The sequence below is a fragment of the Hansschlegelia plantiphila genome (assembly GCF_027922265.1).
GTDB lineage: Bacteria > Pseudomonadota > Alphaproteobacteria > Rhizobiales > Methylopilaceae > Methylopila > Methylopila plantiphila.
Genome location: NZ_BSFI01000006.1, coordinates 170749 through 218477 on the forward strand (window position 1 = coordinate 170749; position 47729 = coordinate 218477).

The 47729-nt window shown below is 68.3% G+C and carries 42 protein-coding genes and 1 pseudogene (1 of these 43 running past the window's edge); 24 read left to right on the forward strand and 19 right to left on the reverse strand.

What is annotated here, in order from left to right; translation table 11 throughout:
• Nucleotides 1–541, reverse strand: partial view of a deoxyguanosinetriphosphate triphosphohydrolase gene (locus tag PKE75_RS06045; protein WP_428979111.1) — the start only. Its footprint begins 647 nt before the window's first position; 541 of the gene's 1188 nt are visible here — the first part of the coding sequence; the start codon lies at nt 539–541; its stop codon lies beyond the left edge, outside the window.
• Nucleotides 542–810: 269 nt separating this feature from the next.
• On the opposite strand from PKE75_RS06045, the gene erpA reads away from it, so the two are divergent.
• From erpA to PKE75_RS06060, 3 genes are all read left to right on the forward strand, one after another.
• Entirely contained in the window at nt 811–1167 is a 357-nt protein-coding gene (gene erpA, locus PKE75_RS06050) for an iron-sulfur cluster insertion protein ErpA (protein WP_271167804.1), read from the forward strand.
• 423 nt (nt 1168–1590) lie between these two features.
• Complete coding sequence (gene xth, locus PKE75_RS06055) at nt 1591–2373, forward strand: exodeoxyribonuclease III (RefSeq protein ID WP_271167805.1); 783 nt, start codon at nt 1591–1593, stop codon at nt 2371–2373.
• Nucleotides 2374–2490: 117 nt separating this feature from the next.
• Nucleotides 2491–3348: an intradiol ring-cleavage dioxygenase gene (locus PKE75_RS06060; RefSeq protein ID WP_271167806.1), complete on the forward strand. Its 858-nt coding sequence runs from the start codon at nt 2491–2493 to the stop codon at nt 3346–3348.
• Nucleotides 3349–3397: 49 nt separating this feature from the next.
• On the opposite strand, the gene PKE75_RS06065 is transcribed toward PKE75_RS06060, so the two are convergent.
• The 4 genes from PKE75_RS06065 to PKE75_RS06080 form a co-directional block, all read right to left on the reverse strand.
• Nucleotides 3398–4195: a tetratricopeptide repeat protein gene (locus PKE75_RS06065; protein WP_271167807.1), complete on the reverse strand. Its 798-nt coding sequence runs from the start codon at nt 4193–4195 to the stop codon at nt 3398–3400.
• On the reverse strand, nt 4182–5906 hold the full coding sequence (gene ilvD / locus PKE75_RS06070) for a dihydroxy-acid dehydratase (protein WP_271167808.1): 1725 nt from the start codon (nt 5904–5906) through the stop codon (nt 4182–4184). The genes PKE75_RS06065 and ilvD overlap by 14 nt, the downstream gene beginning before the upstream one ends.
• Before the next feature lie 280 nt (nt 5907–6186).
• Entirely contained in the window at nt 6187–7461 is a 1275-nt protein-coding gene (locus tag PKE75_RS06075; RefSeq protein ID WP_271167809.1) for a glycosyltransferase, read from the reverse strand.
• A gap of 88 nt (nt 7462–7549) precedes the next feature.
• On the reverse strand, nt 7550–7840 hold the full coding sequence (locus PKE75_RS06080) for an acylphosphatase (protein WP_271167810.1): 291 nt from the start codon (nt 7838–7840) through the stop codon (nt 7550–7552).
• A gap of 47 nt (nt 7841–7887) precedes the next feature.
• On the opposite strand from PKE75_RS06080, the gene PKE75_RS06085 reads away from it, so the two are divergent.
• Complete coding sequence (locus PKE75_RS06085; protein WP_271167811.1) at nt 7888–8655, forward strand: S1 family peptidase; 768 nt, start codon at nt 7888–7890, stop codon at nt 8653–8655.
• Between the two features lie 21 nt (nt 8656–8676).
• Here the strand turns inward: PKE75_RS06085 and PKE75_RS06090 are convergent, their stop codons facing one another.
• Nucleotides 8677–10698, reverse strand: a complete 2022-nt coding sequence (locus PKE75_RS06090) for an acetyl-CoA carboxylase biotin carboxylase subunit (protein ID WP_271167812.1) — start codon at nt 10696–10698, stop codon at nt 8677–8679.
• A 310-nt stretch (nt 10699–11008) separates the two neighbouring features.
• On the opposite strand from PKE75_RS06090, the gene PKE75_RS06095 reads away from it, so the two are divergent.
• From PKE75_RS06095 to PKE75_RS06110, 4 genes are all read left to right on the forward strand, one after another.
• Entirely contained in the window at nt 11009–12952 is a 1944-nt protein-coding gene (locus PKE75_RS06095) for a calcium-binding protein (protein ID WP_271167813.1), read from the forward strand.
• A 171-nt stretch (nt 12953–13123) separates the two neighbouring features.
• On the forward strand, nt 13124–15061 hold the full coding sequence (locus PKE75_RS06100) for a calcium-binding protein (protein WP_271167814.1): 1938 nt from the start codon (nt 13124–13126) through the stop codon (nt 15059–15061).
• A 52-nt stretch (nt 15062–15113) separates the two neighbouring features.
• The gene (locus PKE75_RS06105; RefSeq protein ID WP_271167815.1) at nt 15114–16970 is read left to right on the forward strand and encodes an ABC-F family ATP-binding cassette domain-containing protein; all 1857 of its coding nucleotides are present in this window, start codon (nt 15114–15116) and stop codon (nt 16968–16970) included.
• Entirely contained in the window at nt 16967–18169 is a 1203-nt protein-coding gene (locus tag PKE75_RS06110) for a YeeE/YedE thiosulfate transporter family protein (protein WP_271167816.1), read from the forward strand. The genes PKE75_RS06105 and PKE75_RS06110 overlap by 4 nt, the downstream gene beginning before the upstream one ends.
• Nucleotides 18170–18173: 4 nt before the next feature.
• Here PKE75_RS06110 and PKE75_RS06115 read toward each other — a convergent pair whose 3' ends face one another.
• The 4 genes from PKE75_RS06115 to PKE75_RS06130 all read right to left on the reverse strand — a co-directional run bounded on the left by PKE75_RS06115 (nt 18174) and on the right by PKE75_RS06130 (nt 22149).
• Entirely contained in the window at nt 18174–19652 is a 1479-nt protein-coding gene (locus tag PKE75_RS06115; RefSeq protein WP_271167817.1) for a S10 family peptidase, read from the reverse strand.
• 67 nt (nt 19653–19719) lie between these two features.
• Entirely contained in the window at nt 19720–20163 is a 444-nt protein-coding gene (locus tag PKE75_RS06120) for a DNA polymerase III subunit chi (RefSeq protein ID WP_271167818.1), read from the reverse strand.
• Nucleotides 20164–20173: 10 nt separating this feature from the next.
• Nucleotides 20174–20629 carry a GNAT family acetyltransferase gene (locus tag PKE75_RS06125; protein ID WP_271167819.1) on the reverse strand — a complete coding sequence of 152 codons (456 nt, stop codon included), beginning with the start codon at nt 20627–20629 and terminating at the stop codon, nt 20174–20176.
• Entirely contained in the window at nt 20626–22149 is a 1524-nt protein-coding gene (locus PKE75_RS06130; RefSeq protein WP_271167820.1) for a leucyl aminopeptidase, read from the reverse strand. The genes PKE75_RS06125 and PKE75_RS06130 overlap by 4 nt, the downstream gene beginning before the upstream one ends.
• 511 nt (nt 22150–22660) lie before the next feature.
• On the opposite strand from PKE75_RS06130, the gene PKE75_RS06135 reads away from it, so the two are divergent.
• The 4 genes from PKE75_RS06135 to rsmA all read left to right on the forward strand — a co-directional run bounded on the left by PKE75_RS06135 (nt 22661) and on the right by rsmA (nt 28037).
• Nucleotides 22661–25150 carry an LPS-assembly protein LptD gene (locus PKE75_RS06135; RefSeq protein WP_271167821.1) on the forward strand — a complete coding sequence of 830 codons (2490 nt, stop codon included), beginning with the start codon at nt 22661–22663 and terminating at the stop codon, nt 25148–25150.
• 99 nt (nt 25151–25249) lie between these two features.
• On the forward strand, nt 25250–26164 hold the full coding sequence (locus PKE75_RS06140) for a peptidylprolyl isomerase (protein ID WP_271167822.1): 915 nt from the start codon (nt 25250–25252) through the stop codon (nt 26162–26164).
• A 2-nt stretch (nt 26165–26166) separates the two neighbouring features.
• Nucleotides 26167–27195, forward strand: coding sequence for a 4-hydroxythreonine-4-phosphate dehydrogenase PdxA (pdxA, locus tag PKE75_RS06145; RefSeq protein WP_428979112.1), 1029 nt, complete (start codon nt 26167–26169; stop codon nt 27193–27195).
• Complete coding sequence (gene rsmA / locus PKE75_RS06150) at nt 27192–28037, forward strand: 16S rRNA (adenine(1518)-N(6)/adenine(1519)-N(6))-dimethyltransferase RsmA (protein ID WP_271167824.1); 846 nt, start codon at nt 27192–27194, stop codon at nt 28035–28037. Before pdxA ends, rsmA begins: the two co-directional genes overlap by 4 nt.
• A 170-nt stretch (nt 28038–28207) precedes the next feature.
• Here the strand turns inward: rsmA and gmk are convergent, their stop codons facing one another.
• The 7 genes from gmk to fabD form a co-directional block, all read right to left on the reverse strand.
• The gene (gmk, locus tag PKE75_RS06155; RefSeq protein ID WP_271167855.1) at nt 28208–28870 is read right to left on the reverse strand and encodes a guanylate kinase; all 663 of its coding nucleotides are present in this window, start codon (nt 28868–28870) and stop codon (nt 28208–28210) included.
• A 5-nt stretch (nt 28871–28875) separates the two neighbouring features.
• Nucleotides 28876–29766: a YicC/YloC family endoribonuclease gene (locus PKE75_RS06160; RefSeq protein WP_271167825.1), complete on the reverse strand. Its 891-nt coding sequence runs from the start codon at nt 29764–29766 to the stop codon at nt 28876–28878.
• 976 nt (nt 29767–30742) lie between these two features.
• Entirely contained in the window at nt 30743–32038 is a 1296-nt protein-coding gene (mltG, locus tag PKE75_RS06165) for an endolytic transglycosylase MltG (RefSeq protein WP_271167826.1), read from the reverse strand.
• Between the two features lie 186 nt (nt 32039–32224).
• Nucleotides 32225–33490 (reverse strand): beta-ketoacyl-ACP synthase II, encoded by a 1266-nt coding sequence (gene fabF, locus PKE75_RS06170; protein WP_271167827.1) that lies wholly within the window; start codon nt 33488–33490, stop codon nt 32225–32227.
• A 63-nt stretch (nt 33491–33553) separates the two neighbouring features.
• Nucleotides 33554–33796 (reverse strand): acyl carrier protein, encoded by a 243-nt coding sequence (locus PKE75_RS06175; RefSeq protein WP_271167828.1) that lies wholly within the window; start codon nt 33794–33796, stop codon nt 33554–33556.
• A 258-nt stretch (nt 33797–34054) separates the two neighbouring features.
• Nucleotides 34055–34792 (reverse strand): 3-oxoacyl-[acyl-carrier-protein] reductase, encoded by a 738-nt coding sequence (fabG, locus tag PKE75_RS06180; RefSeq protein ID WP_271167829.1) that lies wholly within the window; start codon nt 34790–34792, stop codon nt 34055–34057.
• Nucleotides 34793–34809: 17 nt separating this feature from the next.
• Nucleotides 34810–35769 carry an ACP S-malonyltransferase gene (gene fabD, locus PKE75_RS06185; protein ID WP_271167830.1) on the reverse strand — a complete coding sequence of 320 codons (960 nt, stop codon included), beginning with the start codon at nt 35767–35769 and terminating at the stop codon, nt 34810–34812.
• Nucleotides 35770–35889: 120 nt separating this feature from the next.
• Between fabD and PKE75_RS06190 the strand changes: the two genes are divergently transcribed.
• Together PKE75_RS06190 and PKE75_RS06195 are read left to right on the forward strand one after the other, a co-directional pair.
• Nucleotides 35890–36312, forward strand: coding sequence for a carboxymuconolactone decarboxylase family protein (locus PKE75_RS06190; protein ID WP_271167831.1), 423 nt, complete (start codon nt 35890–35892; stop codon nt 36310–36312).
• 207 nt (nt 36313–36519) lie between these two features.
• Complete coding sequence (locus PKE75_RS06195) at nt 36520–36807, forward strand: GIY-YIG nuclease family protein (protein WP_271167832.1); 288 nt, start codon at nt 36520–36522, stop codon at nt 36805–36807.
• Here PKE75_RS06195 and PKE75_RS06200 read toward each other — a convergent pair.
• A complete protein-coding gene (locus PKE75_RS06200) occupies nt 36789–37118 on the reverse strand; it encodes a hypothetical protein (protein ID WP_271167833.1) in 330 nt (109 codons plus the stop codon). The two genes, PKE75_RS06195 and PKE75_RS06200, sit on opposite strands and share 19 nt — an antisense overlap.
• Nucleotides 37119–37418: 300 nt before the next feature.
• Here PKE75_RS06200 and rpsF point away from each other — a divergent pair, with 300 nt between their 5' ends.
• The 10 genes from rpsF to PKE75_RS06250 all read left to right on the forward strand — a co-directional run bounded on the left by rpsF (nt 37419) and on the right by PKE75_RS06250 (nt 47425).
• Nucleotides 37419–37889 carry a 30S ribosomal protein S6 gene (gene rpsF, locus PKE75_RS06205; protein WP_271167834.1) on the forward strand — a complete coding sequence of 157 codons (471 nt, stop codon included), beginning with the start codon at nt 37419–37421 and terminating at the stop codon, nt 37887–37889.
• Complete coding sequence (rpsR, locus tag PKE75_RS06210; RefSeq protein WP_271167835.1) at nt 37889–38152, forward strand: 30S ribosomal protein S18; 264 nt, start codon at nt 37889–37891, stop codon at nt 38150–38152. Before rpsF ends, rpsR begins: the two co-directional genes overlap by 1 nt.
• A 273-nt stretch (nt 38153–38425) precedes the next feature.
• Nucleotides 38426–39403, forward strand: coding sequence for a DUF2232 domain-containing protein (locus tag PKE75_RS06215; RefSeq protein WP_271167836.1), 978 nt, complete (start codon nt 38426–38428; stop codon nt 39401–39403).
• Between the two features lie 42 nt (nt 39404–39445).
• On the forward strand, nt 39446–40048 hold the full coding sequence (rplI, locus tag PKE75_RS06220; protein WP_271167837.1) for a 50S ribosomal protein L9: 603 nt from the start codon (nt 39446–39448) through the stop codon (nt 40046–40048).
• 281 nt (nt 40049–40329) lie between these two features.
• Nucleotides 40330–41823 carry a replicative DNA helicase gene (locus tag PKE75_RS06225; protein ID WP_271167838.1) on the forward strand — a complete coding sequence of 498 codons (1494 nt, stop codon included), beginning with the start codon at nt 40330–40332 and terminating at the stop codon, nt 41821–41823.
• On the forward strand, nt 41820–42962 hold the full coding sequence (gene alr / locus PKE75_RS06230) for an alanine racemase (RefSeq protein ID WP_271167839.1): 1143 nt from the start codon (nt 41820–41822) through the stop codon (nt 42960–42962). Before PKE75_RS06225 ends, alr begins: the two co-directional genes overlap by 4 nt.
• Nucleotides 42962–44362 (forward strand): DNA repair protein RadA, encoded by a 1401-nt coding sequence (radA, locus tag PKE75_RS06235; RefSeq protein WP_271167840.1) that lies wholly within the window; start codon nt 42962–42964, stop codon nt 44360–44362. Before alr ends, radA begins: the two co-directional genes overlap by 1 nt.
• A gap of 85 nt (nt 44363–44447) precedes the next feature.
• Entirely contained in the window at nt 44448–45116 is a 669-nt protein-coding gene (locus tag PKE75_RS06240) for a CvpA family protein (protein WP_271167841.1), read from the forward strand.
• Between the two features lie 62 nt (nt 45117–45178).
• Entirely contained in the window at nt 45179–46666 is a 1488-nt protein-coding gene (gene purF / locus PKE75_RS06245) for an amidophosphoribosyltransferase (RefSeq protein WP_271167842.1), read from the forward strand.
• Between the two features lie 9 nt (nt 46667–46675).
• Nucleotides 46676–47425: an SDR family NAD(P)-dependent oxidoreductase gene (locus PKE75_RS06250; protein ID WP_271167843.1), complete on the forward strand. Its 750-nt coding sequence runs from the start codon at nt 46676–46678 to the stop codon at nt 47423–47425.
• Between the two features lie 20 nt (nt 47426–47445).
• On the opposite strand, the pseudogene PKE75_RS06255 reads toward PKE75_RS06250, so the two are convergent.
• A pseudogene (locus PKE75_RS06255) lies at nt 47446–47729 on the reverse strand (3-deoxy-8-phosphooctulonate synthase); the annotation flags it as partial.

Below are 47729 nucleotides of genomic sequence, written 5' to 3' on the forward strand. Positions count from 1 at the left end.
CCGCCATCGCAGCGCTGGCGGGACGCGGGCCGCCGACCAGCGGGCCATTGTGCTTGGCGACGCCTTCCAGCGACTCGAAGGTGAGGTTCAGCCCGTCGAACTCGGCGTAGCGCCGCTCGAGCCGCGTCAGGACGCGCAGCGACTGCGCGTTGTGGTCGAAGCCGCCATAGGCCGCCATCCGCGCGTCGAGCGCCCGCTCTCCGGAATGGCCGAACGGCGCGTGGCCGAGGTCGTGGGCGAGCGCCACGGTCTCGGCGAGATCCTCGTCGAGGCCGAGCGCCCGAGCGATCGAGCGCGCGATCTGGGCGACCTCGAGCGTATGGGTCAGCCGTGTCCGGAAGTGATCGCCCTCGTGATAGACGAAGACCTGGGTCTTGTGCTTCAGCCGCCGGAACGCGGTCGAATGCAGCACGCGGTCGCGATCCCGCTGGAACTCGGTCCGGGTCGGGCTCGACGCCTGCGCCAGCGCCCGTCCGCGGGTCGCCAGAGGATCGGCGGCGTAGCGGGCCCGCGGCCTCATGATCCAGCGCGTGACGTCCAAGCCCTCGAACTCCCTGGCCTAGGCGTTTCGGCCAACCGCCGCGTCATGCCCGGCGGAAGCCGGCATCCATGACTTGGATCGTCAAGCGCTCCGGCCTGAACAGAAATCGTGGATACCCGCGAAGGCGGGCATGACGAAGTGATTCCTCTTGAAGCGCTGTAAGCGCCCCACGTTGACCCCGGCTGCGGCCGTGCTTACCTCTCAAGGCGAAGAACAGGCAACGGCTCTCCCTGCCGGCCTTTCAAACTTGAAGAGGGTCGCGACCCGCCATGAGCGTCGACGCCATCTCCCCCGTCGAGACCGCCCCCGTGCTCGTCACCGACCGCGCGGCCGAGCGCATCCGCGAAATTCTCGCCCATGAGAGCTCAGGCTCCATGCTGAGGGTGAGCGTGCTTGGCGGCGGCTGCTCGGGATTTTCCTACGATTTCGGCTTCGACACCCAGAGCCAGCCGGACGATCTCGTGATCGCCCGCGACGGCGCGACCGTGCTGATAGACGCGGTGTCGCTGCCGTTCCTCGCGGGCTCGCAGATCGACTTCGTCGACGAGCTGATCGGGGCGTCGTTCAAGATCACCAATCCGAACGCGACGGCCTCCTGCGGCTGCGGGACGAGCTTCTCCGTCTAACGGACGGCCTCGACCCCTGATTCTCTCGGCATACTCGTCATCTCCGCCTGACGGACGGCCGCGCGGCGAGCGTGTCGATCGCCGGATTGGCGGCTCCGGGCGCGGCGCATATCGGCAAGGTTGAACCCGACCCGATCTCCCCGGTCGAGGCGGGCTCGCGGCCCGTCGCTGTCCGGCCTCAGGCTACAATAGAACTTTTCAATCAAACGACTGGCCACAACCTGCGTCGTTTCGCGCGTGCCGCAAATCGATGTTCGCACTAGAAAAAGCCGCCCGGACAGTCCAAGTGTCTGTGGCGGCGGATGGTTTGCGCTTTCCGCCGTTGCCCTCCTAGGGCGTTTCCTCCCTATACTTGGCCGCCCGCCTCGCGGGCGGCCTTTTTTTCGTCTATGGGCGTAAAAACGCATGGGAGACGCCGCGCAGATGCAGATTGCGACCTGGAACGTCAATTCGGTGAAGTCGCGTCTCGATCTGCTGCTGCGGTGGCTCGACGAGGCCCGACCCGACCTGGTCTGTCTCCAGGAGATCAAATGCCTGGACGAGGCGTTCCCGACCGCCGCCATCGAGGACGCCGGCTACTCGGTCGCCGTGCATGGGCAGAAGACCTACAACGGCGTCGCCCTGCTCTCGCGCTTCCCGCTCGAGGACGTCACGCGCGGCCTTCCCGGCGACGAGAGCGACGAGCAGGCCCGGTACATCGAGGCCGTGGTCTCGACGCCCGGCGGCGCGGTCCGCGTCGGCGGCGTCTACCTCCCGAACGGCAACCCGGTCGACAGCCCGAAATACGGCTACAAGCTCGGTTTCATGGAGCGGCTGCGCGCCCATGCGGCGGAGCGGTTGCTGCTGGAGGAGCCGTTCGTGCTGGCGGGCGACTTCAACGTGATCCCGGAAGCGCGCGACGCCAGACGCCCCGAGGCATGGGTCGGCGACGCGCTCTATCTTCCGGACACCCACGCCGCATGGCGGCGGCTGCTCGCGCTCGGCCTGACCGACGCGCTGCGCGCCTCGGACGACGAGGGCGGCGTCTATACGTTCTGGGACTACCAGGCGGGCGCCTGGCAGAAGGACAACGGCATCCGCATCGACCACCTTCTGCTGTCGCCGCAGGCAGCCGACCGCCTGCTCGGCGTCCGCATCGACAGGCATGTCCGCAGCTGGGAGCGCCCGTCCGACCACGTGCCGGTGGTGGCCGAGCTCGCCGTGTGAGAAGCGCCGCCGGGAGGTCCGCGGCGTTTTGTGTCGCCCGGTCGACCAGACGCCGCGCAGGGACGCCCGACCCGGCCCGTTGAAGCGTTACCGTCATCGACCGGGCGTGGCCTTCCGTTGAACTCGCTTCCCCCAAAGCCCCTTCTCACCCGCCGCGGCGCCATCGGCGCGCTCGCCGCGGCGCCCGCGGCAGTCGCGGTCTCGGCCCCGACGCCCGCGGAGGCGGGTCCGGGGGTCTGCATTCTCGCGCCGCAGGCGGTTGAGGGGCCGTTCTACTTCGACCCCGCTTTGATGCGCTCCGACATCGCGGAGGGACTGCCCGGCGTGCCTCTGGAGCTGCGGCTGCAACTGATCGAGGCCGCCGATTGCGCGCCGACGCCCGGCGTTCGCATCGACGTCTGGCACGCCGACGCCGGCGGCCGCTATTCCGGCTACGCCGGGATGGGCGCTCCGGGCGCCGGCCCGTCGACCGGCGAGACCTTCATGCGCGGCGCGCAGATTTCGGGGCCGGACGGCGGCGTCACGTTCCGCACGGTCTATCCCGGCTGGTATCGGGGCCGCACGCCGCACATCCACGTCAAGGCCTTCATAGACGGCCGCAACGTGCTGACGACGCAGCTCTATTTTCCAGACGCGCTCAGCGAATACATCTACGAGAAGGTCGCGGCCTATTCGGGCCGGGGCTCCACGCGCGACACCACCAACAAGACCGACGGGGTGCTCGCCGACACTCATGACGGCCGGGCGACCTTCGTCTATCTTCGCGAGGAGAGCGACCGCTATGTCGCGGCGCTGACGATCGCTGTCGATCGCCGCGCGACGCCGCCCGTAGAGCACAGGCCGCCTCCCCCGCCGCCGGGCGATCGCCGGGGCCCTCCGCGGCCCGGAGACCGTCGCGGGCCGCCGCCCGGCGAAGGCATGGGCGCAGTCAAGGCGCGGCCGTCGGGGCCGCTGGTGCCGGGCGAGCAGTCGTGAAGCCGCACGTAACCACGACGTCATGCCCGGCGAAGCGGGTATGACGGCTTCAGCGGTCTTTGTTCCACGCGGCGACGTAAGCCTGCGCCGTTTCCTGGTCCTCGGCCGAGGCCTCAGCCTCCGCCTCCCGGTAGAGGTCGCCGATCCACTTGTCGTTCGGGCCGGCGGCGGCGTTGGCGAGAGTCAGCCACATCAGGCCGCGGGCGCGCTGGCGCGGCACCTGCAGGCCGTTGAACAGCATGTGGCCGAGCACGGCCTGGGCCTCGCGCTGGCCCTTGTTGGCGGCGAGGCCGAGCCAGCGGGCCGCCTGCCGCGGATCCTTTTCGCCGTCCGGCCCGTCGATATACATCCGCGCCAGATTGTACTGGGCGTCCGGGTCGCCGAAATACGACGCGGCGTAGGAGAACATCTCGCGGGCGCGGGCGGCGTCGGGCTTGATCTGGCTGTTCGGGATGCCGTCGAGATAGTAGTTGCCGAGCGCGACGAACGAGTTGGCGACGAAGCGCGACTGGTCGGTATAGGGCTCGTCGTCGGCGTGGGCGTTGGCGACCTGGGTGAAGTAGTCGAACGCCTTGACGTCGTCGCGGTCGACGCCGTCGCCCTCGGCGTACATCCGGGCGAGCTTCCACTGGGCCATGGCGTGGCCGAGCCTGGCCGCGTCGAGCAGCGAGGTCACGGCCGCCGCCTTGTCGCCGGCCATGTAGGCGCGCGCGCCGGTCTGGAAGGCCTGATAGGCGGAGGACTGCTCCTTCTTCGAAGGCGCGCCCTCGAAGGCGCGCGCCCCGCCGGCGGCGAACAGCGTAATCCCTACGGCCGCGACCGCGGCGATGCGCTCATACGTCAGCATAGGCGCGCCGTTCGAACTGACCGCCGGGATGGGTCACGGCGCCATAGCGCGCGGGGCCGACGCCCTGCCCGTATTTCCAGAGCGCGCCCGAGCCGAAGCCGTTATCGCGCGGTTTCCAGTCCCGCCGCCTGATGTCGAGCTCCTCGTCGGTGAGCGCGACCTCGATGGTGCCGGCGACGGCGTCGATCGAGATGACGTCGCCGTCGCGGACGAGGCCGATCGGCCCGCCGACCGCGGCCTCCGGACCGACATGGCCGATGCAGAAGCCGCGGGTGGCGCCGGAGAAGCGCCCGTCGGTGATCAGCGCGACCTTGTCGCCCATGCCCTGCCCGTAGAGCGCGGCGGTGGTCGAGAGCATCTCCCGCATGCCGGGGCCGCCCTTCGGCCCCTCGTAACGGATGACGAGGACCTCACCTTCCCTGAAGGTCTTCGAGGAGACGGCCTCGAAGCATTCCTCCTCGCTGTCGAAGCAGCGGGCGGGGCCGGAAAACTGCTGGGTCTTCATGCCGGCGACCTTCACGATCGCGCCGTCCGGGGCGAGGTTGCCGCGCAGGCCGACCACGCCGCCGGTCTTCGTCAGCGGCTTATTCGCAGGCAGCACGACGTCCTGGTCCGCGTTCCAGCGGACCTTTTCCATGTTTTCGGCGATGGTCCGTCCGGTGACTGTCAGACAGTCTCCGTGAAGAAAACCATGGTCGAGAAGAGTCTTCATGAGCAGCGGCACGCCGCCAACTTCGAACAGGTCTTTGGCGACATAACGGCCGCCCGGCTTCAAGTCCGCCACATATGGGGTGCGCCGGAAGATCTCCGCGACGTCGAACAGGTCGAATTCGATGCCGGCCTCATGCGCCAGCGCCGGCAGATGCAGAGACGCGTTGGTCGAGCCGCCGGAGGCCGCGACCACCGTCGCAGCGTTCTCCAGCGCCTTTCGGGTGACGATGTCGCGGGGGCGGATGTTGCGGGCGATCAGCTCCATGATCATCTCGCCGGCCGTCATGCAGAACCGGTCGCGGATCTCGTAAGGCGCGGGCGCGCCCGCCGAATACGGCAGCGCAAGGCCGATGGCCTCGGACACCGTCGCCATGGTGTTCGCCGTGAACTGGGCGCCGCAGGCGCCGGCCGACGGGCACGCCGCCTGCTCGATCTCGTCGAGGTCCTCGTCGGACATCGCGTTGACCGAGTGCTTGCCGACCGCCTCGAACACGTCCTGGATGGTGATCGGCTGGCCGCGGAACGAGCCCGGCAGGATCGAGCCGCCATAGATGAAGATCGACGGCACGTTGAGGCGGACCATCGCCATCATCATGCCCGGCAGCGACTTGTCGCAGCCCGCGAGCCCGACCAGCGCGTCGTAGCAATGGCCGCGCATGGTGAGCTCGACCGAGTCCGCGATCACCTCGCGGGAGGCGAGCGAGGACTTCATGCCTTCATGGCCCATCGCGATGCCGTCGGTGACGGTGATGGTGCAGAACTCGCGCGGCGTGCCGTGCGCGGCCGCGACGCCCTTCTTCACCGCCTGCGCCTGGCGCATCAGCGAGATGTTGCAGGGCGCGGCCTCGTTCCAGCATGAGGCGACGCCGACCAGCGGCTGATGGATCTGGGCCTTGGTCAGACCCATCGCATAGAGGTAGGAGCGGTGCGGCGCGCGGGACGGGCCCTCGGTGACGTGCCGGCTCGGAAGCTTCGTCTTATCGAAAACCTGTCCGTCCATTACCCGCCCAAATCCCCCGGGGCGAAACGCACCCCTTACGTCGCTCCGGCGAGACTTTCGCGACAACCGAGGCCGGCTTTTTCTTGTGCCGGCCAGAACTGCCCGAACGCGCGCGGCCTGCTGATTTTGGAACGTCCCGGCCCCCCGGCCCGGCTATTAACCAAGATCGCGATGTCTTTCAGCAGGTTACATTCGTAAGTGTCGGGGCTTTGTGGCGTAATGGCGGCGATTAGCCTCACCGCGCCGCCCCCGACGACGGGCGACGGCTCATATGTTGCGCTTATGCAACGGGGCTCGCGGCGACCCTCGGAGGGTCGCCGGACGGCGTCAGGTCGAGTATCCCGTCGAGCAGCGCCATCTGTCGCGGCAGGCAGACGCTGGCGAGGTCGTAGTTCGCGACGGCGAAGGCGCGCGCCGCCCGGCGCATGGCGCCGAGGCTTTCGCGCTCGGCCAGCGTCTGCACGACCAGATCGCTCAAGCCGGCCACGTCGAAGAAGTCGAACAGCCGCCCGGTCACGCCGTCCTCGACCACTTCGCGCACCGGCGGCGTCGAGGACGCCACGATCAGGCACTCCGCCGCCATCGCCTCGAGCAGCGACCAGGACAGCACGAAGGGATAGGTCAGATAGACGTGGGTCGACGACACCTGCAGCATCGCGATGAAATCGGGCTTCGGGATGTTTCCCACGAAATGGACGCGGGACATGTCCAGCCGGTCGCGCACCTCGTCGAGGAAGACGCCCTTCCAGGTCTTCCCGTCGGGCGCGCGCCGGCCGTAGGAGACGCCGTCGCCGCCGACGATCACGACCTCCGCGTTTGGCCGCCGCCGCATGATCTCCGGCAGCGCCCGCATGAAGATGTGGTAGCCGCGATAGGGTTCGAGCTGGCGGTTGACGAAGGTGATGACCTCGTCGCGGGGCCGCAGCGTCCTGCCCGTTCCGGGAATCTCGAAGCGCGCGTTCGGCTTCGGGCTGGCCGCGACCGTGTCGACCCCGTCATGGATCACCCTGATGCGGTCCCACAGCATCTCGGGGTGCTGGCGTTTCTGCCATTCGGTCGGGGAGAGGCCGAGATCGGCGCTCGCAAGCGAGGTCAGCATGCCGGCGTTCTTGGTGCGGACCCGGAACGCCGCGCGGAGCCCCGCGTCCGGAAACTCCGGGTCGAAGCCGACGTCGGAGCCCGAGTGGTTGTAGAAGAACTCGCTGTAGACGAGATGCTTCGCGTTCGGGAACATGTCGCGCGCGAACAGCGTCTCGCCCCAGCCGGAATGGCCGACGACCAGCGCCGGGTCGACCTTCGCCTCCTGCTTCAGCTTCTGCATGGCGCTCGCCGCGAGCTCGCCGCGCACGATGTCGGTCACGAAGCGTTCGGCGAGCGGATGGCCGGCGCGCGGCGGGTTCGGGGGAAGGCGGTAGGCGGCGAGCGATATCCCCGGCCGCATCTTGGCCGTCGGCCCGCCGACCGCGAACACCCGCACCCCCGGCCGCCGCGCGAGCGCGGCTGCGGTGTGGACGAACTGTCCGGGGAAGTTGTTGTGGATGAAGACGACGTCCACGCAGCGCGCCCCCGGCCGGTTTCTCCCAGAGGATCGGTTGGCGCCGGGCGGTTGTCAAAGCGCGGTTGTGGGGACCATCGGCCTCGCGTCAGGCGTCCTCGGCGATGGTCACGCCCTGCCCTTCGGGCATATCGCCCGCCTTCGCCGGCAAGCGCCTGATCTGCTCGACGCGGGCGTCCGGAGGCCCCGCCCGGCAGGCTTCAGCGAACCCGTCGAGGCGCTCCTCCGGACCCGCCAGCACCGCCTCGACCGAGCCGTCCGCGCGGTTCCGCACGAAGCCGCGCAGGCCCAGCCCCTCGGCGGTCGCCCGCGCCCATTTGCGGTAGAACACGCCCTGGACGAGGCCTGTGATCTCGAAGCGTTCGACAGACTGACCCATCTATCCTACGACCGTTGTCTCAACGCTGATCGCGAGTATGAGCCCGTATGATCGCCTTAAACGCCATCTCTTTGGCAACTCGACCGATCAGGATGTTTTTCAACCAAGAGCCCGGCGGTCAAGGCACTTGTTTTTTGTGGCGTCGACAGCAACGCACTTTTCTCGTTACCGCTCTTCATAATCTTACAGGACAAGACATTGATTCTGGAGCGACACTTGACAAAGAACGCGGACTACGTCCGAACCATCTTATAATTGGACATACTAATTTTAGCGGAATTATCGACGAAACTGACATTGAGCTTTATTATGATGGCATGCCAGTATGGTTTACTCATCAATCAAATAACAAAATCGATATTGCTGCAATCGAGGTCAAAAACTACATTTTTAGCCACCTCCAGTCTATCAACGAAATTGCACAAAGGGACATAATATTAGATATTGGCGCAGATGTTTTTACTATCGGGTATCCTTTTTTTACCAGAACCATTGCCCCAATTTGGAAACGAGGAACGATTGCTGCCGAGATCGCTACACAAAAACATACCGAGGGCTTTGACATCATCGATACCGCTACATTACCTGGAATGTCTGGTTCTCCAGTCGTTTTTCGCGGGATTAACTACAGAACGAGAGACTCTCAAATTATGACGACGCAGCCCGTGACTAAACTTATGGGCGTTTATTCCGGCCGCTTATTTTCCGAAGATAAGAGTAAAACTGATACACAGCTAGCCCGTGTTTGGCCGGAGCGGTTTATTAATCAAATCATTCATGCCGAAAGGAAGGACCAGACAACGGTAATGCCATGATTCAATACGCCAGTAGGACGCTCACGCGAACTCGAGGATCACGGCGTCGACCGCGAGGCTGTCGCCGGCCTTGACGTTGATCTTCTCGATCACGCCGTCGCGCTCGGCGCGGAGCACGTTCTCCATCTTCATGGCCTCGACGACGGCGAGCGTCTCGCCGGCCTTGACCTCCTGCCCCTCGGTCACCGCGAGCGAGACGACGAGCCCCGGCATCGGGCAGAGCAGCAGCTTCGAGGTGTCGGGGACGACGCGTTCCGGCATCATCGCGAGCAGCTCGGCGATGCGCTCGCCATGGACGCGGGCGTAGACCGCGACGCCGCGGTGGGCGATGTCGTAGCCATAGACGCTCTGGCGCTTGCGCACCTGCGCCCAGATCTTCCTGCCGTCGATCTCGCCCGCCCAGACCGGCTCGCCCGGCCGCCATCCGGTGACGACGCGCCGCGCCGCGGTCTCCTTGGCGGAGTCGTCCAGCGTGCGGACGATCACGGCGTCGCCGTCGAGGCTGGTCTCGACGCGGGTGGGCTCGCCGTCGAGCAGCACGGTGCGCAGCCGCTCCTTGGTGGCCGCGCCCTTGCGGAGCTGGTTGGAGATCTCGCGCCGCCGCTCCTGGGTCAGCCAGTCGATCTGGGCCGCGATCGCGACCAGCGTCTCGGCGATCTCGCCCTGCGCTTTACGCGGCGCGAAGCCGTCCGGAAACTCTTCCGCGATGAAGCCGGTCGAGAGCCTGGCCTCGCGCCAGCGCGGATGCTCCATCAGCGCGGTGAGGAACGGGATGTTGTGCTGGATGCCGTCGATCCCGAAGGCGTCGAGCGCCGCCCCCTGCGCCTCGATCGCCGACAGGCGGTCCGGCCCGTGGGTGACGAGCTTCGCGATCATCGGGTCGTAGAACATCGAGATCTCGCCACCCTCGACGACGCCGGTGTCGTTGCGCACCGTGATCCCGTTCTCGCTCGACTCCGCCGGCGGTCGATAGGCGGTGAGGCGCCCGATCGAGGGCAGGAAGTTACGGTACGGGTCCTCGGCGTAGACCCGGCTCTCGATCGCCCAGCCGGTGAGCTTCACGTCCTCCTGGCGGATGGCGAGCTTTTCGCCATAGGCGACGCGGATCATCTGCTCGACGAGGTCGACGCCGGTGACGAGCTCGGTCACCGGATGCTCGACCTGCAGGCGGGTGTTCATCTCCAGGAAGTAGAACGACTTGTCCTGCCCCGCGACGAACTCGACGGTGCCCGCCGAATCGTAGCCGACCGCCTTCGCCAGCGCGACGGACTGCTCGCCCATCGCCTTGCGGGTGGCCTCGTCGAGCAGCGGGGACGGCGCCTCCTCGACGACCTTCTGGTTGCGGCGCTGGATCGAGCATTCGCGCTCGCCGAGGTAGATGACGTTGCCGTGCTTGTCGCCGAGAACCTGGATCTCGATGTGGCGCGGGTTGACGATGAACTTCTCGATGAAGACGCGGTCGTCGCCGAAGGAGGACTTGGCCTCCGAACGCGAGGCGCGAAAGCCTTCCGCGACGTCGTCCGCGGAGTGGGCGATGCGCATGCCCTTGCCGCCGCCGCCGGCCGAGGCCTTGATCATCACGGGATAGCCGATCTCGTCGGCGACGCGCACCGCGTCCTCGACGGTCTCGATCACGCCGAGATTGCCGGGGACGGTCGAGACGTTGGCCGCGGCGGCCGCCTTCTTCGACTCGATCTTGTCGCCCATCGCCTCGATGGCGTGGCTGTTCGGGCCGATGAACACGATCCCCTCCGCCGCGAGCGCCGTCGGGAACGCCGCGCGCTCCGACAGGAAGCCGTAGCCGGGGTGGACCGCCTCGGCGCCGGTCTGCTTGCAGGCGGCGATGATCTTGTCGATCAGCAGGTAGGACTGCGCCGCGGCCGGCGGACCGATGTGGACGGCCTCGTCCGCCATCTCGACGTGCAGCGCGTCCTTGTCGGCGTCGGAATAGACCGCGACGGTCTTGATGCCCATGCGGCGGGCGGTCTTGACGACGCGACAGGCGATCTCGCCGCGGTTGGCGATCAGGATCTTCTTGAACATTCGGACGGACCGCTCCCGGGCGAGGTCTCGCATCCCCGCGGGGATGGCGGGCAAGGCTCGCTGCGTTCTTACGGTCAAGCGTCGTTCGCCGTCCACTTGGCCGATGGGCGAACGCGCTGCGGCGCAGCATCGGGGACGGACCATGGCGGTCGCGGCGCAAAGCGCGGCCGACGAACCGTCGCAATCATCCGGAGCGACCAAGCATTTCTACTGATGTCCGCGAATCGGGCGTCGGCTAGCCTTCGAAGACGAACGGGCGACCATACGGCCGAGACGTCGACGCGTGTCGGAGCGCCCCAAGGAGGCCGACATGCCTATCATCAGCACTGATCAGAGCGAAACCAACAAGCTCTACACCGTCCATTACGACTCCTCGCCGGAGACCTTCATCGTCAAGCAGGACGTGGTGGTTTACCTCTATTCGAACTCCGGCCCGGTCGCGACCTTCTACGAGGACGGCTTCGCAGGGGCCGGTCTCGTCAACTACGGACACGTGGTCGGCGACGGCGTCGCCATCGGGGCCTGGTTCAAGGACGGCAGCGCCTTGGTCCGGAACGGCGCAGGCGGCGACATCGTCGCCGAAGGCGGCGGCGTCCGGTTCGACGGCCGCTTCAGCGAGCTCGACAATGACGGCCTGATCAGCAGCTCGAACTACTCAGCCGCGTTCGGCGACGGCGGGGTTCTGCACAACACCGGACGAATGGTCGGCGCCGTCTACGGATCGATCAAGCAGTCGGGCCTCACCATCGACAACTCCGGACTCATCGACGCCGGCGGCGGAACGGCCTTGTTTTTGACAGGGGCCGCCGAAACGACGTTCCTGTCCATCCGGGTCGTCAACGCCGGGACGCTCAACGGCAGCGTCCAGATCTACTCCGAGTCCGGCAACGCGAAATCGTCGATCGCCAATTCCGGCCTGATCAACGGCGACATCAACTGCTTCGCCCTCGACGACACGATCGTCAACAGCGCCGGCCATATCACGGGCGACGTCTTTCTCGGGGACGGCGCAGACACGTTCGACAACCGGGGCGGCCATGTCGACGGCATGGTCAGCGGGGGCGCGGGCGACGACGCCTTCATCATCGACGCGACGCCGGTCTCGATATTCGAGGACACGAACGGCGGTTCGGACACGCTCGCGTCCTCGACGATATCGCTCAGCCTCGCGAATTACTCCAACATCGAGAACCTGAAGCTGCTCGGTGCCCTGAACCTCAATCTCACCGGCGACGCCGGCGACAACATCCTCACCGGCAACTCCGGCAGGAACGCGCTCAAGGGCGGGCTGGGCGACGACACCTATTACGTCCAGACCGCCGCCGACACGGTCAGCGAGGCCAAGGGCGCCGGCTACGACACCGTCCATTCCACCGTCAGCTTCTCGCTCGCCGGCCAGTATGTCGAGCACCTGATCCTCGACGGCTTCGCCGCGATCGACGCCACCGGCAACACCCAGAACAACCTGCTGACCGGCAACGACGCGGCGAATCTGTTCATCGGAGGCGAAGGCGCGGACACGCTGGAGGGCGGCGGCGGCGTCGACACGGCCTCCTACGCCACGGCGTCGAAAGCGGTGACGGCGAACCTCGTCTCGGGAGGGACCGCGGGCGACGCGGCGGGCGACAGATACAGCTCGATCGAGAACCTGATCGGCTCGAAATACGCCGACGTCCTGACCGGCGACGGCTCGGTCAACGTGATCACCGGCGGCGCCGGCGCCGACACCATGATCGGCGGCAAGGGCGGCGACACCTACTACGTCGACAACTCGGCCGACGTCGTGGTCGAAGCGAATGTCCCGGCCGACTACGACGCGGTGCACGCAACCGCGAGCTTCTCTCTCGCGGGGCAATACATCGAGACGCTGTTTCTCGACGGCGCAGGCGCGATCAACGGTACGGGCAACTCGCTCGCCAACTACATCCAGGGCAATGCGAAGGCCAACGTCATCGAAGGCGCCAAGGGCGACGACGTCTTCCTGGGCGGCGCCGGCGCGGACACCTTCGTCTATCACGCCAAGTTCGGGATGGACACGATCGAGGACTTCGCCGCGGGCTCAGGCTCCGGCCACGACCTGTTGCGGATCGACAAGAGCCTGTTCGCGAACTACGCGGCTGTGATGGCCCATGCGACCGAGATGAACAACGACGGCGTCTACACCACGACCATCGCCTACGACGCCAACGACACCATCACCCTGCTCGACACCGCGAAGGCGGACCTCACAAGCGCCGACTTCCTGTTCGGCTGAGGCATTCCTCGTCGTCGCTCGGCCGGCTCACGGCGAGGAACGCCCGCAGCTATCTGGGCCGACCAAGCAGTTCTACTGATGCGGGGCGGACCGGACTCCCATAGCGTCGTCGACCTTGATCGGCGCGCCGGGCTAAAGGATGCGCGTCATTGCCGCCATCGGGAGGCCGCGATGCCAGTAGTCAGCGACGACATCGTCGTCTCGAACGTAGATTACGCCTATCACTTCACCGGTTCGCCCGAGACGGCGATCATAAAGGATGGCGTGCTGGTCTACCTGTACAACGCGAGCGACCAGTACGGGACGATCGTAAGCAAAGGCTTCAACTTTTCGTCCCTGATCAACTACGGGCACGTGGTCGGCGACGGCGGAGCCGTCGCGGTCTGGATGACGGGCTATGGCGGCTCCGTGCGCAACGCGGCGAGCGGAGACATCTCGGCCGAAATCGGCGTCATCTTCGATGGCTACGGGAATCTCGACAACGAGGGCGACATCGTCTCGAGCTTCTTCGCGGTATCGTTCGCAGACGGCGGCTATCTCGACAACTCCGGACTGATACGCGGCGCCGTCGTCGCGAACCTCCAGAGCATCAGCCTCACGATCCAGAACTCCGGCGTCGTCGAAGGCGACTTCCGCTTCACGACCGACGCGCCGTCCGGGCACTCTTCCAGGCTGAACATCACCAACTCGGGGACGATAGACGGCGATATCAGCTTCAGATCGACGGACTCCGGCGGATCGAGCAGCATCGCGAATTCTGGCGAAATCCACGGCGACGTGTCGCTGGGCGTTCTGGTCGACGCGTTCGACAATCGCGGCGGCGAGATCACGGGTGACGTGGCCCTCCGCGACGGCTCCGACACGTTCGACAATCGCGGAGGTCACGTTTTCGGCGTCGTCGATGGCGGATCGGGCGACGACACGTTCATCATCGACGCGGACCCGCTCACCATCGTCGAGAATGCAGGCGTGGCGGGCGGCGTCGACACGCTCAAGTCGTCGACGATGTCCCTCAACCTCGAAAACTACCGGAACATCGAGAACCTCGCGCTGATGGGCACGGCCAAGCTGAACCTGACCGGCGACGACGGCGCAAACGCGCTGACGGGCAACGGCGGCGTGAACGTCCTGAGGGGCCTCGGCGGAAGCGACCTCTATTTCGTCCAGAACGCCAAGGACGTCGTGATCGAGGCCAACCACGAGGGCACGGACACGGTGCGCTCGACCGTCTCCTTCTCGCTCGCGGGCCAGTTCATCGAGCATCTCTATCTCGACGGCGCCGGCGATCTCAGCGGAACCGGCAATACCCTCGCCAACACCATCACCGGCAACAGCGGCAAGAATCTGCTGATCGGCGGGGCCGGCGCCGACACGCTCTACGGCGGCGGCGACATCGACACCGCGTCCTATGCGGGAGCGTCCAAGGGCGTCTCGGCCAACCTCGCGACCTCCGCCGGCGGCGCCGGCGACGCGGCGGGCGACGTCTTCGTCTCGATCGAGAACCTCACGGGCTCCTCATACGCCGACAAGCTGACGGGAAACATCGACGCCAACGTCATCCAGGGCGGCGCCGGCGCGGACACCATGACCGGAGGCGCGGGAGCGGACGTCTATTACGTGGACAACGTCGGCGACGTCGTCGCGGAGTCCAAGTCCGACAACGCAGCGGACCTCGTCCACTCTACCGTGTCGTTCTCGCTCGCCGGTCAGTACACCGAATCCCTGTCGCTCGAAGGCTCCAAGGCGATCAACGGCGCCGGCAACTCCCTGCAGAACGGCATCACCGGCAACAGCGCTGCAAATGTCATCGATGGCGGAAGGGGCAACGATTACCTCCTCGGCCGCGGCGGCGCGGACACTTTCGTGTTCCACAGCGGCTTCGGCAAGGATCTCGTCGATGACTTCGTCGCGGGATCGGCCTCCGGCCACGATCTCATCCAGTTCGACAAGAGCCTGTTCGCCAATTTCTCCGCCGTTATGAACGCGGCCACCGAGACCAACAACGTCGACTACATCCAGACCGACATCCGCTTCAGCGACGCCGACATCGTCACGCTCTACAACGTTTCGAAAGCGAGCCTGGTCGCAGCCGACTTCCTGTTCGTCTGAGCGCTTTCGTCCTCTTGCGGCGCCGCATCGCACGCGGCACAAGGGGGCGGTCATGATACATTTGAACGACATCACCTGCCGCATCGCAGGACGCGCGCTGCTCGACCACGCAACCGTCGCCATTCCGGACAACGCCCGCGTCGGCGTCGTCGGCCGGAACGGCACCGGCAAGACCACGATGTTCAAGCTGATTTCGGGCGCGCTGCAGCCCGACGACGGCGTGGTCACGATCCCGAAGGGCCTGCGCATCGGCTCGGTCGCGCAGGAGGCGCCGTCCGGCCCCGAGGCGCTGATCGACGTGGTGCTCGCCGCCGACAAGGAGCGCGCCGCGCTTTTCCTCGAGCTCGAGACTGCGACCGATCCCGACCGCATCGGCGAGATCATGGAGCGGCTCGACGACATCGACGCCTATGACGCGCCGTCGCGCGCAGCGCGCATCCTGTCCGGCCTCGGCTTCGACGAGGAGGCGCAGGGGCGTCCCTGCGCCGATTTCTCCGGCGGCTGGCGGATGCGCGTGGCGCTCGCCGCCGTGCTGTTCTCCGAGCCCGACCTGCTGCTGCTCGACGAACCCACGAACCATCTCGACCTCGAAGGCACGCTCTGGCTCCAGGACTATCTCGCGCGCTATCCGCGCACGGTGCTGGTCATCAGCCATGACCGCGACCTGCTCAACGCCTCCGTCGACCACATCCTGCAGTTCGACAACGGCAAGCTCGTCCTGTGGAAGGGCGACTACGACCTGTTCGACAAGATGCGCCGCGAGAAGTTCGCGCTCGATCTGAAAGCCCAGAAGGGCCAGGAGGAGGAGCGCAAGCGGCTCGAGGGCTTCATCGCCCGCTTCAAGGCCAAGGCGTCGAAGGCGACGCAGGCGCAATCGCGCGTCAAGCGGCTCGCCAAGATGCAGCCGATCCAGGCGGTGGTGGAGCGCTCGGTCGTGCCGTTCCGCATCCCGGAGCCCGCGCGAGAGCTCGCGCCGCCGTTGATCGCGCTCGACGGCGTCTCAGCGGGCTATGGCGACCGCACCATCCTGTCGAAGCTGAACCTGCGCCTCGACCCGGACGACCGCATCGCCCTGCTCGGCTCGAACGGCAACGGCAAGTCGACCTTCGCGAAGCTCCTCGCCGGCCGGCTTCAGGCGAGCGCGGGCCGGGTGTCGCGCTCCGACCGGATCGTCGTCGGCTTCTTCGCCCAGCACCAGGTCGAGGATCTCGACCTCAAGGCCTCGGCCTACGACCACATCCGCCGCCGGATGCCGGACGCGGCCGAATCGGTGGTGCGCTCGCGCACGGCCCAGATCGGCTTCCCCGGCGAGCGGTCGGACACCAAGGTCGAGAAGATGTCGGGCGGCGAGAAGGCCCGCCTCGCCTTCGGCCTCGCGGTGTTCGAGGGGCCGCATCTGCTGATCCTCGACGAACCGACCAACCATCTCGACATCGACAGCCGCGAGAGCCTCGCGCAGGCGCTGAACGAGTTCGGCGGCGCCGTCATCCTCGTCAGCCATGACCGGCATCTGCTCGACGCCACCGCCGACAGGCTGTGGCTCGTCGGCGACGGCGGCGTGCGGGCCTTCGACGGCGACCTCGACGACTACCGCAAATACATCCTCCAGGCCGAGGCGCGGCAGCGGAAGGCCGCCAAGGCCGCGGCCGCCCAGCCTCAGCCGAAGCGCGCCGCCGACCCCGGACCGCTCCGCAAGAAGATCGCCTCGCTCGAAGCCCTGATGGCCGACTGCAACGGCGAGATCGCCCGCATCGACGCCGAGCTCGCGGCCTCCGGGGCCCTGCGCGACAAGCCCGAGAAGGCCGCGGATCTCAGCCGCCGCCGCGCCGAGTTCGAGCGGGCGCTGGCGGACGCCGAAGAGACCTGGCTCGCCGCGAGCGCCGATCTCGAAGAGGTGGCCGCCGCGTGACGCGGCCGCTCTTTCTCAAACACCTTTCACGGCCGAATCCGACAGCCGCCGCGGCGGTTCTCGTCGTGGCGCTTGCAGGCGCCGGGGGGCTGGCCGCGCTCGACGGCGGTTTCGGCGCCCGAAGCTGGGCGCTGGTCGCCGGCGTCGTGTTCGGCGTCGCGCTGCAGCGAGGCGAACTTTCGCTCGTGCGCGCCTGGCGCGACCTCATCGTGCTTCGCAATTCCGAGCAGCTCCTGGGCTTCCTCGCGGCGCTCGCCGTTGCGGCGACGCTGACGCTCGGCGCGCTTGGCTTGTTCGGCGCGGCGGCCGCTCCGGAGCACGCCAGGATCGGGCCGGTGAGCTGGCTGCTGCCCATCGCGGCCTTCGCATTCGGCCTGGGTTCGGTGATCGCGCGCGGCGGCCTGATGGTGCATCTGCGCCGGCTGAGCGAAGGCTCGCTGATCGCGGCGCCCGCCTTGCTCGCCACCTTCGTCGGCTTCGTCGCCGGCGTCTCGCTCTGGCCCTGGACCTACAACCTCGCCGTCGTCGGCGCGCCGGCGCCATGGCTGCCGGCGGCGTTCGGCTATCTGGGGACGCTCGCGGCGCAGCTTGGCGTCCTCCTGGTCATGGCGGCGGCGCTGTGGCGGTTCCGGCCAAAGCGCGCGCCGGACCTGAAGGCCGTCGCGGTGCGGATTCTGGTGGAGCCGTGGCCCGCTCCGGCTGCGGGCGCGCTGCTCGGGGCACTGGTGGCGGCGAGCTACGCTTTCGGCGAGCCGCTCGGCCTGATCGCGGAATGCGCGACGGTCGCGCGCTGGCTGGCGACGCTCGTCGGCCTCGCTCCGCCCGACCTGCCAGGCCTCGACGCCGGCGTCGGCGGCATCGTGGTGCCCAGGCTTCAGGGCTTCGCGCTGACCGAACACGTCGTCATCGTCTGGGGCTTCGTCGCCGGCGCCTTCGCCTGCGCGCTGGCCTCCGGCCGCTTCGCGCTCGACGGCTTCACCCTGCGCGAAGGCATCGAGATGATCGTCGGCGGGCTGCTGCTGGGGGCAGGCGCCATGACGGCGCTGGGCGCGGTGACCGGCGAGGCGATCGCGGGCGTCGCGATCGGCGCCGCGTCCGGCTGGGTGTTCCTCGCCTTCGCCTCGATCGGGGTCCTGTTCGGGCTGAAGCTGTTCCCGCCGCCGGTCGTCCCTGAGCAGCCGGCGGAGCCGATGGGCTGAAGCGCTACTCCGCGGGCGCGGCCGTGTCGTAGAGCGCCTTGACGTCCCGCGTGAACGCCGCCCGCGAGGCGTCGCGGGTGTAGAACATGTGGCCGCCGGGATAGACCTTGAGCGCCACGCGCTCCGGATCGCCGAAGGCCGGAAGCTGGTCGAGCACCATCTTCGATTCCATGTAGGGCGTGACGAGGTCGGTCGCGCCGTGGCCGACGAGCACGCGGATCTTCCGGTCGAGCGCCAGCACCTCGCGCAGCTCGCTCGCCGATTCCGCCGGCTCCTGACCGTCCCCCCAGCGCCATTTGCGGTTCACCTCGCCGTTGATCAGCTCGTAACGACGGTCGACGCGGTAGCCGAGGTCGCGCGCGTAGAAGTCGACGGCCGCCCGCGTCAGCGGCGCGAGCGCGCCGTCGAGCACGGGATCGTCGAAATTCGAGCGTCCCGCGGTCGGTTCGGGGTCGAACGCCGTGACGTTGGCGTCATAGGCCGAGCCGACCTTGCCCTGCCCCCGGCGGAACTCGCGGACGAAGGAGCGCACGTCGACGCGTCCGCCGAGCCGCTTGACGAAGGCGGGGTCGAGCCCCGTCAGCTCCGCCACCTTGGCCGAGATGCGCTCGACGGCGGCCGCGTCGCGCGGTCCCTTCATCAGGTCCGCCATGAAGGGGCCTGTCGCATAGGCCTCGACGTCCGTCAGATCGGCGCGCGTCACAGGCCCCTTGGTCTCGCGCATGGTCGCCGCGAGCGACGGCAGCCCGTTGACCCAGGTGAGCGGCGACGAATCCGCCCCCTGCCGGATCGAGAAGTCGAGCACCGGCGAGATCGCGACCAGCCCGCGCACCCCGACGCCGTCGCGCGACTGCAGGGTCTTCGCGATCAGCGGAATGCGGAACCCGCCATAGCTCTCCCCCGCGAGAAAGACCGGCGACATCAGCCGGTTCTTCGACGCGAGATGCTTCGCGACGATCCGCGACAGCGACTCCGCGTCGCCCTGCACCGACCAGAAATTGCGCTCGGCGTCCCCGCCGCCGACCGAGCGGCTGTAGCCCGTCCCGACGGGATCGACGAAAACGAGATCGGTGAAGGCGAGCCAGCTGTCGGCGTTGTCGACCATCGCCGGCGGGTCGGACGGCGTGTCGCCCTCGTTGCCGAAGGCGAGGCGCTTCGGCCCGAGCCCTCCGAAATTGAGGAAGGCGGAGGCCGCGCCCGGGCCGCCGTTGAACACATAGGTGATCGGGCGCAACGCCGGCTTGGTGCGGTCCAGCGTGTAGCTCGTGACCACGATCTCCGCGAGCTTCTTGCCCTCGGGGTCGCTGAGCGGCACCGGCTCGACGGCCACGGTGTAGGCGAGCGTATCGTCGGGCGTCGCCGCGGTGCGCTTGGCGCTCGCGTCCGGCGGCAGCGCGCCGGGCTCCTGGGCGAGCACGGAGGACGCAACGAGCGTCGAGACGAGAACGGCGCCGAGCGCGGCGCGAACGCATGACCTGATCATCGGGCCCAAGATGGAGCGCGGCGGGCCGCCTTCGAGCCCGATCACGAGGATGTCGACAAGGCCCGCTTCACGCCTCGCGCTTCCAGCGGCCGTCGTCGGCCTGCCGCCAGTAGGTGACGGCGTGGCCCGCGGCCTTCAGCGTCTTCCACTGGGCGCGCGTGGCGTCGAGCGCGTCGGGGTCCGAGCCGTCGAACATCACCAGCGCGCGGGCGTAGGCGCTGAGGTCGGGCGGCGTCGCCCCATCGACCATGATCCGCACCTCGGCCGCGTTGGGGTTGAGGTCGGTCGTCGTCAGCCAGATGGTCTCGTCCTTACCGTCGGCGTCGGCCGCATGCGGCAGGAAGCTCTCGTCGGAATAGGTCCAGAGCGCATCGTCGAGCGCAGAAACGCGTTCCGGCGCAACCGCCTGCACCACGACCTTCCACTTCCGCTCGAGGCACTTCTCGAGCAGCGCCGGCAGCGCCCTGTCGAGCGGTTGGCTGGTCAGCTGGTAGAACAGGACTTCGGTCACCTCCGCCGCCTCACCCGATCACCTTCTGCATGCAGACGGTCCGGACGTCGCGGTAGCCGAGCGCCTCATAGAACCGCTGCACCGCCACGTTCTCCTCCCGGATCAGCAACTGGAGCTTCCAAACGCCGCGCTGCGAAAGCCAGCCTTCGGCGGCCGCCATCATCGCGCGACCGAACCCTTCCCGCCGGCGCTCGGGATCGACCGCGAGATAATAGACCCACCCGCGATGACCGTCCTCGCCGACCATCACAGTCGCGACGATCCGCTCCGTCACCCCGACCAGCACGGTCGAGTGCGGATGAAGCCGCGCGAACGCGAGATCCCGCGCCGGGTCGTTCCACGGACGTGAAACCCCGGCCGCATTCCAGACGGCGACGACCTCGTCGACGTCGCCGTCCTCCATCTCACGAACCGCGAACGATGCGGGCCGACGGGCGACGGACCGCGGACGTTCTTCGGCGCTCATCCCTCGTAGGCGTCGCTCACCATGCGGTCGAGCAGGCGCACGCCCCAGCCGGAGCCCCAGCTGCGGTTGATGTCGCTGTTGGGCGAGCCCATGCCGGTGCCGGCGATGTCGAGATGCGCCCAGGGCGTGCCGTTGACGTGGCGCTTGAGGAACTGCGCCGCGGTGATCGAGCCGCCATGGCGGCCGCCGGTCTGCTTCATGTCGGCGAAGCGGCTGTCGATCAGCTTGTCGTATTCCGGCCCCATCGGCATCCGCCACACCGGCTCGCCGACCGCCTTGCCGGCCTTGAAGATGTTCTCCGACAGCGCGTCGTCGTTCGAGAACAGGCCGGCGTTGTCGACGCCGAGCGCGACGAGGATCGCGCCGGTGAGCGTGGCGAGGTTGACCATGAACTTCGGCTTGAAGCGATCCTGCACGTACCAGAGCACGTCGGCCAGCACGAGGCGGCCTTCGGCGTCGGTGTTGATGATCTCGATCGTCTGGCCGGACAGGCCGGTGATGATGTCGCCCGGCCGGTAGGCCTTGCCGTCCGGCATGTTCTCGACGCAGCCGATCGCGCCGATCACGTTGACCTTCGCCTTGCGGGACGCGAGCGCGTGCATCAGGCCGACGACGCAGGCGGCGCCCGCCATGTCGCCCTTCATGTCCTCCATGCCGCCGCCCGGCTTGATCGAGATGCCGCCGGTGTCGAACACCACGCCCTTGCCGACGAAGGCGATCGGCTGCTCGTCCTCGTCCTTTGCGCCGTTCCAGCGCATCACGACGACCTGGCTCTCCTGCTCGGAGCCCTGGCCTACAGCGAGCAGCGCGCCGAAGCCCGCCTTCTTCAGGTCCTTCTCGCCGAGCACCTCGACCGCGACGCCGAGCTTGGACAACTCGCCGGCGCGCTTGGCGAACTCCTTCGGGGTCAGCACGTTCGGCGGCTCGTTGACGAGGGTGCGGGCGGTCTCGACGCCCTCGGCGAGGCCCTCCTTCAGTTTCCAGGCTTTCTTCGCCGCATGCTCGTCGGCGACGGCGAGCGTCACCTTGGAGATCGCGGACGGCGTGTCCTCGTCCTTCTTCTTGGTCTTGTAGGTCTCGAAGACATAGGAACGCAGGCGCAGGCCAAGCCCGACGTCGGCCGCGGCCGCGGCGTCGGGGCCGCCGTTCGGGGTCTCGAGCACCACAATGACGTGATCGGCCGAGGCCGGCAGCTTGCCGCCGATCTGGCCGCCGAGCTTCACCCAGTCGACCGGCTCCTTGCCGTCGCCGAGCCCCACCACGATCAGGCGGGCGACGCCTGTCAGCGGCGGCGCCAGAAGTTCGAAGCCGGAGCCCGCCTTCGCCTTGAAGCGGTCGGCCTCCGCGGCGCGCGCCACGGCCGGCTGGATCGGCGCGATCAGCTTGGCGGTCTCGGGGCCGAAGGCGAGGTCGGGCCCTGCGAGCACGACGACGACGCCCGAGACGTCCTCGTCGAACTTCCGGAAAGCGATCTTGAGCGGCGAAGGCGTCGAGACGGCCGCGTCGGAATGCTTGGCCATGAGAGAATCAGCTCCTGCGGAGGCCTGTCGCCGCGCCCGGCGTGAACGGGCGCGTTAAGGGCCGTGAAAGGTCGGTGTTTCCCTTATACGACAGGTCCGTCACGTTCCAGCGTCCGGCGGTCCGCCCGGCCTATCGGCGGCTTGCGCGCACGCCGTCGGGTCCGTCAAGTAAGTTAGGTGACTCGGCTTTACGGCCGCGCCTGGAGGCTCTCGCGCGGTTGATGCGGAACGGCATGCTGCTGGCGGAACACGACCGACCGAGGCCGAACGCGCCTGTCTCCGAGGGGCGTCGCGCCCCCGTGGGCGAAGCAGGAAGCGGCATGGTCGAACGCGCAGTCCGCGACGCGCGCATTGCGAGTGGCGCGGCGGCCGGCTTCGTGCTTTACCTCGGCCGCGAGTTCGCCGGCGTATCGGGGGTGGCCGGGCTCGTGTGTTCGGCCACGGCCGTCATGTCGTCCGCCCTCTTCGGTCGCCGTCTTTCCGCGGCGCCATTGTCTGTAAGGGAGGACGGATGACGCTGACGCCGCGCCTCCCCTCCGCTCGTCTCCGGCGCTCCGTTCTCACCGCGCTGCTGCTCGCCTCGACCGCGCTTGTCGCGACGGCGAACGCCGCGAACGTCGACAACGGCTCCCTCGTCCCGCCGAAACCCGACTCGATGAAGCATCACGGCCCGTCTTCGGCCGTCGGCCCCGGCGTCAAGGACGAGGGCAAGAAGCGCGATCCCAACGCGCGCATGCTCATGGAGGCCAAGCAGCTCGTCTACGACTACGACAAGGAGATCGTGACCGCGGTCGACGGCGTCGACATCTATTACGACGGCCGCGCGCTGCAGGCCGACCGCGTCTCGTACGATCAGAAGGCGAACCGGGTCCACGCCTACGGCCACGTCAAGATGACGGAGCGCAACGGCGACATCGTCTATGGCGACGAGATGGACGTGACCGACGACTTCCGCGACGGCTTCATCTCTCCGCTTCAGGTCGAGACCACCGAGCGCACGCGTTTCGCCGCGGCCAAGGGCCGGCGCGAGAACGGCGAGGTCATGGTGTTCGACCGCGGCGTCTACACCGCCTGCGAGCCGTGCCGGAACAACCCCGAAAAGCCGCCGCTCTGGCAGATCAAGTCCAAGCGCATCATCTGGCGCCAGGACGAGAAGACGATCTACTACGAGAACGCGACCTTCGAGCTCTACGGCCATCCGATCGCCTGGCTGCCGTTCTTCTCGAGCCCCGACCCGTCGGTGAAGCGCAAGTCCGGCGTCCTCGGCCCGAACCTCGTAAAGTCGTCCGACGTCGGCTACGGCGTCGAGGTTCCGTATTTCTGGGTGCTGTCGCCGACCTCTGACCTGACGCTCGCCCCGCTCTTCACGCAGAAGCAGGGCGTGATGCTGAAGGGCGAGTACCGCCAGCAGCTGATCGACGGCGCCTATTCGATCCGCGCCGCCGGCATACACCAGCTCGACTCCGACCGGTTCAACGACAAGGTTCCGGCGGGCCGGACCGACGCCGGCCTGACGATCGGCCCAGGCGACAAGGACGACCGCTGGGCGGTCTCCACCAAGGGCCAGTTCGACATCAACGAGAAATGGTCCTGGGGCTGGGACATCAACGCCGTGTCGGACAAATGGGTCCGCGGCGACTACGACCTCTGGGGACCGCGCGACGTCGCGACCTCGACGCTTTACCTGACGGGCCAGGGCGACCGCAGCTATTTCGAGCTGCGCGGCTACTCGTTCTACGGCATGACGCGCTACGACCGGCAGGATCGCCTGCCCTGGGTCGCGCCGGTGCTCGACTACAATTACACGCTCGAGGATCCGGTCGCGGGCGGCCAGCTGTCGTTCGACATCAACGCGACCAACATCTACCGCTCGGAAAGCGACTACGCGCACGACCGCACGCGGCTTCAGCCGCGGCCCGACAACGCGCTGATCGGGGCCGCGGGAACCTACAGCCGCATCTCCGGCGACATCGACTGGAAGCGCCGCTTCATCGATCCGATCGGCCAGGTCTGGACGCCGTTCGCCTTCGCGCGCGGCGACCTGATCTACACCAAGCCCGACTACGATTCCTCGATGCCGGCCTTCCTCGACCATGAGCAGGACGTGGTCCTGCGCGGCATGGCGGGCGTGGGCGTCGAATACCGCTATCCGTTCATAGCCCGCACCGAAAACGCGACCCATCAGATCGAGCCGATCGCGCAGCTCATCCTGCGGCCGAACGAGTCGAGCGTCGGCAAGCTGCCGAACGAGGACGCGCAGAGCCTGATGTACGACGACACGACGCTGTTCTCGTGGAACAAGTTCTCGGGCTACGACCGGATCGAAGGCGGCAGCCGCGCGAATGTCGGCGCGCAGTACACAGTGACGACCGACAGCGGCGCGAGCGCGAGCGCCATCGTCGGCCAGTCCTTCGCGCTGTTCGGCAAGAATTCCTTCCGCGAGCTCGACCCGACCCAGATCGGCCCGGATTCCGGTCTGGAGAGCGCGCGCTCCGACTATGTCGGCGGCGTCACGCTGGTCCCGAACGAGAACTTCTCGGTCTCGGGGCATTTGCGGCTCGACGAGAACAGCTTCGCACTGCGCATGGCCGAGGTCGAGGGCCGCGCGACCTTCGAGCGGTTCCAGGCGAACCTCGTCTATGGCCGCTACGAGAAGGCGCCGCTGCAGGGCTACGACTACGTCCGCGAAGGCGTGCTGGCCGGCGCTCGGGTGTTCCTCACCAAGGAATTCTACGTCGAGGGCGGCGCACGCTACAATTTCGAGCGGGACACCTTCGACCGCACGCAGATCGGCTTCGGCCTGAACGACATCATGCAGTGCCTGTCGTTCAACTTCACCTACATCCGGCAGATCGACAACAGCGCCGATTCGGTCAGCCTTTCGCAGGTCGACAACAAATTTCTCGTGAAGCTCGACTTCCGGACTCTCGGCTCCGTCGGACTGTCGACCAGCTCGAAGTCCAACGTCGATCCCGACATGTTCGGCTCCACGACGAACTGACCAGCGGCTTCCGCCGATGTTGACGGGGCGCGGGAGAACGCTGAAAAAAAACGCCCCGAGCGCCGCCTTCGACTCAAGCGGCCAACCTATGGGAATCTGATGTCGCGTCTCCGGCTCGTCCCCTTCGCCCTCGCGGCCGCCGCCGCGCTGCTCGTCCATCCGGCGCCCGCGGCCGCGCAGTCGATCGCCGTCGTCGTGAACGGCCAGCCGATCCTGAGCAGCGAGGTGCAGGCCCGCCTCGCGCTGCTGCGGCTCCAGAGCGGCGGCAAGGGCGGCACCGTGCAGGCCGCGCAGGACGAGCTGATCGACGAGAAGCTCAAGGTGACGGAGGCGACGCGCTACGGCATGGCGGCGAACCCGGCGCAGGTCGACGCGGCTTTCGCCTCGATCGCCCAGCGCACCAAGCTGACCCCGGAACAGTTCGCCAAGGCGATCGGCCAGCGCGGCGTGAGCGCCCAGACGCTGAAGAGCCGGATCGGCGCCGAGATGGCGTGGGCGCTGCTCGTCCGGCGCAAATACGCAGGCCAGATCGCCTCGAACGACCGCAACGCCGCGGCCTCCGCGGCGAACGCCGGTCAGGCTAGCAACAAGGCGGTGCAGTACACGCTGCGCCAGGTGGTGTTCGTGCTGCCGAAGAAGGCGACCGACGCGCAGGCGACCCAGCGCCGCGCCGAGGCGGTCGCCGCCAGGGGCCGATTCCCCGGCTGTGACGGCGCGGTGGCGTTCGCCGCCGCCCTGCGCGACGTCGCGGTGAAGGAGCCGGTGGTGCGCTCGAGCGGCGCCCTCGGCAAGGATCTCGCCGACATCCTCAGCAAGGTGAAGATCGGCGGCCTGACCGATCCGCAGCGCACCGACGACGGCTTCGAGATGATCGCGGTCTGCGAGCGCAAGGACATCGCCGACGACAGCGCGTTCCGCGCGCAGAGCGAGGACGACGGCGGCAAGCAGCTGCAGGCGAAGGCCGAGCAATACCTCGCCCAGCTCCGTTCGCGGGCGATCATCGAGCGCCGCTGACGATGGCCGGCGAGGACCGCCCCGTGCGGCCTCTCGCCTTGTCGATGGGCGAACCGGCCGGGATCGGTCCGGAGCTCGCCCTCGCCCTGTGGGCGAACCGGAAGACCAGCGGGCTGCTCCCCTTCGTCGCGATCGGCGATCCGGCCGTGTTCGCGGCGCGCGCCAGGACCATCGGGATCGACGCCGAGATCGTCGAGGCGGACGCCGAGTCGGCCGGTCCGCTGTTCGCCGAGCGCTTCCCGGTCATGGCGGTCGGCGGCCGCTGCCGGGCCGAGCCCGGCCATCCCTCGACGGACGACGCCGAGACCGTCATCGGCGCGATCCAGACCGGCGTCGAGCTGGTCCATGACGGCCGCTGCTCGGCGCTCGTGACGCTGCCGATCGCCAAGGCTCCGCTGGTCGAGGCCGGATTCCCCTTCCCCGGCCACACCGAATATCTCGGCGCGCTCGCCGAGTCGCTGTGGGGCGCGCCTGCGCGCGCCGTGATGCTGCTGTGGGCCGAGGAGATCGCCGTCGTTCCCGTGACCGTCCATATCCCGCTCCGCGAAGCCCCGATCCGGCTGACGGAGGACGACATCGTGGAGACCGGCCGCATCGTCGCGCGCGACCTTCACCGGCGCTTCCGCATCGAGAGCCCGCGGCTCGCGGTCGCCGGCCTCAATCCGCATGCGGGCGAGCAGGGCGTGCTCGGCCGCGAGGACGAGGAGATCGTCGCCCCCGCCGTCCGCCGCCTGAAGGCCGACGGCATCCTCGCGACCGGCCCACATCCGGCCGACACCATGTTCCACGCGGCCGCCCGCGCCCGCTACGACGTCGCGCTCGCGATGTATCACGACCAGGCGCTGATCCCGGTGAAGACGCTGGCGTTCGACCGGGCGGTCAACGTCACGCTCGGCCTGCCCTTCGTGCGGACGTCGCCCGACCACGGCACGGCCTTCGACATCGCCGGGACCGGCTCGGGCGATCCGGCGAGCCTGTTGGCGGCGCTGACCCTCGCGGCCAGGCTCGCGCGCGAACCCGAACTCGCATGAGCCCCGTCGACGACCTGCCGCCGCTGCGCGACGTCATCCGGCGGCACGAGCTCGCGGCGAAGAAATCGCTCGGCCAGAACTTCCTGCTCGACCTCAACCTGACCTCCCGCATCGCCCGCGCCGGCGGCAGGCTGGAGGGGGTGACGGTGATCGAGGTCGGACCGGGCCCCGGCGGCCTCACCCGCGCGCTGCTCGCGGAGGGCGCGAAGAAAGTGATCGCGATCGAGAAGGATTCCCGCGCCCTCGGCGCGCTCGCCGAGATCGCCGCGCGCTATCCCGGCCGGCTCGACGTGGTCGAGGGCGACGCGCTCGAGATCGACACGGGCAAGCTCGCGGGCGACGCCCCGGCGCGGGTGATCGCCAACCTCCCCTACAACATCGCGACCCCGCTGCTGCTCGGCTGGGTCGCGAACGACCGCTGGCCGCCGTGGTGGGACGGGCTGACGCTGATGTTCCAGCGCGAGGTCGCCGAGCGCATCGTCGCGGCGCCGGGCTCCGAGGCCTATGGCCGCCTCGCGGTGATGTGCGGCTGGCGCTGCGAGGCGAAGATCGCCTTCGACGTGCGCCCGGAGGCCTTCACCCCGGCGCCCAAGGTGACGTCGTCGGTCGTCCGCCTGATCCCGCGCGAGACCCCGCTCCCCTGCCCCGTGCGTGATCTGGAAGCCGTGACGCAGGCCGCCTTCGGCCAGCGCCGGAAGATGCTGCGTCAGAGCCTGAAGAGCCTCGGCGACGCCGCCGCGCTGCTTGAGGCCACAGGCATCGAGCCGACGAGGCGGGCGGAGGAGATTCCGGTCGAGGGCTTCGTGGCGCTCGCCCGCGCGGTGGCCGCAGCGCGGGGTTAGGACGCGCTGGGATGCCCACCACAGCGTCATTCCGGCCGAAGCGCCGGAATCCTGACGCGCAACGGCTCGCGAGGTCCTGCGCCGTCGGCGCGTCTGGATCCCGGGACAAGCCCGGGATGACGGCGGCGGTTAAGCCGTTACGGGAAAGCACGCAATCCCTGCAGGCCGCGTCAGAACCCCGCCAGCTCCTTCACCAGCCCGTCCGCGAACTCGGTGATCGCCGGGCGCCGCACGCGGCGGATGCGTTCGGCGTGCAGCACGGCGCGGATCTCGTTCAGACAGCGCTCGAAATCGTCGTTGATCACCGCGTAGTCGTATTCGTCGATATGCCCGATCTCGACCGCGGCGTTGCGCAGGCGGCGCGTGATCACCTCCGCCGAATCCTCGGCCCGGCGCTCCAGTCGCGAGCGCAGCTCGGCGGCGGAGGGCGGCAGCACGAACACGGTCGCGACGTCTGCGCGCATGGTCTCGCAGACCTGCTTGGTGCCCTGCCAGTCGATGTCGAACAGCACGTCGCGGCCTTCCGCCAGCGCCTGCTCCACCGGCTCGCGCGGCGTGCCGTAGCAGTTGCCGTGGACCTCCGCCCATTCCAGCAGCTCGCCGGCGGCCTTCATAGCGTCGAACTCGCGCTGCTTCATGAACCGGTAGTGCACGCCGTCCGCCTCGCTCGGCCGCTTGGCGCGGGTGGTGGCCGAGATCGACAGCGTGATGTCGGGGTCGGTGTCCAGCAGCGCGCGCGTCAGCGTCGACTTTCCCGCCCCGGACGGCGAGGACAGGATCAGCAGCACGCCGCGGCGGGCGAGCGCGGGGGTCTGCTCGACAGGGGTCGTCATCGCGCTCATTCGACGTTCGCCACCTGCTCGCGGAATTGCTCGACCACCGCCTTGAGCTCCAGGCCGATGGTCGTCAGCGAACGATCGTTCGACTTCGCGCACAGCGTGTTCGCCTCGCGACTGAACTCCTGCGAGAGAAAGTCCAGCCGGCGGCCGACGCCCGCCCCCTCTGCGATCAGCGCGCGGGCGGCCTCCACATGGGCGTTCAGCCGATCGATCTCCTCGCGCACGTCGGCGCGGGTCGCAAGCAGCGCCGCCTCCTGGTGCAGGCGGTCTGGGTCGAGCGCGACGCCCGTCCCGACCAGCGCCGCGATCTGCTCGGTGAGCTTCCGGCGCACCGCTTCCGGCGACCGCGCCGGGCATGCGTCGGCGCGCGCCGTGAGCTCGGCGATTGAGGAGATCCGTTCGCCGAGCAGCGCCTCCAGCGCCGCGCCTTCGGCCTCGCGGGCGACGAGCAGAGCATCGACGGCGCGCGAGAAATCGGCGACCACCGCCGCCTCGAACGCCGCGCGCTCCTCGGCGCTCTCCTGCGCCTCGACGAACTCCACCACGCCGCGCTGCGCCAGAACGGCGTCGACCGAGGCGGGCGCAGCGCCCGGCATGCGCTCCGCGACCGCGGCCGCCGCAGCGAGCACGGCCGCAAGCGCGTCCTCGTTGATCCTGACGGCGGTCTGGGTCGAGCGCCGGTCGACCGTCAGCGTCGCCTGGACGGCGCCGCGCCTGAGCCGCGCGGCGGCGGCGCTGCGCGCCGCCTGCTCGATCGCGTCGCATCCCGGCGGCGTCCGAAGCCTGAGATCGAGCCCCTTGGAATTGACGCTTCGCAACTCCCACGCCCAACGCGCCTGGCCGGCTCCGCCGTCGACGCGCGCAAATCCGGTCATGCTGGCGAGAGGCATCTGGGGGCTCCGGGAGGCGGGGCGTTCCGTTTAACGGCTCACCGCTCTTTGCGGAAGAGCGGGCGCGCCCGTTCCCTCGAATGACAGCGGATGCGCCGGGCTTAGGTGGCGAGCCGGCCCACGACAGGCTGGCTCCGCCGACGACACCCCCGCCTCGTCATTCCGGCTGGAGCGAAGCGGAATGCCGGAATCCAGACGCGCGACGGCGCAGGACGGGGCTTCGACGGGTCCAGACATCCATTCAAACTCGCGCGTATGGATTCCGGCGCTTCGGCCGGAATGACGGCGTGGAGCCCTGTCCGTCGTCCTCCGGCCTGACCGGAGGACCCATGGTCGAGCGTAGCGCTCGACGCCCGGGATGGGTGGTCCGGTCAAGCCGGACCACGACAGGCTGCTCCGCCGACGACACCCCCGCCTCGTCATTCCGGCTGGAGCGAAGCGGAATGCCGGAATCCAGACGCGCGACGGCGCAGGACGTGGCTTCGACGGGTCCAGACATCCTTTCAAACTCGCGCGTATGGATTCCGGCGCTTCGGCCGGAATGACGGCGTGGAGCCCTCTCCGTCGTCCTCCGGCCTGACCGGAGGACCCATGGTCGAGCGTACCGCTCCACGCCCGGCATGGGTGGTCCGGTCAAGCCGGCCCACGACAGGCTGGCTCCGCCGACGAACACCCCCGCCTCGTCATTCCGGCTGGAGCGAAGCGGAATCCCGGAATCCAGACGCACGACGGCGCAGGACGTGGCTTCGACGGGTCCAGACATCCTTTCAAACTCGCGCGTATGGATTCCGGCACTTCGGCCGGAATGACGGCGTGGAGCCCTCTCCGTCGTCCTCCGGCTTGACCGGAGGACCCATGTTCAGCGTAGCGCTCGACGCTCGGCATGGGTGGTCCGGTCGAGCCGGACCACGACGAGGTTTGTTCTGCGAACGAAGCGCATCCGGGCTCCGATTCTTCGGCGCGACCTGCGTCGCCCCTACTGCGCGCTCTTGCGCCTGGACGGCTTGGGCGCGGCGCTCGACGTGGCGGGCGCTGCGGCCGCGTCGTCGTCGCCCGGCGTCTCCTGCGCCGCCTCGTCGGGCGCGAGCCGATCGGCCGGAGCGCCGCGCGTCCGTTCGATCTGACGCCATTTGGCGACATTTCTGTTGTGCTCGACCAGCGTCGGCGCGAAGGCGTGGCCGCCCGAGCCGTCCGCCACGAAATAGAGGTCCTTGGTGTCGGCGGGTCGTGCGGCGGCCTCGAGCGCGTCGCGCCCGGGATTGGCGATCGGCCCGGCCGGCAGCCCGGAAACCACATAGGTGTTGTAAGGCGTCCGTGAGGCGATGTCGGTGCGGTTCAGGCTTCGGCCGAGCGTGCCGCGCCCGCCGACGAGGCCGTAGACGATGGTGGGGTCCGACTGCAGCCGCATGCCTCGGGCGAGCCGGTTCGCGAACACCGCCGCGACCTGCGGCCGCTCGGAAGCCACGCCCGTCTCCTTCTCCACCAGCGAGGCGAGCGTCACGAGATCGGCGGGGGTCTTGACCGCCGGAATCGGACGGCGGCCCGCCCAGATCTCCTCGAGCAGCTCCTTCTGGTGCTGCTGCATGCGCGCGATGATCTGCTGACGCGAGGCGCCGCGGGTGAACTTGTAGGTCTCGGGGAGCAACGAGCCCTCGGGCGGGATCTCCTTGACCTCGCCGGTCAGCAAGGGCTGGTCCCGCAGCCGGTCCACGATCTGCAGGCTGGTCAGCCCCTCGGGGATCGTGACGGTGTATTCGATCGACTTGCCCGACGCGATGATCTCCATCGCCTCGCGCATGCTGACATGCGCGGGAAAGGCGTATTCGCCATAGCGCAGCTTGTCGTTCGCGCCGTAGAACCGCACGCCCATCTCGAACAGTTTCGGGTGGTCGATGACGCCGGCCTTGGCGAGATTCTCCGCGATGTCGCCGACGCCCTGATTGCGGGCGATCATCACCGTCGTGTCCTGCTGGAGCGGGCCCTCGCCGTCGAAGGTCAGCTTGCCGTAGAACAGCGCGCCGCCGATGCAGAACGCGACGAGCGTGAGGAAGGTGAAGACGCCGCTGACATAGCCGACGACCGCGCTGTCGCGGCGGCGGCGGCGCGGCGGAGACGCGGGCCCGTCCGAAGCGGCGGGCGCCTTGCCGGCCGGCGCGACGGGTTCTGGATTGGAGTGGATCAGCCGCGGCTTCGGCGGCGTCGCGCTCATGCGGGCGGCCATGTCGTCTGGACGCTCGGCGCCGGAGCCCGGTGAAGCATCCTTGGTCGACAAGGCCTGTACCCTTCCTGTCCTCGGCCCGTCTCGCGCGGGCCCTGGAGGCGCCGCGACGCCCTCGATTCGATGAGCCCCGACGGGGGCTCCTCCATCCGAACCTTACGCCCGATTATGGCGAAAGCGGACACGCGCCGGGGCGCTCGTCATCGTCCCGGCTCGCCGGACCGACGATGACGGCCCCGTTCACGCGGCGTAGCGGCGGAAGACCAGCGAAGCGTTGGTGCCGCCGAAGCCGAACGAGTTCGAGAGCGCGACCTCGATCGGCAGCTCCTTGGCCTTGTGCGGCACCAGATCGAGCGCGGTCTCGACCGAAGGCTCGTCGAGATTGAGCGTCGGCGGCGCGATCTGGTCGCGGATCGCGAGCAGCGAGAAGATCGCCTCGACGGAGCCCGCGGCGCCGAGCAGGTGCCCGATCGCAGACTTGGTCGACGACATCGTGATCTTGCCGGCGGCGTTGCCGACGAGACGCGTGACCGCGCCGAGCTCGATCTCGTCGCCGAGCGGCGTCGAGGTGCCGTGGGCGTTGATGTAGTCGATCTCGCTCGCCTCGACGCCCGCCCGCTTCAGCGCCATCGACATGCAGCGATACGCGCCGTCGCCGTCCATCGCGGGCGCGGTGATGTGGTAGGCGTCGCCCGACAGGCCGTAGCCCACGACCTCGCCGTAGATCTTGGCGCCGCGCGCCTTGGCGTGCTCGAGCTCCTCGAGCACGACGACGCCCGCGCCCTCGCCCATCACGAAGCCGTCGCGGCGCTTGTCGTAGGGACGCGAGGCGCGCTCGGGCTCGTCGTTGAAGCCTGTGGACAGAGCGCGGCAGGCGACGAAGCCCGCGACCGCGATGCGGCACACCGGCGATTCCGCGCCGCCGGCCACCATCACGTCGGCGTCGCCGAAGCCGATCAGCCGCGCGGCGTCGCCGATCGCGTGCGCGCCGGTCGAACAGGCGGTGACGACCGCGTGGTTCGGACCCTTCAGTCCGTGACGGATCGAGACATGGCCGGAAGCGAGGTTGATCAGCCGGCCGGGGATGAAGAACGGCGACACCCGGCGCGGACCCTTGTCGCGCAGGATGATGGCGGTCTCCTCGATGCCCTGCAGGCCGCCGATGCCGGAGCCAATCAGCACGCCGGTGGCGCAGCGGTCGTCCTCGGTCTCGGGCTTCCAGCCGGAATCGGCGAGCGCCTCGTCGGCGGCCGCGACCGCGTAGAGGATGAAGTCGTCGATCTTCCGCTGCTCCTTCGGCTCCATCACGCTGTCGGCGTGGAAGGTGCCGTCGGAGCCGTCGCCGCGCGGAATGACGCCGGCGACCCGCGCCGGCATGTCGTCGACCTGGAAGTGCTCGATCTTGCGCACGCCGCTTTCGCCGGCGAGCAGCCGGCTCCAGACGGTTTCGACGCCCGAACCGAGCGGACAGACGACGCCGAGGCCCGTGACGACCACCCGCCTCATGCCGCAACTCCCGCCAACTGATGCTCGCGCAGCGTCATGCCGTGTCGCCACGCCGTGCAAGCCTCAGGCCTGCGCGGCGTTCTTTTCGAGGAAGCGGGTGGCGTCGCCCACCGTCAGGATGGTCTCGGCGGCGTCGTCGGGAATCTCGCAGCCGAACTCCTCCTCGAACGCCATCACCAGCTCGACGGTGTCGAGGCTGTCCGCGCCGAGATCGTCGATGAAGCTGGCGTTCTCAGTGACCTTGTCGGCGTCGACGCCGAGATGTTCGATGACGATCTTCTTCACGCGTTCGGCAATGTCGCTCATCGTTCTCAATTCCTCGCTTGATCCGTTCGGAAGATCGTTCCGCTGGACTTAGAGCCGACCGGACGAAGCGTCCAATCGGCGAATCTTCCGAGCGGGCTTTTTGAAGGCGCTACGCGGTCCGGGCAACGTTTTTCGTCCACGCCGCTCCGGGATCGTCTGAAGATATGGCTCGCGACCGAGCCTCTTCTCTCCTGGAAACCGCGGCTAACTAGCATGATCGGAAGGTCCGCGCCAGACGCGCCGACCCCTAGAAGCCGTTCAGATCATGGCCATTCCGCCGTTCACGTGCAGCGTCTGGCCGGTCACGTAAGCAGCTTCCGCGCTCGCAAGATAGACCGTCGCGCCCGCGACGTCGGAGCCTGCGCCGAAACGTCCTGCCGGGATGTGCGCCAGGGCGCCGTCGCGCTGCTTTTCGTTGAGCGAATCCGTCATCGGGCTCTCGATGAACCCCGGCGCGACGCAGTTGACCGTGATGTTGCGGCTCGCGACTTCGGCGGCGAGCGACTTCGACATGCCGATCAGGCCGGCCTTGGACGCCGCATAATTGCCCTGGCCCGGATTGCCGGTGACGCCGACCACCGAGGTGATCCCGATCAGCCGGCCGTAGCGCCGCTTCATCATGCCCTTGAGCGCCGCGCGGTAGAGCCGGAAGCCGGCCGCGAGGTTGACCTGGATCACCTCCGACCACTCCTCGTCCTTCATCCGCAGAAACAGATTGTCGCGGGTGACGCCGGCATTGTGCACCAGGATGTCGAGCCCGCCCATCGCGGCCTCCGCCGCGCCCGGCAAGGCGTCGACGGCGGCGGGATCCTTGAGATCGGCCGGGAGCGCGTGCGCCCGCTCGCCGAGCTCGGCGCCAAGCGCCTCAAGCGCCTCGCGGCGCGTGCCGGACAGCGCGACGGTCGCCCCTTGCGCGTGCAGCGCGCGGGCGATGGCGCCGCCGATGCCGCCGGTCGCGCCGGTGACGAGCGCGAAGCGCCCGGAAAGATCGAACATCGCGGGCTCCTAACCGGTCAGGCGGCGCTTGTGAGGAAGGCGTCCGCCTTGAAGCGGGCGACGTCGTCCGGCGCGCCGATGGATTCGCTGGCGGTCTCGGGCGCGATCCGCTTGACGAGCCCGGCGAGCACCTTGCCCGCGCCGATCTCGATGAAACGGGTCACGCCGGCGCCGGCCATGAAGCTGACCGACTCGCGCCAGCGCACGGCGCCGATCACCTGCTCGACGAGCCGCGCGCGGATCGCCTCCGGATCGGTCAGCGGGCCGGCGGTGACGTTCGCGACCAGCGGCGCCTTCGGCGCGAGGATCTTAACGCTCGCGAGCGCCTCGCGCATCGCCTCGGCCGCCGGCGTCATCAGCGCGCAGTGGAACGGCGCGGAGACCGGGAGCAGCATGGCGCGCCTCGCGCCCCTCGACTTTGCGATGACGACCGCGCGTTCGATCGCAGCCTTCGAGCCGGAAATGACCACCTGGCCGGGGGCGTTGTCGTTCGCCGCCTCGCAGACCTCGTCGCCCGCTGCCTCCTGCGCGACGGCCCGGGCGGTCTCGAGGTCGAGGCCGAGCAGCGCGGCCATCGCGCCCTCGCCCACCGGCGTCGCCTTCTGCATGGCCTCGCCGCGGATCCGGAGCAGGCGCGCGGCGTCGGGCACCGTCAGGCTGCCGGCGGCGGCGAGCGCGGAATATTCGCCGAGCGAATGACCCGCCACGAAGGCGGCGTGGCGCGCGACGTCGAGGCCGGCCTCCGCCTCGAGCACCCGAAGCGCCGCGAGACTCACCGCCATCAGCGCGGGCTGGGCGTTAGCGGTGAGCGTCAGCGCGTCTTCCGGGCCCTCGAAAATCACGGTCGACAGGCTTTCGTCCAGCGCCGCGTCGACCTCTTCGAACACGGCGCGGGCGACCGCGAAGGTGTCGGCGAGCGCGCGGCCCATGCCGACCTGCTGGCTGCCCTGCCCGGGAAAGATCAATGCGATGCTCACGCGCTCACGCTCGCTCGGCTTTTCATGTCCACAGGTACGTTCCTCGTCTTATTGTTGGCGGGTGCAAAGCAGGCGGGCGCCGGATGTGTCAAGCGCGGCCGCCCAGGGAGAGATGAAGAGATGACGGCAGACCGCCCCGACGAGAGCCGCCATGAACGCGGGCGGCGCACGCTGTCGCGCATCCATTCGACGACGGGCGAAGGCGTGGTCGCAGCGCTCGCCGAGATCGCGCCGGACTTCGCGAAGCTGCTGGTCGACGTCCCGTTCGGCGACGTCTATTCCCGCCCCGGCCTCGACCTCCGCTCGCGCCAGATCGCGACCATCGCCGCGCTCGTCGCCCTCGGCCACGAGCGCGAACTGAAATGGCACGTCCGCGGCGGCCTCAACGTCGGCCTGACCCGCGACGAGATCGTCGAGGTCATCATGCAGATGGCGATCTACGCCGGCTTCCCGGCGGCCGTGAACGCCCTGTTCGTCGTCAAGGAGCTGTTCGAGGAGATCGGCGCCGAAGCCGCCGAGGAGGCGCTTCAGGACGACGCGTGAGAAGCGCGCCGCCAAAACACCGCCGTCATTCCGGCTGCAGCGAAGCGGAATGCCGGAATCCATATCCGCGACGGCGCCGATGAATGCGCTCCGGCGGTCGCAGTCCACTGCGGGAAACGCCGCGCGTATGGATTCCGGCACTTCGGCCGGAATGACGGCGGTGAGGCTGCCTGATAGGTTTCTGCAGGTCGTTCCGGAGCGACGGTGGTGGCGGCATATTACGTCTACATCCTGGCCAGCAGACGTCACGGCACGCTCTACGCCGGCGTCACCAACGACCTGATCCGACGCATCTACGAGCACCGCGAGAAACGGACGCCGAGCTTCACCGCGCGCTACGGCGTCACGAGGCTGGTTTATTTCGAGGTGTTCGGCGATCCGATCTCGGCGATCACCCGCGAGAAGCAGATCAAGAAGTGGAAGCGGGAATACAAAACGAACCTCATCGAGCGCGACAATCCGGACTGGGCCGACCTCTACGATTCGCTCTGTTGAACTCCCACGTCGTCATTCCGGCTGCAGCGAAGCGGAATGCCGGAATCCATATCCGCGACGGCGCCGACAGGGGCGCTCCGGCGGTCGCAGTCCACTGCGGGAAACGCCGCGCGTCTGGATTCCGGCACTTCGGCCGGAATGACGGCGGTGAAGCCGCCGAGGAGGCGCTCCAGGACGACGCGTGAGGAGCGCGGCGCCAAAACATCGCCGTCATTCCGGCTGCAGCGAAGCGGAATGCCGGAATCCATATCCGCGACGGCGCCGATGAAGGCGCTCCGGCCGCGGCGCTCCATTCTGAACGCGGCGCGCATATGGATTCCGGCGCTTCGGCCGGAATGACGGCCGGGGAGGTTCACGCATCCCACCAGACCGCCGTCATGGCGGCTGCGCCCCCCGCCTTGCCTCCCGCCCTCTCTTCCTCTATACGCCGCGCATTCCACGTCGTTCGGCTGGGGGCTGAACGGAGGGGGTCGGGCTGTCGCCCGGCCAGGATCTTGGATGATCCTGCCTCCCGTGTCTCCGCCTTCGAGAATTCGTTCGGGCCTTTCGGGCTCGGAGGGCTTCGCGCCGGACGATTGTCGTTCATCTGGAACTTGAAGGTCCCGAACCACATGCCGCTATACGAACACGTCTTCCTGGCTCGCCAGGACGTGACGTCGCAGCAGGTCGAAGAGATGACGGCCCAGTACAAGCAGGTCCTGGAAGCCCAGGGCGGCGAGGTCAAGAAGACCGAGTACTGGGGCGTGAAGCCTCTCGCCTACCGCATCAACAAGAACCGCAAGGCCCACTACACCCTGCTCAACATCGACGCGCCGGCGCCCGCCGTCGCCGAGATGGAGCGGCAGATGGGCATTTCCGAAGACGTCCTGCGCTTCATGACGATCCGCGTCGACGAGCACGAGGAGGTTCCCTCCGCGATGCTCCAGCGCCGCGACCGTGACGATCGCGACGACCGCCCGCGCGGCGGCGGCCGCGACGGCGGCTTCCGCGGCGATCGCGGCGGCCGTGAAGGCGGCGGCGGCTTCCGCCGCGACCGCGAGGACCGTCCCCGTCGTGACGACGCCGGACAGGAGGCGATCTGATGGCCGAGACCGGCGCCAACAACTCGACGACGAGCGGCGCGCGCCGCCCGTTCTTCCGTCGTCGCAAGACCTGCCCGTTCTCCGGCGCCAACGCCCCGAAGATCGACTACAAGGACGTGCGGCTGCTGCAGCGCTACATCTCCGAGCGCGGCAAGATCGTGCCTTCGCGCATCACGGCGGTCTCCGCCAAGAAGCAGCGCGAGCTCGCCAAGGCGATCAAGCGCTCGCGCTTCCTCGGCCTGCTGCCCTACGTCATCAAGTGACTTTAAGGGGGCGGCTTTAAACAGCCGCCCCACTTGCTGTTTCGCCCCAGCCTGTGCGGCGACAGAATAAACACCGTCGTGGTCCGGCTTGACCGGACCACCCATGTCGGACTTGGAGCGCTACGCTCGAGCATGGGTCCTCCGGTCAAGCCGGAGGACGACGGGGGATACGTTCCCACACGCGCTTTCCCAGGCGCCGGTCCAGTCCGGCGTCGCTGGGCGGACAGCCGCCCTAACCGCGACAGAGCTCGCGGGACAGCAGGACGACCGGGCATGCCCGCAGCGTACATCCTTGTCGGCATCGGCGCCGGAGCGGCCTCCGCGCTGCTCTACGCCGCAGCTGCGTCCGGCTCTCCGCTCGCGCTGACGCTGCTCTATGTCGCGCCCCTCCCCATCCTGCTCGCGGCTGTCGGCTGGCGGCATTCCGCCGGCCTGATCGCGACCGCCGTCGGGGCCGGCCTGCTTCTCCTCTCCGTCGGCCCGAAGACCGGGCTCTACTTCGTCATCGCCGTCGGCCTGCCGTCCTGGTGGCTCGGCTATCTGGCGCTGCTGGCGCGGCCGGGCGTCGACGGCCGCCAACCCGAATGGTATCCGATCGGCCGGCTGACGCTGTGGTGCGCGGCGCTCGGGGCGCTGCTGGTGGCGGCTTCGATCCCGCTGATCGCGACGTCGCTCGAGGACTACCGCGCAGCGCTCCGCACGCTGTTCGAGAAGGCGTTCGAGACGCCCGGCTCGGCCGATGGCGGCGCCATTCTGCCGCGAGGGCAGGATCCGAAGGCGCTGATCGAGCTCATGACCGCGCTCGCCCCCGGCATGGCGGCGAGCTTCTGGACGCTGGCGTCGATTTTCAATCTGTGGCTCGCCGGCCGGATCACACGAGCCTCCGGCCGGCTGGCGCGGCCATGGCCAGACATCCGGGCCATGGAGTTTCCGCGCGCCGCAGCGCTTGGTCTGGCGGTCGCGGTCGCCCTGTCCTTTCTGCCGAATCTCGCGGGTCTGGTCGCCGAGCTGTTCGCCGGCACCTTCCTCGTCGCCTTCACGCTGCTCGGACTCTGCGTCGTCCACGTCGCGACGCTGAGGACGCCGATGCGCGTCTTCATCCTGTTCGGCTTCTACACGCTGCTCGTGCTGCAGCCCTGGATCGCCGTGCTGCTGTCCCTGCTCGGCCTCGCCGAGCAGTTCGTCGGCCTCAGGAGGCGCTTCGGCCCTCCCCCCGGCGGCCCGCCGACGGCCGCCGCCAACCTGCCCTGACCATCAAGATCCAACAGCCAGAATTCTGATCGGAGACCCCAAATGCAAGTGATCCTGCTCGAGCGCATCCCCCGGCTGGGCCAGATGGGCGACGAAGTCCGCGTCAAGGACGGCTACGCCCGCAACTTCCTGCTGCCGAACCACAAAGCGCTCCGCGCCAACGCCGCCAACCGCCAGAAGTTCGAAGGCCAGCGCGCCCAGCTCGAGGCCCGCAACCTCGAGGCCCGCGAGGAGGCCGAGGCGCTCGGCGCCAAGATCGACGGCAAGGTGCTGGTGCTGGTCCGCCAGGCCGGCGAGACCGGCCAGCTCTACGGCTCCGTCTCGACCCGCGACGTCGCCGAGGCGATGACCAAGGACGGCGTGGCGGTCGGCCGCAATCAGGTGGTGCTGAACACCCCGATCAAGACGATCGGCCTGCACGTCCTGCCGATCCGCCTCCACCCGGAGGTCGAGGTTTCGGTGACCATCAACGTCGCCCGCTCCGACGCCGAAGCCGCCCGTCAGGCAGAGGGCGAAGACCTCAGCCAGCGCGAGGAAGGTCCGGCCTTCGAGACCTTCTCCGAGGACGACGACGACCGTCGCAGCCGTCGCGGCGGCCGTGACGACGATGAGCAGCAGGACGCCGAGGAGCCGTCCGAGGACTGATCCCGGATCGCTTGCCCCTTCTGGAACGACGAACGCCCGGCTCGCGCCGGGCGTTTTCGTGACAAGCCGACGAGGATGGCGCCAGCCCGTCGCGCGGGCGGACCGGATGGCGCAATATAGCGGTCAAGCGATTCGTGGGCGCCGCATCGTCGCCCTGTGTGAATCGGGCGCCGTGGGGATGAAGCGGCGACGCCGCGCGAGTTAACCGCGCCGCCCGTGTTAACACCGCATTAACCCGCGATCGCCCCTGCGTTAACTCCGATCACCCCGAAGGACCGCCTATGGCGCCCGTCGATTCACTCGCCCGTCGCCTCGTGGACCCGGAGCCCGCCTACCGGCAGGCGCCGCACAATGTCGAGGCGGAACAGGCGCTTCTGGGCGCCGTGCTGGTCAACAACGACGCGTTCTGGCGGGTGTCGGACTTCCTCGAGGCCGAGCATTTCTACGAGGGCCTCCACGCCCGCACCTACGAGATCGTGGCCAGTCTCGTCCGGGCCGGAAAGGCCGCAACCCCTGTCACCATCAAGACTTTTCTGCCCGCGGACCTCGACGTCGGCGGCGGCCTGACGGTCGCGCAATACCTCGCCCGGCTGGCGGCGGAGGCCACCACCGTCATCAACGCGGAGGACTACGGCCGCTCGATCTACGACCTCGCGCTCCGTCGCTCGCTGATCGGAATCGGCGAGGACGTCGTCAACGTCGCCTTCGACGCCCCCGTCGACATGCCCCCGCGCCAGCAGATAGAGGACGCTGAGCGCAAGCTGTTCGAGCTCGCCGAAACCGGGCGCTACGACGGCGGATTCCAGACGTTTTCCAACGCCTTGAAGACCGCGGTCGACATGGCGGCGAACGCCTACAAACGCGACGGCGGCCTGTCGGGAATAGCCACAGGCCTCGACGATCTCGACCGCCTGATGGGCGGCCTGCAGGCCTCCGACCTCATTATTCTCGCGGGCCGTCCGGGCATGGGCAAGACCGCGCTCGTCACCAACATCGCCTACAATGTCGCCCGGGCGTACCAGGGCGAGGTGCAGCCGGACGGCCGGACCAAGACCATCAACGGCGGAATCGTCGGGTTCTTCTCGCTCGAAATGTCGGCCGAACAGCTCGCCACGCGAATCATCGCCGAGCAGGCCGAGATCTCGTCGTCGAAGATCCGCCGCGGCTCGATCGACGAGCGCGATTTCTTCAAGCTGACGGAGGCCGTCACCGAGATGCAGCGCGCGCCGCTGTTCATCGACGAGACCGGCGGCCTGTCGATCGCGCAGCTTACCGCCCGCGCCAGAAGACTCAAGCGCTCCAAGGGGTTGGACCTTCTGGTGGTCGACTATCTCCAGCTGCTTTCGGCCTCCGCCAAGAAGGGCGAGAACCGCGTGCAGGAGCTGACGGAGATCACCACCGGCCTCAAGGCGCTGGCGAAGGAGCTCGCGACGCCGATCATCGCGCTGTCGCAGCTTTCCCGACAGGTCGAGAGCCGCGAGGACAAGCGGCCGCAGCTCTCGGACCTGCGCGAATCCGGTTCGATCGAGCAGGACGCCGACGTTGTGCTGTTCGTGTTCCGCGAGGAATATTACGTGAAGAACAAGAAACCCCGCGAAGGCACGCCCGAGTTCGAGCAGTGGATGACCGAGATGACGGCCGTGTCGGGAAAAGCGGAAGTGATCATCGGCAAGCAGCGTCACGGCCCGACGGGAACGGTGGAGCTTCAGTTCGAGGCGGAGTACACCCGCTTCGGCAATCTTGCGCAGGAAGACCGGCTGCCGGAGCGGATGTGATCTCGGACTTCGCCGGCGGACGGCTGACGATCGATCTCGGGGCGCTGCAGGACAACTGGCGCGTGCTCTCCGCCATCTCCCCGTCCAGCGAATGCGCCGCGGTCGTGAAGGCTGACGCTTACGGCGTGGGGCTGGCCGAGGCCGCGCAGGCGCTCGCCCAAGCGGGCGTGAAGACGTTCTTCGTCGCCCACCTCTCGGAGGCCCGGACCGCCCGCGCCGCAGCTCCCGACGCCGCGATCTACGTGCTGAACGGCCTGCCCCCCGGCGCTTGCGACACTTACGCGGCCCTCGGCGTCAGGCCGGTTCTGGGCTCGATGGCGGAGCTTGCGGAATGGCGCGCCTTCGTCTCCGCGACCGGCGCGGACGAAGCGGCCGCCATCCATGTCGACACCGGCATGGCGCGGCTCGGCCTCGATCCCGAAGAGGCCCGCGCGCTCTTCTCATCGGATGGAATCGGCTTCCGCCCTGCGCTCGTGATGAGCCACCTCGCCTGCGCCGACGAGCCGGACCGCCCGGAGACCGAACGGCAACGGGCGCTTTTTGCGGAGCTCCGCTCGCTGCTGCCCAATACGCCGGCGAGCCTCGCCAATTCGCCCGGGACGCTGATCGCCCGGACGTCCGGCGGCGATCTCGGCTTCGAGATGCGCAGGCCCGGCGTCTCGCTCTACGGCTCGAATCCTCTCCCGGGCAGGCCAGCGACGATGAAGCCTGTCGTGAAGCTGGAGGCGCGGATCATCCAGACGCGCCATGTCCCTGCCGGCACGCCTGTAGGCTATGGCGGGGCTGAAACGACGCGCCGGCCGACGCGGCTCGCGATCCTATCGCTCGGCTATGCTGACGGCGTCTTCCGCGCCGCCGGCTCGGAGCACGGCGCGCCGGGCGCGTTCGGCTTCGCAGGCAGCGTCCCGTGCCCATTCTTCGGTCGGATTTCGATGGACCTCGTCGCCGTCGACGTCACCGACGCGCCGGAATCTGCAACGTCGCGGGACGACTGGGTGGAGATCCTCGGAGACGACTTCGGCGTCGACGATCTCGCGCGGGCCTGCGGAACGATCGGCTACGAGGTGCTGACCGCGCTCGGGCGCCGCTACGAGCGTCGCTATGTCGGAGCAGGTCACGCACCCCTGAAAGAAGCCTGATGGCCCGCGGCAGACCTGTCTTCGTCTGCCAGGCCTGCGGCGCCGTTCATAACCGGTGGTCCGGCAAGTGCGACGCATGCGGGGCGTGGAACTCGATCGTCGAGGAGGCGTCCTCCGCGCCGCTTCCGGGCGGGACGTCGGCGCGGGCGCTAGGCCGCGGCCGGGTCGTCGCGCTCGAAAGCCTGTCGGGCTCCGCCGACGAGGCGCCGCGGCTGGTTTCCGGCATGGCGGAGCTCGACCGCGTCACCGGCGGCGGCTTCGTGTTCGGCTCGGTGCTGCTGCTGGGCGGCGATCCGGGCATCGGCAAGTCCACGCTGCTGATACAGGCGAGCGCCATGCTCGCCCGCAGCGGCCATCGGGTTGTCTACGTCTCAGGTGAAGAGGCCGCTGCACAGGTGCGTCTGCGCGCGCAGCGGCTCGGCCTCGGTGACGCTCCCGTAGCACTTGCGGCCGAGACCTGCGTCGAGGACATCCTCGCCACGCTGAAGCAGAGTGAGCCGCCCCGCTTCGTCGTGATCGATTCGATCCAGACCCTCTGGACTGCTCAGGTCGAGTCGGCGCCGGGGACCGTGACCCAGGTCCGCGCCTCCGCGCAGGCGATGATTCGCTACGCGAAGACGACCGGCGCCTGCATCGTCCTGGTGGGTCATGTAACAAAGGATGGCCAGATCGCCGGGCCCCGCGTCGTGGAGCACATGGTCGACGCGGTGCTTTCCTTCGAGGGCGATTCGGGCCGTGATTTCCGCATCCTTCGCGCCCAGAAGAACCGCTTCGGCCCGACCGACGAGATCGGCGTCTTCGCCATGACCGGCGATGGCCTGGAGGAGGTCCATAACCCCTCCGCCTTGTTTCTCGGAGACCGTGAGCCCGACGCGCCCGGAACAGCCGTGCTCGCCGGCCTCGAAGGCTCGCGGCCGCTTCTCGTGGAGATCCAGGCGCTGGTGGTGCCGTCGACGCTCGGCACGCCGCGCCGCGCTGTCGTCGGCTGGGAAGGATCGCGACTCGCCATGGTGCTCGCCGTGCTCGAGGCGCGCTGCGGCGTCCGGCTTGGCAGCCACGACGTCCACCTTGCCGTGGCGGGAGGATTGAGGGTGCAAGAGCCGGCGGCGGACCTCGCCGTCGCCGCTGCGCTGGTGTCCTCTCTGCTCGGCTCGCCGCTGCCGCTTGACGCAGTTTTTTTTGGAGAGATCGGCCTGACCGGCGCGGTGCGCCCGGTGGCGCATCCCGGTCCGAGGCTCCGCGAGGCCGCGCGCCTCGGTTTCAAGCGCGCGGCGCTGCCGCCCGCTGCTGCGGAAGCGGCGGAAGAGGCCGGCCTCACCGCGCTCAGCGTGCCGACGCTCGACGCCCTCGTCGCCCGTCTTGCCGCCCGCGCGGATCAGACGCGGATGAAAGAAGCGTGACGGAGCATGGCTCCCACGTTATAGAGACCGCGCCTCACGACCTTGAGGCGTTCGCGCACCTAACGGCTTGGGCCCGGCCGCGTAAATGACCATCACTCTTCTCGACCTTATCCTGCTTGCCGTCATGCTCGTCTCGGCGGCGCTTGCGATGGTCCGCGGCTTCACGCGCGAAGTGCTGTCGATCGCCTCATGGGTGGCGGCGGCGGCGGCGACCGTGTTCTTCTTCGAGCCGGCCCGCGCGATCGCCCGCGAGCACATCCACTTCAATCCTCCGCAGATCGCCGACGTCGTGGCGGCGGGCAGCATCTTCATCGTCGTGCTGCTGGTGGTCTCGTTCATCACCATGAAGATCTCAGACGCGATCCTCGACAGCCGCGTCGGGCCGATCGACCGCATCCTTGGTTTCGTCTTCGGCGCTGCGCGCGGCCTGCTTCTGGTCGTCGTGGCCTTCATGTTCTTCACCTGGCTGGTGCCTGAGAAGGGACAGCCGGAGTGGTTCAGGACCGCGCAGTCGAAACCGTTTCTTCAGGACGCTGGCGACAAGCTCCTCGCGCTGTTGCCTGAAGACCCTGAAAGCACCATCTTGCAGAAGCTGAAGCGCCGGGACGGCGCGGGCGGCGACGCGGCGAATCCTGCCGCTCCGGCGACGCCCGACGCGGCCGCTCCTGCGCCGGACGAAAGTCAGGACGTCAGCCCCGCCGACAAGCAGGGCCTCGACAAGCTCCTGGAGCAGGACGGGAAGCCGAAGCAATAGCACCGCCGGCCTCATGCCTGCGGAGCGCTACAGGCGGTCGAGCCCGCCTGCGGGAGACGGACATGACGATCGACTCCACGGCCCCGACAGGCGCCGACGCAGAAGACGTATTTGACCTCGATTCGGACCGTCTGCACGAAGAGTGCGGCGTGTTCGGCGTCTTCGGTCATCCGGAGGCCGCCGCGCTCGTGGCGCTTGGGCTTCATGCGCTGCAGCACCGGGGACAGGAAGCGGCGGGGATCGTCAGCCACGGCGATAATCGCTTCCACGCCGAGCGCCGGCTCGGCCTGGTCGGCGACCATTTCTCCGACGCCCGGGTCATCGCCCGCCTCCCCGGGCGTCAGGCGATTGGCCACAACCGCTACTCGACCACCGGAGAAACGATTCTCCGCAATGTGCAGCCGCTGTTCGCCGAGCTCGACGCCGGCGGTCTGGCGGTGGCCCATAATGGCAACTTGACCAACGCGCTGACGCTTCGCAAAGAGCTGGTCCGCGCCGGCGCGATCTGTCAGTCGACCTCGGACACCGAGGTGATCCTGCATCTCGTGGCGCAGAGCAGGCGCCCGCGGATCATCGACCGCTTCGTCAACGCGCTCCGAGAAATCGAAGGCGCCTACGCTCTGGTCGCCCTCACCGAGAACAAGCTGATCGGCGCGCGCGACCCGCTCGGCATTCGCCCCCTGATCCTGGGTGAACTCGACGGCTGCTACATTCTGACGTCGGAGACCTGCGCCCTCGACATCATCGGCGCGAAATACGTCCGAGACATCGACAATGGCGAAGTGGTCGTCATAACCGAGGATGGCGTGCAGTCGCTCCGGCCGTTCCCGCCCCAGAAGATGCGGCCCTGCATCTTCGAGTTCGTCTATTTCGCCCGACCGGATTCGATCGTTCAAGGCAAGTCGGTCTACGAGGTCCGCAAACTGATGGGCGTCGAGCTCGCCCGCGAGTCGCTGCCGGAGGCCGACGTCATCGTCCCGGTGCCTGACTCCGGCGTGCCAGCCGCGATCGGATTCAGCCAAGCCTCTGGAATTCCGTTCGAACTCGGCATCATCCGCAACCACTATGTCGGCCGCACCTTCATCCAGCCGACGCAGGGAGTGCGCGAGTTGGGCGTGCGGATGAAGCACAACGCCAATCGCTCCCAGATCGAGGGCAAGCGGATCGTGCTGGTCGACGACAGTCTGGTGCGCGGCACGACTTCGGTGAAGATCGTCAAAATGATGCGCGACGCCGGCGCGAAGGAAGTTCACTTCCGGCTCGCATGTCCGCCCATAACCCATTCTGACTATTATGGAATTGATACTCCGGAGCGAGAGAAGCTGCTCGCCGCGACCCATACGCTGGAACAAATGCGAGAGTTCATCGGGGCCGACAGCCTGGCGTTCCTCTCCGTCGACGGACTCTACCGGGCGATGGGCTTCGAGGAGCGAGACGATCTTCGGCCGCAGTTCACCGACCATTGCTTCACCGGCGACTATCCGACGCTTCTGACGGATCTGAGCGGCGAAACCCCGCGGCAGCTCTCACTCATCGCTGAGGCGAGCTGATCTCGATACATGAGTGAGTCCAGGGCCTTGGCCGGCCGGGTGGCTGTCGTCACCGGCGCGACGCGCGGCATCGGCTACGCGGTCGCCCTGGCGCTGGCCAAGTCCGGCGCGCATGTCGTCGCGACGGGGCGGACGCAGGGCGGACTCGAGGAGCTCGACGACGCGATCAAGGCCGAAGGCGGCTCCAGCACCTTGGCGCCGTTCGACATTTCGGATTTTGACGCGATCGACAGGCTGGGCGCGGCGCTCTATTCGCGCTTCGGCAAGATCGACGCTTTGGTCGCGAACGCCGGCATGCTCGGCCCACTCACCCCGCTCGGCCACGTCGATCCGAAGGAGTGGGACAAGTTAATCGCAGTTAATCTGACGGCGAATTGGCGGTTGATCCGTTCACTCGATCCGCTGCTCCGCGCGTCCGACGCCGGACGGGCGGTCTTCCTGACCTCCGGCGCCGTTCACAAGGACCGCGCCTATTGGGGCCCCTACGCGGTGACCAAGGCCGGCGTCGAGGCGTTGGCTCGCTCCTATGCGGCGGAGACGGCGGCGAACACGCCGGTTCGCGTGATGCTGGTCAACCCTGGCCCGCTCCGGACCGCGATGCGGGCGCGGGCGATGCCGGGCGAAGACGCGGCGACGCTCAAGACCCCGGCCGAGATCGCACCGAAGATCGTGGCGCTCTGTTCGCCCAAGTGGGTCGAGACCGGCAAGCTCTACGACTTTCCGATGGATCGTGTGCTGGGCTTCAACGCGCCGTCTTGAGCGACGGCGGAAGCCCTATCTCAGTTCGCCTTAGCCAGTCGATCGAACGCCATCAGCCGATCGAGGAGCGCCGCCATCTCTTTCAGCGGGACCATGTTGGGTCCATCGGAGGGCGCGTGATCGGGGTCGGGATGGGTCTCGATGAACACGCCCGCCACGCCGACGGCGACCGCGGCGCGCGCCAGCACCGGCACGAATTCGCGCTGACCGCCGGACGACGTCCCCTGCCCGCCCGGCTGCTGGACGGAATGAGTGGCGTCGAAGATCACCGGCGCGCCGGTCTTCGCCATCTCGGGCAGCGCGC

Coding starts and splice junctions, on each gene's coding strand:
- PKE75_RS06115 (WP_271167817.1), bottom strand. CDS start 19,652: ATGATCAGGTCATGCGTTCGCGCCGCGCTCGGCGCCGTTCTCGTCTCG.
- PKE75_RS06160 (WP_271167825.1), bottom strand. CDS start 29,766: ATGCCTCTCGCCAGCATGACCGGATTTGCGCGCGTCGACGGCGGAGCC.
- PKE75_RS06135 (WP_271167821.1), top strand. CDS start 22,661: ATGACGCTGACGCCGCGCCTCCCCTCCGCTCGTCTCCGGCGCTCCGTT.
- rpsF (WP_271167834.1), top strand. CDS start 37,419: ATGCCGCTATACGAACACGTCTTCCTGGCTCGCCAGGACGTGACGTCG.
- PKE75_RS06065 (WP_271167807.1), bottom strand. CDS start 4,195: ATGCTGACGTATGAGCGCATCGCCGCGGTCGCGGCCGTAGGGATTACG.
- purF (WP_271167842.1), top strand. CDS start 45,179: ATGACGATCGACTCCACGGCCCCGACAGGCGCCGACGCAGAAGACGTA.
- radA (WP_271167840.1), top strand. CDS start 42,962: ATGGCCCGCGGCAGACCTGTCTTCGTCTGCCAGGCCTGCGGCGCCGTT.
- pdxA (WP_428979112.1), top strand. CDS start 26,167: ATGGCCGGCGAGGACCGCCCCGTGCGGCCTCTCGCCTTGTCGATGGGC.
- PKE75_RS06130 (WP_271167820.1), bottom strand. CDS start 22,149: ATGGCCAAGCATTCCGACGCGGCCGTCTCGACGCCTTCGCCGCTCAAG.
- PKE75_RS06215 (WP_271167836.1), top strand. CDS start 38,426: ATGCCCGCAGCGTACATCCTTGTCGGCATCGGCGCCGGAGCGGCCTCC.
- PKE75_RS06200 (WP_271167833.1), bottom strand. CDS start 37,118: ATGCGCGCCGCGTTCAGAATGGAGCGCCGCGGCCGGAGCGCCTTCATC.
- PKE75_RS06085 (WP_271167811.1), top strand. CDS start 7,888: ATGATCGCCTTAAACGCCATCTCTTTGGCAACTCGACCGATCAGGATG.
- PKE75_RS06080 (WP_271167810.1), bottom strand. CDS start 7,840: ATGGGTCAGTCTGTCGAACGCTTCGAGATCACAGGCCTCGTCCAGGGC.
- fabG (WP_271167829.1), bottom strand. CDS start 34,792: ATGTTCGATCTTTCCGGGCGCTTCGCGCTCGTCACCGGCGCGACCGGC.
- fabF (WP_271167827.1), bottom strand. CDS start 33,490: ATGAGGCGGGTGGTCGTCACGGGCCTCGGCGTCGTCTGTCCGCTCGGT.
- rsmA (WP_271167824.1), top strand. CDS start 27,192: ATGAGCCCCGTCGACGACCTGCCGCCGCTGCGCGACGTCATCCGGCGG.
- ilvD (WP_271167808.1), bottom strand. CDS start 5,906: ATGGACGGACAGGTTTTCGATAAGACGAAGCTTCCGAGCCGGCACGTC.
- gmk (WP_271167855.1), bottom strand. CDS start 28,870: ATGACGACCCCTGTCGAGCAGACCCCCGCGCTCGCCCGCCGCGGCGTG.
- PKE75_RS06250 (WP_271167843.1), top strand. CDS start 46,676: ATGAGTGAGTCCAGGGCCTTGGCCGGCCGGGTGGCTGTCGTCACCGGC.
- erpA (WP_271167804.1), top strand. CDS start 811: ATGAGCGTCGACGCCATCTCCCCCGTCGAGACCGCCCCCGTGCTCGTC.
- rpsR (WP_271167835.1), top strand. CDS start 37,889: ATGGCCGAGACCGGCGCCAACAACTCGACGACGAGCGGCGCGCGCCGC.
- xth (WP_271167805.1), top strand. CDS start 1,591: ATGCAGATTGCGACCTGGAACGTCAATTCGGTGAAGTCGCGTCTCGAT.
- PKE75_RS06090 (WP_271167812.1), bottom strand. CDS start 10,698: ATGTTCAAGAAGATCCTGATCGCCAACCGCGGCGAGATCGCCTGTCGC.
- PKE75_RS06225 (WP_271167838.1), top strand. CDS start 40,330: ATGGCGCCCGTCGATTCACTCGCCCGTCGCCTCGTGGACCCGGAGCCC.
- PKE75_RS06125 (WP_271167819.1), bottom strand. CDS start 20,629: ATGAGCGCCGAAGAACGTCCGCGGTCCGTCGCCCGTCGGCCCGCATCG.
- PKE75_RS06175 (WP_271167828.1), bottom strand. CDS start 33,796: ATGAGCGACATTGCCGAACGCGTGAAGAAGATCGTCATCGAACATCTC.
- PKE75_RS06240 (WP_271167841.1), top strand. CDS start 44,448: ATGACCATCACTCTTCTCGACCTTATCCTGCTTGCCGTCATGCTCGTC.
- PKE75_RS06100 (WP_271167814.1), top strand. CDS start 13,124: ATGCCAGTAGTCAGCGACGACATCGTCGTCTCGAACGTAGATTACGCC.
- PKE75_RS06105 (WP_271167815.1), top strand. CDS start 15,114: ATGATACATTTGAACGACATCACCTGCCGCATCGCAGGACGCGCGCTG.
- PKE75_RS06140 (WP_271167822.1), top strand. CDS start 25,250: ATGTCGCGTCTCCGGCTCGTCCCCTTCGCCCTCGCGGCCGCCGCCGCG.
- PKE75_RS06095 (WP_271167813.1), top strand. CDS start 11,009: ATGCCTATCATCAGCACTGATCAGAGCGAAACCAACAAGCTCTACACC.
- PKE75_RS06190 (WP_271167831.1), top strand. CDS start 35,890: ATGACGGCAGACCGCCCCGACGAGAGCCGCCATGAACGCGGGCGGCGC.
- rplI (WP_271167837.1), top strand. CDS start 39,446: ATGCAAGTGATCCTGCTCGAGCGCATCCCCCGGCTGGGCCAGATGGGC.